We start from the raw sequence: 57671 nt of genomic DNA, 5'->3' as shown, positions 1-57671 counted from the left end.
CCAAATCTATCCCACAATTTTAGATATACGGTGCGTTACGCTTCGCTAACGCACCCTACTGGCTCAATAATTATGCATCAATTTAGGCATGTCAGCCCACTACTGGATTGACACAACACCCCCTTCCCTTGCAGGGAAGGGGGCTGGGGGGTTAGGTTTTCCGAATTCGCCAACAGTATTCTTCGAGTCGCCAGGGCTTCTATCTCAATCCAGCATATCCCCAATAATTTGAGACATTCTTTCCCCCCACTTATCCCAGTTCAAACGCTGATCATATTCCCTGCGACAAGAGTGAACCAACTGCTCATAGCGATTCGGTTCTGAAACGATATCCGCAATTAAACGAGCATACTCCTCTCCTGACGCCGAAAGCGATAACATATAACCATTTTCCCCCGACTTGACAATCGTTGGGATACCACCCACATCCGTGGTCAATACGGGTAAACCAAACGCATTGGCTTCACAAATCACAATGGGTGAACATTCAGCACGAGTGGGAAAGACAAAAAAATGAGACTTCAGAAATAACTCATTCAGTTTCTGTCGCTGCTGCGGCACATTTTTATTTAAATAGGGAATCACCGTCAACTTCTCATGCTTAACCGGCGGCACCGTTCCCACAACCACTAATTCCGCCTCAACCCCTAGTTCAAGTAAAGCTGTTAGGGTTTCAAAGACAATCGTTCCCCCCTTCCTCTGCCAATCTTTGCCCACAAATAACAACTGACAGGGTGAAGCCAGTTTTCGGGATAGGGCTTGCTCTGCCAAAGGCGGGTCATCTAAATTTGCCCCCAAGGGAATTATCTCAATTTTAGTTGCATCCGCCTGATAATCCTCGATCGCTGACTGAGCTGCCCATTCTGAGGAATACACTAACTTAGTTGCTTTTGATACCGCTATCCTTTCTTGCCGATCTTTCCATTCGATCTCTTGCTCGTCTAAATCTAAAGGATAATATTTTTGATATAATTTCAAGGTAGTATCTGAATAATAAACAATTGGCAAATTGGTTTGAAAAAAGCTCAACTCCTCTGAAGCAACGGGAGCAAAGAGGACATCGCAATTTCGTTGAATAAGCTGCTTTTGTACCTCATAAGCGAACTTGGTATACTCAACCAGGTAATCAGGGGAACCTATTTTTCCAGACCCGTTATTTTTCCTTGCCCGATTCCAAATTTTCCGCCAGCGATAAGGGGTTTGGGGATTTCCTAAATCCACCACCTGAAGCTCCGTTGCTTTTAATGCCCTGTACATCGAGTTGAGAGTCCCCGAAAAGGCATTTCTATCTAAATAATTACGAGACGAGAAAAATCCAACTCGATGGCTTGGCATTGTTGACCTACCTGAATAGTTTCCGACAAATCCTATTTATTTTTGGCTCAAACTATAACGCGATTAAGTAAAATATTGTTTAATGCCAACATTTTTAATAACGGGGTCAGCCCCCTAACTAAAGTTTTCAGCCGTTCCCGGCGATGGCTCCTCCCACCACTGAGACAGAGGGCTGCTATCCAGAATGCGCTGGACTAACTCGATCTGCTCTGGCTCTAACTTTTTATACCATGCCGTCGCGATCGCGGTGGAACTTGATGCACTTTTGGCTATCTCCGCTTCGATGTCCTTTGTCCAGGGTAGATGACATTTCTCATAAACATGCTTCGCCACATCAATGGGATTAGCAACCAAGTCCTCGTAGACAAGCTGCACATAATTGGAACGTCCCTCACCCGCCGTGTGAATGGTTTCGCTAGCATAACGCCAATACCACAACTCCGATTCCTCGACAGACATGGCGTCTATATCGCCAAACCGTTCAGCCCACTCCGGTTCATGTTTAACAATTTCCCTAAGGCGTTCCCGGTTATTCTGCTTAACCACCGTAATATCCTGATCCGCCCAATAGCGACGACTCATCGAATTCAAAAATCCACCCGGATGTCGGACAATATGAATCACCAGAACATCAGGACGGTTGCGTAGAACCCAATCCGCCCAGGCTGGTGCCATGTTAATCTTTAAAACAGTCAAAGCTTGCTTCAGGGCATCCGGGTGAGCAAACCACCAAGGAACGAACCATTCCGGTTGTCCTAACTGAGGAAACAAAGGGGAAAGGAACTGACGTACCCGACGTTTCCCCAGAATCAAACCCCCCCCAAACCGACGCACAGGTTCATAGATATGGGACTTCCGACGAGTGGCAATTCGGTCGCGATCGCCCATACTTAAAGAAACTGAGGCAACGGCTTGATCCCACTCAGATGGAAAAGAATCATTAATGGAGTGTCGAACAGTCGGCGAGGGGAATTGGGCGAGAGGGGAATTTTCTAACTCATTCGGTTCATTGCGACAATGAGTATCGGGGCTAAGGTCGAGGAGGTCGAGCAACCAATTTGTCCCAGAACGCCCTTGTCCTACAATTAAGATATAATCTGACATCCTAGCCTCCTTTTCTTGGTTTCACAATCATACCAAGTTGCCGTTAAAGAGATAAGCTGTCATGGTTTGCGGAGTCCTGAGCGAAGCATCTACTCTAGATTCTGGCGCTCGTTCCTCGCTGTAGCGAAAGCTTCACGCTTCGCTCTCATAAGACATGTTAGAACGCAACTTGGTATCAACTGCTCTCCTCTTGCTCCCAGACGTGCCATGGCACGTCTCTACACTGCTCCACACTGGCTCCCCTCTCCCAGGCTTGGGAGAGGGGCTGGGGGTGAGGGCGTTATCAATTCCGAACCTATGAGCTTAAGTTGATACAGATAGCAAGCCTTACGCCCCGACATTTGGGTGTACCTCATGCGCTTGGGAACCGCTATACATGACTTTTTGCGTTCAATATAGCACTACTATTGTTGACTCTTTGACATTAAGGAAGACCTTGCCACCAATGGGCGATTACCTCTCATTTTTTTATGAACCTTTGTCCCTTGCAGTAGCAGCCCTGTTATTCCCCCACTAACCAAGGGAAAGACGGGGTTAAACATACTATTTATCAGATTGTCATTCATATACAGGGTTACAGTAACTGCCACCGCAATAGCTGGTGCGACTTTAGGATTAAACCAGTATTGAGCCGGATAACGCCAACACAAGATTACCACAGGTAGCAACAGGGCGGCTGTTATACTGAAAACGCCTACTAATCCCCTATTGCCTAATGTAATCATCCAAAAACTATCAGTGATGGTCAAATCTATAGGTTCTCCCCATCTATTATAGTCATACACACGATTTCGGTTCCATCCGCCCCAGCCAAAAATTATCCGCTGCCTTGCCTTTTCTCCCAAAAGTTGCTCCGCATCAAAGCGGAATTCCAATGAGCCAGCTCGTTCTTCATTGGTCATCTGGCTCACAAAGGAAATAACTTGATCCTGCTGTTGCGGCGTAAACTGTCCCATGGCTACATAGGATTGGTAGAAGAAGATACCCCCAATCAGGAGTAACAAAGGCAGGGCGGTGCGGAGCCAGCGGGCGGCAAATAGGATAATCAGTCCAAAGCCACATAGAAGCCATGCTCCTGTTGATTTACACAGGATAAAAGTAATCAGCAACAGGGGTACGAGCCAACCCATAGGTATTCCCCAGACTTTTTTAATCACTCCAGCTTGCCACAGCCAAATTCCGACTAAGGTTGCTGCCATCATCCACACACCTACGGCTAAACCGTGTTGCATAAACACTTGCGGTCTAAATCCGCCATAACGCATGGTTTGTAGAAAGCTATGAGGAAAGTAACCGTAAACTATGTTGTGTAGCTGCGGACTCATGCGGATTTCAAACAGGCATAAAGGAACATAAACCATGCCACCCAGGAAAATGGCTATTGCCAACAGACGCAATCCTTTAAAATCGTTGAAATAGATGCGACCGAGAAAATACGGAAATCCCCACTGTACTGTTTGACTTAGAGTTTGTGAAAGACCATCATAAAGTCCCAAGCCATTGCTCAAGGATGAAGCTAAAGGACATACACACCAAATGAGCATTGGCAGATCAAGCCAGCCAAATTTAAAGGAATGGAAGCGTCCCACATCAAAGATGCAAGTCGCCAGCAAAATCCCATAACTTGCTGCTGATACCCGGCTGTAGTCTGGGAAACCGACAAACGAAAATGCTGCTTTCTGGGGTAGAAATAGCCAAGCGCCAATGAATCCAATAACAACTGCCTTCTGTACGGGAAACCGAATAAACAGGTACAACAGTAGTGGTATCCAGGCAAGCATTGCCAGTTGAGCTTGGGGAGTCATAGGTTTGGCTTTAATGAAGCAGTAATTGAGTTTTTTGAAGCTTAACAAATATTTTATTATTTGTTATTTATAAAGGCTTTAATAAGGTTTAAATAACGTAATTATTAGGAGATAAACTAGAATAAATGAAACCTCGCTATCTGTGATATTAGTCTAAAATCCAATGCTTAATTTGGGAGTGACAAAATCGTTCCCATAGCTTAAATATAATCTTTCCCAGTCGGGTCTTATTGCATTGAAGGTGAGCCAACTTAATCTGAATCTGCCTATCGAAGGGAACGGTTTGCCGACGCAGCGCATCAGCCGCAATCCATTGCCCAAATGCCTCAGCGGAGTCAAACTTGAGGTTTCTGGCGCTTAGGGCGGAATCGAGTCCCAGAGGACCCGATTTGGTTTTGACATTCATTGGCGATCGCGGATCATCCATATTGTGAGCGTATAGCAAAGGAACAGGATATCCATTAACCAAACCATCCACAGACATAGCATATCGAGCCACAGGAAGACCATGACGGGTTTTTTTCTGGTAGCGAATCAGGTAATCGCGTCGCGCTAGAAAGGATTGACCCTGAATGCCCATACAACGGAATACCCGTTCCCCAGATAATTCAACAATGTTGTGTTGGGCAAGGGTTTCGTTCCAATCTTCCGGCATGAAGATCCAGCAGCCTAACATGCCAAACTTTGGTTCTTTGCGGATCATCGGCGCGATTCGTTTTGTCCAACCTTCTGGTAGAAGGATATCATCATCAATCTTACCAATGACATCACTGGTGGCTGTTTCAAAGAACCAGAGACAAGGCTGGTACTGAACAGCATTTTCCGGGTTGAAATGGCGTTTGACCAGGCGCGGGTCGTTGATCGAGGCAATCAAGTCGGCTGTGCCATCGGTAGAGCCATTGTCCCAGCAATACAAGCGAAAGTCTGACGGATCGGCTAAAAGATTCGGCAGTGTCTTTTCCACATACTCCCGGCGGTTCCACGTAATTAGCAGTAAATCTACGGGTTGAGACATAGGATACAGAACATATAGAAACGCCGATTAGGATTCAAGAAAGACTCCTTTGGGGTAAGGGTGAGTTGTATTAAAATGTTATCGGTGATACCTTCTTTATAAACGGCTAAACCCGCCCCGACAAGTCTTCTACGGATTTTCTGTAACCAAGGCGATCACTCTGGTGGGTACCCTACACCATTTTAGCTTGAGTGCCACGCTCCTTAAACTAAATGGCACTGAAAAGCGTGCATTTTAGGATTGCCAAAACCCTTGATATACCGTAGGATGGGCATCGATAACCAGCTTCAGGTACAGTCTCTAAGCAAGATCCCCGACTTCTTGAAGAAGTCGGGGATCTGTCTGTGTACCTCACTGACTTGAAAAGCTGTAAGTTATAGCAACTGCTATAGCGGTTAGGACACATCATTTATGTGGAGACGCGCCATGGCGCGTCTCTACAATGGTGCCGAACGTCCTAATCGATGTGTCTATTGCTATTAGAAATGGCGCTGACTCGCATAGCCTGAAAATAAATGAATTAACTCTTTGAACCCGTTTCAACGGGTTTTAGCTTTTAGCCCCAACTTTAGTTGAGGGCTTAAGTCAACCTAAGTCACCATCCACGCAAAGCGCAGGCAAAAACCTTCCATGATTCCACCGCCAAGGGTTGTCTGGTTAAGGCTAAGAGGGCGTGCTTTCTTGCTGTTGCTACATTACCTGATCCTAATGCCCACCACGTCCATTGACGGTGTAAATCGCTGATTGACTTGGGCGGTTCACTGCTACTATCCGATAGGATAGGCGGTTCCAGTCCTCTACGTTGATGCGCTTCTATTGTGGCTAAATTGGCGTACCGCTTTTGTTCAGAACGCTGAGTATGTCCCATACTTTTCGCATTCAAGCGGAATTTCATCAGTGTGTCTGACAGATTGGCGAGTTTGCCAACTTCTGCGAGTCTTAAGAACAGATCTCGATCCTGAGCGTAGGTAAACTGTTCCCGATAACCACCAATACGTTGCAGGACACGACGACGTATCATAACGGCTGGATGACCAATAATTCCAGCTTGACCCGCCATGTATGCTGCATCAATTTCTTCATGAGTGGTTAGTCTTGAGCAGGTAAAAATGGGCATCCCTTCTGGATCAATGACTAACATGCGGCAACCAACGGCTACATGGTCAGGATTTTCGTCTAGAAACGCCACTTGTTTGGCAAATCTATCGGGTAAGGCAATATCGTCAGCATCCATGCGAGCAATATATTCTCCTTGAGCATAACGGAGTCCTTCATTGAGGGAAATAGTCAGCCCCTTATGCTCCCGGCTAATCAGTTTAATCCGCTCATCCCGGTTTTGCCACCCTTGCACTATGGACTCCGAGTTATCAGTCGAGCCATCATTGATGATGATAAATTCCCAATCCGTAAACGTTTGACTGAGAATACTTGCTATCGACTCGTTTAAGTAACGACTGCCGTTGTAGACCGACATGATAACACTGATTTGGGGCAGCATAAGAATGGGGTTAATGAGATTTGGCTAGAATTACCATTTTTCCGCAATTTTATACTGAGTTTGGGTTAGCCACGTATTTTATATACTGCACACGATCACAATCTGAGTAAGCTGTCATGCATTTAAATTGGGTATTAGTAGCGAGCAAGATGCTCGCACTACAAGGCTTTCGCCATTATTGACATTAAGGTTTAAATGCCGAACAGCTTATTTGTCATAGTCCTGAGCGAAGCATCTGGTGAGATTCTTCACTCCGCTTCAGTTCCTTCGCTTCGCTCAGGACTCAGAATGACAGATTATGACTGTGCAGAGTATAATCCAGTCCGCGTAGGCGGACTTTGTTTGTGTAGCAGCGATTTTAATCGCCGTGGTAAAAAGGAGATTCCTAACTACTGGACACAACTGAATCAAGGAAAGAGAATAAAAGACTTTGATTAAGCCGTGCCTCTTCTTTGAGTTTATACCAATTCTGATCGCGAATTGATACTTGACGACGACTGCTTTGAATGGCACGGTCTATTTTCTCCATAACTGTATCTTCAGTTACAGTATTAAGCCTGGTGCATTGTGAGGGGCGACCGATCTGTCTGTAGAAACGAGGTGTTTTCTGATGATTGGCAAAGGACTCACAGTAGACGCCTAAACCGTAAGCGACGATGCCCACATGAAGCTTGGGGGTTAAAACGGCTGATAATTGGGAAATTAATGCCGTCGTTTCCCATAGTCCATAGAATGGAAATTCTAAACATTGCTTACCCGTAGAACTCTGAATGATTTGGGCTAAATTGTTACAGGATTTACCCGATGTATGAATATCCCCATCATCTGAAAAAAGGATGGGGATAACATCTGAAGCTGAAGTCAAAGACGCTAGTAAACTTTTTCTCAATAATTCGGCTTGAGGATTTTTTCTCAAATAAAGGGAAAGTTGATGAATTCCCAACAATATCATTCCTTTATAGGGAGCTAAGCGTTGAGTTACAACCTCAAGTGCTGCGGTGGGTATATCTGTTTCATTCAACGCCAGAGCCGCATCTGGAGCGACATTTATCTGAGAACGGATACCTAATTCTTCTTGTAAAAATTGCTTGGATTCTATATTGCGAACCGATAAAACTCTGGCATTCTTGACAATGCGTCTGACTTCCTGTATGACAAAGATATTGGAAAGGGGACCGGCTTCTACTCCCAGGATTGCATAAGGAATCTTCCGCCACAGACAAATTTCAGCAGGTAATACATGCAGGCGAAAGAAGCGTTTATTCCATTTTCCACCAAAGGTCTTATTGCGGTTACTTTCAGGTTCACCGAAATATCCTCCGCCAGAATAAATTAGGGCTTGCCAATGTTGGCTTTGTTCTAGACCAATAATTGCCTTAGGGAAATGAGTTCTAAAGCTATCTCGATCTGCCTGGGGGACTAAAGGATAGACAATGGTCTGATTAACTTTGCTTTTAATCCAATTTTCAAAAATTTTGATCAACAATAAGTCGCCAAAGTTATTATTGTAGTAAGCACCATGAAGAGAAATCATGACATTTCTGTGGCTGTTATTTCAAAAGTACGGGAAAGCCAGCATGATTACGGGCTTTTTACTAATTGACTAACTATTGGACAGCTTACCGTCATATCTGTTGGTCTATTTAGACCAATGGGATAAATCTCGATTGAGAAATTCAGATAGTCTTTGATTCGGTTCCTGGAATCTCTCTAACAACATCTGACGGGTTTCTGGAAGCATTGGCTGAGGGTAGTATTGTTTCTTAACCTCTTCTCCGTAAGCGGTCTTCCTTAACATCTGGTAGATCTGATCCTTCCACGACTGTGGCAGCAACATCCTCACTGAATTGGCTCCGGGTATTTTTCGCAAAGGAGCAGATAGGTTGGAACGATACTTATTTTCCAAATGTTTACTCGCTTGATTTGCAGCCACCTCATTTTCTGACATTACATCAATTCCATCATCAATACCGATAAAATTAAAAACTTTTTTCAAGGTATCTTTAGGCTGCTGAACCAAGTCATCCATTAACAGAAAAAGGAATGCTTCCTTAGGGAAAAACTTGAGATATTGTTCGATTTGCAACATATAATTGCTGCCATCTAGAGAAACCGTTGTTTTCTGAATATGATCTTCAAACGTTTCTTGAAAATTTAATTTGCGATTAGTGCGATTAAGATGTACATAGTAAGAATATGCCCGATCTACTGGATGGCGCATAATGTAAATCATTTTTACATCAGGGAGGTGTTTAGCGATACGAGCTGCCGATTCTGGAAACTGCGGATACTTGGTATAGTCTGTTGTTGCCTCACCACAGATTTGGTCAGGTCTAGCCCGACTAAACAGTGAAGCGTACCAGTCAATTCCTTTGGCATAAATATTGTCTCGACTAAAAAAATTAAGCTCTTTTTTTCCTTTTTTGCCAAAAATATCAGCATCTTTAATTGGATTATAAAATTGCGGATGCTTACATAAATACTTGAATAATGTTGTTGTTCCGCACTTGGCTGCACCTATAATTAAAAAGTCGGGTAAGCGCATATTTTTATGTCCGATAATGTTGAGTTTTGCGTTATCTTATGTAGAACAGCTCCCAGGTGCGTGAGGTACACCAAAATGTAGGGGCGCAAGGCTTACGTCCTCCACATCAATATTAGTACCCCATCCTGATGAGAAATGTTAGATTATGTGTAATAACTAACTTTAGCAAGTAACAATTCACTTAACTAAGAACAGAATTATGTACAATTAGGCGAAACTTTACTTCTTGAACATAATTTGTCATACCACCACTTATTTATGTTTCCAAAACCACTTCCTGATAACTCCCCGACTTAACCACCCTTCCCTTGTCCAACATATAAACCCGATCGCAGTTCTCCACTGTAGACAGACGATGAGCAATCACAATCAGGGTTTTCGTCCCCGCCAGCGCATTAATCGCCTCAGTCACGCGACTCTCTGTTTCATTATCCAATGCCGCCGTCGCTTCGTCCAGTACCAAAATCTCCCGTTCATGATAAATCGCCCTAGCAATCCCAATCCGTTGGCGTTGTCCCCCCGATAAACGCACTCCTCGTTCACCAACCCCTGTCTTTATCCCATCCGGTAATTGCTCAACCAATTCCTCAAGCTGCGCTGCTGCGATCGCCTTGTACAATCGTTCCTGATCAATCTGATCATCAGGAACACCAAAAGCAATATTCCGTTCGATTGTATCATCAGTCAGAAAAATAGACTGGGGAATATACCCGACCAGATTTTGCCAAGAGCGCAGATTATCATAGATCGATACACCATCGACTTTAATATCTCCACTCTCTAGCTCCAAGAGTCCTAATATCACATCCACTAACGTCGTCTTTCCCGCTCCTGATTTACCAATTAAGGCAATCGATTCCCCTTTCTTAATCTTAAAAGAAATCTGGTCAAGCGAGAGGTCTGAAGCCCCCGGATAACGATAGGTTACATCTATCAGTTCAATTTGATTCGCGAAACTCAAAAGCTTCCCGTCTTGATTTCCTCGTTTAACTGACTCTTTCGCGGTTGAATCGTTTAAACTCTCTAAACGATTTTGGACTTCTCGCTTCTCGATTTCCTTAAGATCCAAGTAGAGCATATCCAGCGCATAGCTGGAAGTTCGCAGTTTCGCCATTGACTGAATGAACTGACTCGATGCCGGAATTAAGCGTACTGAAGCGACGGCAAATACCCCCATTACGGCGGTTAAATCTTCCCCACTCTCATTAAATAAAATTTGAAACAGAGAGACAAAAAGAACGACAAATACAATTAAACTGGTTTTAATAAAAATGTTAGGCAATAGATTAGACGCTTGGGACAAAGTAGCTGCCCTACAATATTTCTGAACTTGCGCGTCCATTTTATTCTCGAAATACGATTCACAGCCAATCACCCGGGTTTCTTTTAATCCGCCAATACCGTGATTGATCGTGCGAATCATTTCCTTCTGAGTTTTGGATTGAATTTTTCCCCACCGCTTAAATTTATATCCAAATTTATTGAAGACTAAAAATGTCGGGACTAAAATGACCAAAATCATCACCAGGAGTAAAGCATTACTATAAGCCATTAACCCCATTAAAGCCCCGATTACAATACCATTTGTTGTAAACAAAAGCAAGGCTAATAAACAGCCTGTAGTAAACGTGTTTGTTTCACTCAGTATATTCTTGATAATGTTAGCTGTATTTTGTTTTAAGTAAAATGTATAGGGTGCTGCTAAATAGGCTTTAAGTAATCGGGCGATCAGCAGACTTTTTTGCTGATAGGTGTATCGATAAACATAGGTTTGAGCTGAAAAATATAACAGGGCTTGCAGACAAAAAGTTATAACAATGACAAATCCGACAATGGGAATAAATTGCTGAGGTGATTCAAATCCTGACTTTCGATAAGCCCAGTCAAGTACAGTAATAGTTTGAATCGATTCTGGGTTGGAGGCTAGGCTGATGAAGGGTCCGACTAAGCCAATACCAAAGGCTTCAAGAATTGAGGTAAAGATAAATACCAATAAGAGGAAGATCAGACTTTTCCGGCTGCCCGTGAGAACGTATAAAACTTTGGAAAGATATTCAATCATTTGGATCAATAGTTTTGAGTCTTAGAGTCTATTCACCTGAACCGCTAGCTTTTTCTCATGACAACTGCCTTCCAGCAAAACCCTAGGGAATGGCACAATCTGAGCCAAAATGCTTACGCCAAATCTTCTTTTAGCTATATATAGTTCAATTTTACACGGCAAACCACTAAACTGAAACCCTTTCGCCAAATTTGGCATTTAGTTTCAGTGTGTCGAGTTCCCTCGCCCTCTGGCTTCTCCCTTTTGAAGGGAAGAGGGGGATCTACAAGGGGGGCTAGGGGGGAATGAGGCGGATAGGAGGACTACAGGGTGGTCGTACAGTCTAAGCAAGATCCCCGACTTCGTAGGAGTTGTCGGGGATCTGTCTGTGTACCTCACTTACTTGAAAAGCGCTGTATTTTTTCCCAGAGAATCCAGTTCCTCTAAAGCCCCTTTTATGTGTGTTACATCTTTGACAAATCGGCAAAAGGGAACCTCATAAGTCCAGGTTTCATAGAACCCTTCATTTTTATAGTAAGAGTTGGGCAAGAAGATATGAGGGATTCCCAAAAGAATACAAAGAATATGACCGTGCAGACGATTAGTAATGACCAGACGATACTGCTTAAGCTGATACATGCCACTATACATAAAACTCAAAGACAACCGATGCTTAGCGGGATCGTAGAGGTGATCAAACTTAGTGTTATAGTCATGGGACAATTGCCATTGCTGTCGATGCCACCACTCTCTAGGCGTCAATACTCCCCGTTGCCATACTTCTCGATGAAATTGTGATAAACCTGCGACTACCCTTGATTCAGGTTGACCTAAAACCCAGTTGAATTTTTTCTTCAGTCGTGCTTTTATTTCGACCTCATGAGACCATTGACGGTGATAGGCTACCCAGTCTTCGATGACCAAATTAGGAATGGTTAAAGCCTTTGGAGAAATCAGTTGATTCGATTCCTTATCTGTTCTCGACAAAAATAAAATAGAATTACTCGCACCCGATTGACTTGAAAGACCGGGCATCCCCACCATCTGAAAAGCTGTGTCAGGGGCTTTAAATATTTGGCAATTCCAGAAATGTTTTGTCGCTAGTTCATAACTGTAATTGTCACGAGTGAATAAAGTTAAGTTGGGATGGGAATTAAAAACTTTGGCAGATTGCTCTAATTTAGCTTGGCTTCTAAAATAAATACTTTGAGGTAAAATAATGATTCTGCGGTCTTGATATCGTGAAATAATATATTCACGAAACCGTTGAGCACTAGCCCAAATATCCCCCAAGTTCCCGCCACCATGAAGCAGAATAGGAGATTTTTCCACCTGTTTCCCCATGATATCGTCGGAAAAATCTCCGGCACTGGCAATATAGTTAATATTTGTTTTTAATACATCCGTCAAATAAAATATATTGCCTAACCAAATCAAATGATCCCCAATGTTCTTGTGATTAGGATAGTCGAGTAATGCACAATCTTGAATAGCGCCTATATGACCTAAAGATTCGTGGAGATATTTTTTGATCTTGTCCGGAATAGTCGTAGTCATCATTTTATATTTATGCCACTACGGCATACTCAAGGTGCTAATTGAGTTCACCCTATACGATGGCGTCAAACCAATTCAATTTGCGAATCATCGCCAATCATAAACCGCAACGCCTTGGGACGCCGTGGCGCTACACTTAACTTTGCCCGTTGTCCAATCACACTATCTACTATTCGCTGCTGCACGCCAATCACCTTCGCCCCCTGTAAAATCACACTATGCTCTAAGTCGGTATCAACCAGAGTAACCTGGTCAGCTACACTACTATAAGGACCAATAAAACAATTTTCCAGATGACAATCACTGCCAATCGTCACGGGTCCACGAATCGTACAGTTGACCACCTGGGAACCCTGACCAATCTTGACCCGCCCAATCACTTGGCTAGTTTCATCGACCTCACCCTGGACAGCGGTTTCTAACAGGGTATCCAAAATCACCCGATTGGCTTCCAACAGGTCATCTTTTTTCCCTGTATCCAGCCACCAGCCCTGTAACTGAAAGGACTCCACCTTTTTCGGCTGGTCAATCAGATATTGAATCGCATCGGTAATTTCCAGTTCCCCTCTAGCCGAGGGTTGGATATTCGCGATCGCGTGGTGAACTGTGTTAGAAAATAGATAAATCCCCACCAGTGCCAGATTCGAGGGTGGCACCTTGGGCTTTTCCACCAACTGCAAGACTCGCCCTTCCTCATCCACCTTAGCCACGCCAAAGGCGGTTGGGTTAGGGACGGTACACAGAAGGGTTAAGGCATCTAGATTCCTTTCTTGAAAGCGTTGGATAAATAAGCTCAAGTCACTTTGCACCAGGTTATCACCCAGATACATTAAAAAAGGTGAATCCCCCAGAAACGGCTGAGCAATTTTGACCGCATGGGCTAATCCGGCTGGTTGATCTTGCCGGATATAAGTAATCTTAGCCCCAAAGCGATCGCCCGTGCCAGTTTTGGTTTTAACTTCTTCTCCGGTTTCTGGACTGATAATAATTCCGATATCAGTAATTCCAGCGGCGACGATAGCTTCAATCCCATACCATAAAATTGGTTTATTGGCAACGGGTACGAGTTGCTTTGCCCCGGTATACGTTAGGGGGCGTAGTCGCGTTCCTTTTCCGCCGGAAAGAATCAGTGCTTTCATTGGATTTGCTGAGATTGGCTGGAGTGGCTGGTGTTGATGGAGAGGCACTAAAGTACCCACTACGAGCGCGGCACACCATCTAAGATTATATCCTCAGTGTCTAAGATAAACTATTCGCCCCATACTGCCTATGGACTTTACATAAACTTAAAGGGGAAGGTCAGACCAGAGGTCTTTCAGAGGTGAATCCCTTATCACCACGGCAATATCTGCTTGTTGTTCCGCCGTTAGCTGGGTTTTCCACTTAGACATACTGGTATGGGGATCGCGATAGATACTGAAGTACGTTTTAGATTGAGTCGCATATTGACGTTCGCCGGACGTTGATTCATGGATAAAATCGCGAGTGGTTTGACCCACGTCCCAACCCACGAAGTCAAAAATTTCAGTAATTTTGCCATGGGGATCATGACATAAATCTTCATAGACCACCACTAATCCCTGGTCATAAGAACGAGTATACTCAACTAAAGGTTCGACTTGGAGACGCCAGATCACAGCTTCTAGTTGAACAGGGGACATTTCCTCCAAGCGATCGCGAAACTCAGCTAGGAAATTGCCCCCAACTGCGTCCATTGACCGACGTATACGCTCGACTTGCTCTAAAGCAGATAGTTTGTTGATAAAATTGAGGTCTCGCCCCTTGATGATCGAAGCAATTCGACCGTAGGGGTTGCGAATCATGGCAATCAGCTTAGGTTGCAGGACTTCACCCAAGCGAGGTAAGAGGGAGTTAGGGAAATTTACATCTTTAATCAGAATTGGATGCTGTGGCGTGAGTTTAGTTTGTCCATACCACTCGTATAAAGATTTCCAACCCTTGATTCGGTTACCTAAACGATAAAGTAAGTACAGTAGGTGGGGATTTTGCCAACGGAAACTCTTGGTTGGAAATGGGGGTAAATCGACCTCATGGTAACACTGACAACAGAGCCATTCAAAGCGGCGGCACAATTGCCCCCCATCCCCCGATCGCAACTCCTTTTTCCAATCTTTGTAAAGGCGCGATCGCATAAAGGGTTCGTATTTATAACTACAGTGTTCGTAGGTATTCATTATCTGACCCAGCCATGTCGTCCCTGAGCGACCTGGACCTGTAATTAAAATATAGTTAAATGGAGAACCCGTCTGAGTCACTAGATTGTTTTGAGTTTTGAGTGTGTGTAGGGATTCTTTCCACTACTATGAGGATGCTTCGCTTTTGTTGCACGGAAGAAGGGGAACCGGATTGTCTTGCTCCCCTCTCCCCGGCGTGGGAGAGGGGCTGGGGGTGAGGGGTTGAGTTTAAGTTGACACGGATGGTCGCTGAACTAGCGTTAAGAGAACAGCCTATTACTTTTATCGACTCGCCCTCCGGATAGATATAGATCATTTATTTTCGGAAAGTTGTTTAAGCATCTGCCGCAACCCTGTACGCCAATGGGGAGGATGATATCCTAAAATGGCTGATATCTTCTGAGTAGAGAGAACGGAATAAGCTGGACGTGGTGCTGGTGTCGGATATTCAGCCGTGGTAATTGGCACAACCTGCTTAACCTGTAACGGGAAACCCATCTGCTGGGCTTCCTCAAATATAGCCACAGCAAAATCATACCAACTGATCGCACCGCTATTGGTAAAGTGGTAAATGCCAGAGTCTATAGGATGTTGAACGAATTGCGCGATCGCACTTGCCAAGTCCCATGTCCAAGTCGGCGTTCCCACTTGATCCACAACTACTCGCAGTTCCTCACGTTCCGCCCCCAGTCTCAGCATGGTTTTGACAAAATTGCCTTTCCCTTGCGCCCCATAAACCCAAGCGGTTCTGAGAATCAGGGCGCGATCGCAGTTTTTTAGCACCCCCTCTTCTCCCCATAACTTTGATTGACCATAGGCATTAATCGGATCAGGTGTATCGTCTTCAGTATAGGGTGTATTTTTGCGCCCATCAAAGATATAATCAGTGGAAACGTGAATTAAGGTTGCCCCTAACTCTTGGGCGGCTTCTGCCATAATCGTGGGCGCTGTACCATTGATCGCATTTGCCAGTTCAGTTTCAGTTTCGGCTTTATCTACGGCGGTATAAGCGGCGGCGTTAACAATCAGATTGGGTTGAACTTCACCAATAACCTGGCGAATTTTATCGGGTTGAGTTAAATCCAACTTGTGGCGGTCAACCCCCATCACCTCTCCTAGGGGAACCAGGGTGTGTTGTAGTTCACTCCCCAGTTGTCCAGCTATACCTGTGAGTAATATTCGCGTCATGGATAAACTTCCGCTGTTTTCAAGGGTTGCCCAGCTTGGTCTTTTGCCGATAAGATAGGATCTGTGGTCAAATTCCAATCAATTCCCAAGTCTGGGTCATTCCAGAGTAATGTTCTTTCGTGTTGGGGAGCGTAATAGTCAGTCGTCTTATACAGTACCTCAGCTACCTCAGAAACAACTAAGAAACCATGGGCAAAACCCGCTGGAATCCAAATCTGTCGCTTATTTTCCGCACTCAGCAGAAAGCTAACCCATTGTCCAAACGTGGGAGAACTTTGGCGAATGTCTACCGCCACATCCAATACTGTACCGACGATAGCTCGAACTAACTTCCCTTGGGGTTGCTGGATTTGATAGTGTAGCCCCCGGAGAACGTTTTGGACTGAACGGGAATGATTATCTTGGACAAAGGCTGCGCCTATATTGGCTTTCTCCGTAAACGCTTTCTGGTTGTAGCTTTCCAAGAAAAAACCACGGTCATCCTCAAAGACGCGAGGTTCAATAATTAAGACGTCTGGAATTTTACTAGGGATAATGTTCATTTATACCTATTGTAGACAAGTTAACCAATCAATTAAATTTCAGCTTAATCCAACTTCAGGAGGATGAAAGTCTGTCATTATCTAGTTTATCCTTCTTTAATCCCTCTGGCATCCCCAGGGTACAAGTAACAGACAATCCTTTTTCTCTAAAACTTTATTTTAAGATTTGTTGAAAATCATAAATAATATACAAGGTATAGATTACAATTACTTAGAAGCCAAGAACGGGTAGACGTTTGCTCTCATTCTCGTTCAGTAAAAATCGGAAAAAGCGATGAAAGAATCATTGTGGGTCTATCTGAAAGAAGCTGTTCCGCGTGAATACAGAACTAAATACAGAAGGCAATACAAGCAATTCAGAAAGTTGACAGCAGAACCTTTCATTACACTGAGACGATTTTCGCTGAACTTTCGAGAACTTCCTCCCATAGTCGAGCCAATTTTTATCGTCGGAACTGCCAAAGGAGGAACTACCCTGTTGGGGGAATGTATGGGACAACATCCCAATATCTGTCATCCCAGTTATGCTAATTTTGAGCTATCACCGGAGTGGTGTCAGTTAGCTAATATTGATCTGGCTGCACCCTCAACTAAAAAAGAACATTGTCCTCCCCTTTTTGCAGAGGATGTGACTGAAGAGATTTGTCAAAGCGTCAGAGAGGGCTTTGCCCGAATTATGATAGAGGAAGGCGGGAGCAAAAATACGCGCTTTTTAAACAAAAGTCCCCATTTATGGAATAAACTGCCGTTTGTGAATGGCATTTTTCCAGATGCCCATCTCGTTGTTTCTAGCCGCGATATTGTCAGTAGTGTCGCTAGCCTCAAGGAAACGTGGGCTAAATTGGAAAAAGTTATCGGTGGTTTGAAGCACTATCTTCCTGAAGATCCCCAACACTGTTGGAGTTGTATTCGACCTAACTCTTCTACCCCAATTGAGCCAGAGCGGACTTTTCCGGGTGGAGATGTTTCTGTATTAGCGGATTATTGGTTGCGAGTCTACCAAACCATTGATGAACAAGCTTCTGAGTTCAATGCCGTTTTTCCGGTACGAAATCGGGAGTTTGCCCAGAATCCTGACGTAGTTTTCTCTCAACTCCACCAGGCGCTGCATTTACCGGATGTAGAGTATTCCTTGCCCATAAGACTTAGACAATCCCGACATCAGCGCTGGCGGGACATTTTAACTGAACAGGAGCAAAAGTCGCTCAAGGCTTTTATAGAAGCCCATTACAACCAGATAACCTCTTTAAAATATGCAGATACTACAATAGCGCTATAGCGGCGTAAACAGAGATACGGTAAATCACAAATTAGCACTCATAACCGAAATCAGCTAAGTTTATTCCGATCAAACTACTTGTTCGTTGATTACTTTGACGAAAAGAATCTCCAACACGCTGATCGATGAATTGCTTCCACTGATTTTCTATCCGCTCATGAATGCTAGCTGGCATCAGCTTATCGGCTGCTGCTGATAATTTACCCGTAATGTGCATCCCCATTCTATTATACAGCGGAAACAAGAAATTTAATTGCCGTTTCACCACTAACTTGCCCCCTCGATAAGCCGGATTTTTAATAACTTGTTTTCCAGGTAAATTTCCTATTGATCCGCTAAATTTTAAGATATTTTGAGCGAAACTTTGTGAATCTTTCTTTAATAATTCAAAAGGCATAACCAAAACATTTTCTTGACCGAAAACGTTTTGATAATGTTCAATCAATGAATCGTATTTTACAAAGTCTAATTTAAAAATTGGATGTGAATCATTTGCTTGTTTTTTATCCGTTGGGATAGTACCGAAAAATTCCTCTATGGTTGGAGTCATACCAAACTTAATACACTGTCCATACGCCGAAAGCAAAATTGATTTCTGTTCCCGTATTATTACCAGAATTCGCGCTTCAGGAAAGGTCTTATGAATTCTATCTGCAACCTCTTTTTTCCAGCTTTTACGCATTAAATCACCGCTTAAATGCTCGTGAGATAATACGGGGATCAGATTTTGCTGAGTAGCTTCCTGCAAACCTGATTTAAATGTTCTGCGTAATGTATCAGCATCAAAAGACGAATCGATCGGTTTCACAAATTGCTTCTTAGCTATCTTAGATTTAGCACCCCAATAAGCCAAAAAACCTGTTTGTTTATCAGCAAACATAACCTGCTGTAGCCAGGATGAGGCACATTTGGGATAACCAATATGGATCAAAATTCGTGTATTAGACATATTTGATTGCTTTTTCTACTAGCTCTCTCAGTTTATTAATATTAACATATTGACCAGCATTATCCTCTTGACACACAAATACACCGTACTTCAAATTCCTGATGGCAGAGAGTTTCCGATATACGGGATTCCCACGACTTTTCCTAAACAACTCAATAAAGACGGATTCAGACGGTGTAAATACTAGATTAGCAAAAGCCGCACCGTGACTGCCTATAATCATCTCAGCTTCTTGAAAAATTTTCACTTGCTCCTCTAAGGAATAATTGCCAGGACAAATTGTTTCAAAACCAAACTCAGAAAGAAGTTCTTCAACCTCTACCTCATTGGAGACATATCGCTCTGCCGAATCCCGACGAGACACATAGATGCGTCGCTTTCCTTTAGTAATCGTTTCTGTTAAAACATGGCTTCTTAGCCATTCAATGGCTAGAGGCGAAGGGCTACAGGGAGGAGAAAACAACGTAGGTATATGTAGTTTCTCAAACTGATATACGCCATCCTCTAAAAATTGTACCTTATCTAAGTATCCTGTAATTTTTAGACTATCATAAACATACTTAGCCAGTTTATTTTTTGGCATAATTAAGGGTAAATCCCTTAAGCGCTCGTTTTCTTCAACCATTCGGAGTCTTGGCAATATCTCCACAAGCCAGTGATAATAGTTGTTTAGAGACGGCATCGCCAACAGAACACCTTCTGGCATCTTGGTCTTCTTAGCAAAAGGAATGGTTTCTAAAGCGATCAGATATCGGGGTTCACTGACAAATTTTGAAGACCCTCTTAAAGCTTCTACAAAAACTTTTCCTTTCCATCGATGTACAGGATAGGGAAAGGATACATAAATATCAGACGCTGATAGGATTCCGGCAGGATAAGAAGTTTTAGAGGAGGGAGACTCTTTTAAGAATTCTCCTTGGGCATCTTTGTTGTAAAAAAGCGGTTTTTTAAATTCCGGATGTTGAAAATTATAAACTATGTTTGTCTGAAAGTCTTCAGAATTAGGAATTGACCAAGCACTACAGACTCTCGTGAATGGACTTTTTTCAAAAATTTTAGAGTCTTTAATAAATTTGGAAATAGATTTGTAACTTTTTCTGGAGATAAATTTATCCTTAGCCAATAGAGCAAGTTTATTCATATTGAATTTGCCTTGGGGTAAGAATTCAGGCGTAACGGTTAGATAGGCGACTCTCTAAGGTATAGTGTGAGAAGATGACTCTACTATACTATCAAATCAATGAGCTGCATTGGGGTAGTCACCATTGGCAGAAATGAAGGGGAACGACTAATTCGCTGTCTCAAGTCCGCGATCGCACTCTTTCCCCAAGATACACCCATTATATACGTAGACTCCGGTTCCACGGATGGCAGCGCGGAAGCGGCGGAATCCCTGGGTGTCCAGGTGATCAACCTGGATATGTCTCGTCCTTTTACTATGGCGCGGGGACGTAACACCGGATTCAGATACCTAATCGAACACTTCCCCGATATCAAATACGTCCAGTTTATTGACGGCGATTGCGAACTCATCCCAGGCTGGATTGAACAAGCCATCGAAACCCTGGATAATGATGATAAATTAGCGATCGCCTGTGGACGACGGCGGGAACGCTTCCCGGATGCCTCCATCTATAACCGCCTCGCTGACATGGAATGGAACACCCCTGTAGGTGAAGCTAAAGCCTGTGGTGGGGATGCCTTAATCCGCGTTGATGCCATTCGAGAAGTAAATGGCTACAACGAAACCCTCATCGGTGGGGAAGAACCGGAAATGTGTATCCGCCTGCGTCAACGGGGCTGGAAAATTACCCGCATTGATGCCGATATGACCTATCATGATGCGGCAATGCTCAAGTTTAGTCAATGGTGGAAGCGCTCTATCCGGGGCGGCTGGGCAATGGCAGAAGGTGCGGCGATGCACGGCAAACCCCCAGAACGGTATATGATTCGAGAAAGTCTCAGTGGTTGGATATGGGGACTATTTCTCCCCTTAGTTGCTCTGGGACTTGCCTGGTTCACATCCGGGCTAAGTCTCCTGCTATTTCTCGGTTATCCCGTCTTAATGTGGCGAATCTATCAATATCGCCGAAACTATGGTGATCCACCCGCCCATGCTCGATTGTACGCCCTGTTCTGTGTCCTCTACAAGTTCCCCCAGATAATTGGACAGATAAACTATTGGTTAACCCGCTGGCGAGGTAAACCAGCAACGCTGATTGAGTATAAAACGCCAATCATTGAAGGAATCGAACCTTAATTGGGTAAGGAGTCGGGGAGAATGGCAAATGCAGGAGAAACACCATCTAAGGATTTCCAATTTTATTCTCATCCCCAACACCAGCAGGATCAGTGGGTCATCGGTGAGGTATTTCCGGGGAAACGCGACGGATTTTTCATCGATGCAGGTGCTGGACCCGATGGGATAAAGTATTCCAATAGCTACGCCTTAGAGACACAGCTGGGCTGGAAAGGTATCTGCATCGAACCCAACCCTAACCGATATAAAAAAGTCCAGCAAAACCGCTGCTGCTATGTTGCGCCAGTTGCTCTCTGGGATGAGCCAACTGAACTACAATTTAACTTGAATCTGGATATACCTGGCACTAGCGGTGTGGTTGAGGAAATGAATCAGTCCCATCGCCGCCTTTATTACGGGGATCAGGTGCGATGTCAAGAGATTACTGTCAAAGCCATCCCACTCTCAGACTTACTCCAAAAATATAACGCGCCCCAGTTCATTGACTACCTGAGTATGGATATTGAGGGGGCGGAATATCGGGCGTTACGGAATTTCCCTTTTGATAAATACAAGTTCGGGTGTATGACCATTGAGAAGGGTTCAAAGCATTTGCAGAAACTGCGTCAGCTTCTGCTATCCCAGGGGTACAAGCTGGTTAAGGTAACAGGAGCAGATGATTACTGGGTTCATTCCAGCTTAGACTATCACTTACCATTGAGGACAAGACTTGGGGTGACTATGCGACAGTGGGTACAACGGATACGCGCTCTGAGAACGTGGCGGTGACCGTTGTCCACCTGTACAATAAGGTGTTGACTGGCGGGTTGTTTCTGCCACCCTGGACTCCAGATTCAACAAAACCTCGCTAACCAAAGGAGTAGAGTGTTAATGGCGACAGCGCTGAAAGCGGCAGTAATTGGCACAGGGGGAATCTCGAAGGAACATTTAAATTTTCTCCAGAAATCAGAACGGGCGCATCTAGTGGGCGTCTGTGACCTTTCCCCTGCAGCTGCTAACTATGCCTGTCAACGGTTTGGTGCTGACTCGGCTTATTTAGATTATCGCCAGATGCTGGAGAACGCCAAGCCGGATGTGGTTCATATTCTTACCCCGCCTCAAACCCATAAATCTATTGCTACCGATTGCTTGGAAGCAGGTGTCCATGTCATCTGTGAAAAGCCAATTACGCCAACGTATGCGGAATTCAAAGAACTGTGGTCAATTTCCCAAACCTGTGAACGCCACCTAATTGAAGACCAAAACTATCGCTTCAATGAACCCATCCTCGCCATTGAACAACTGGTTGCAGCGGGAACCCTGGGTGAGGTACAAGAAGTAGAAGTCCGTATGTCCCTGGATATCCGCAGCGATAGTCCCTACGGCGACGCCAATCTCCCCCATCCCGTTCACAAACTTCCCGCTGGCGTAATTCATGATTTCATCACCCACCTCTCCTACCTCGCCCTGCGTTTCCTACCCGATTGTGACCGAATTAGCGCCGCTTGGAGTAATCATGGCGGTGATAGCTTGTTTAAATACGACGATTTTGACGCCACTATCATTGGCGGTTCGGTGCATGGGCGGCTGCGATTTAGTTGCTACACCCAACCCGACTGTTTCATGGTTACAGTACGTGGCTCGAAAGGTTATGCTGAAACTGATCTGTTTCAACCGTACCTGCGCTGTGTCGTACCTCGCTCCGGTGGAAAACAACTCACCCCCCTGATTAACCAGTTTGTCAATGGATGGGAACTCATGAGCGCTAGTTTGATCAATTTTCGCCGCAAGATTCTCCAGAAAACGCCCTACGAAGGGTTACAGCGGCTACTTGACCAAACCTATCAGGCGTTAATTGAGGGGAAGCCTTTACCCATCAGTTTCGAGGACATGGAACGGACAAGCCGTCTAGTTGAAGCCTTGCTTGCGGAGGAAAATCGCCGATGAAGTTATTGATCACAGGTGCATCCGGTTTTCTGGGAAAATATATTGTGGCTGCAGCCCTGCGCCAAGGGCATCAAGTGCGGGCAGTCGTCCGCCCTGCTAGTGACGAAACCCGTCTACCGTGGCACAATCATCCAGAGGTAGAGTTAGCCCGCATCGATTTGCGTCAACGGCGGGGAATTGCCGATGCACTCCAAGATGTGGACGCGGTGATTCATCTGGCGGCTGTCAAGGAAGGGGATTTCTACACCCAGTTTGCGGGTACCGTTATCGCCACGGAAAACCTGCTGGAGGCGATGACACAGACAAATGTGCGGCGACTGATTGGGATTAGTACGTTCTCAGTGTATGACTACCTGCATCGGCGTTCCGGAAGCCTACTGGATGAGGATTCCCCGATTGAACCCAATCCGTTACAACGGGATGAATATGCCCAAACTAAGCTAATTCAGGAACAACTGTTCCGCGATTTTGCACAGCAGCAGGATGGACAAGTCACCATTATCCGTCCCGGTATGGTGTATGGACGAGATTGTCTCTGGAATGCTAGTCTGGGCGGTCAAATGGGTGAGAATTTATGGCTGCGGATTGGGGCGTATGCGAAAATGCCCTTGACGTATGTGGAAAACTGTGCTGATGCTATTGTGGCAGCGACTGAATACGAGGAGGCGATCGGTCAAACCATCAATATTGTGGACGACAATCTCCCTAGACAGCGTACCTACGCCCATGAACTAATCAAGCGCATGGATTCACCCCCACGCACGATTCCGGTGAACTGGACAGTGATGCGGCTGATTGCTAATCTAGCGTGGTTTGTCAACCAGTTCTTTTTCCAAGGTCAAGCCAGACTCCCTGGTATTCTAGTACCCGCCAAATTACACGCTCGGTTTAAGCCATTACGATATAGTAACAAACGGGCGAAGGAAATCTTGCACTGGACACCCAAATACTCCCTAGAAACCGCGATTGAGCGTAGTTGCAGTGATGTGGAGTTACTAGATGTACCCCATCAAACTCCAGCATCACCCACGCCCGTAGTTCGTAGTTCGTAGTTCGTAGTAAGGGCTTTAGCCCTTCTTCCACACAGGTAATCAATCCCAAGTTACCCTGTGGTGGGCAAGAGCAACGAATGATAATATTAGGGTTTAACAGGTTATAAGTCTTGCCCACCCTACATGAATATCTGGCTTTCGATTTACCCCCACACCCCCAGCCCCTCTCCCAAGCTTGGGAGAGGGGAGCAAGAGGGGAGCAAAAGAATCCGGTTCTCCTTCTCCCATGCAACAAAAGCGAAGCATCCTCTGTCATCCCCCGTGCCACAAAAACGAAGTATCCTCTGTCATCCCCCCTCTTGTAGGGGGGAACGAGGGGGGTAGGGGGGAACCAGGGGGGTGGGAGTTGGGGTTAGGGGATGAGGGGGAAATGTCGAGAAGTAGATAGACACAACTTAAAACCTTGCCAGCACTGGTTTTCTACCTTAAGTTAACACCAATGGCACGTCAGTGCGCCCCTACAGGTGTCTGTTTGAGAGCATAAGCTAGCCAAACCCCTCCTTCATACATACATGAATCCATGCGAATTGCCTATTTAACCGGGATTTATCCTAGGGCGACGGATACATTTATCCAACGAGAAATCGCTGGCTTGCGAGAGAAAGGTGTAGACGTATCCACCTTCTCGATTCGTCGTCCCGGCGATGAACAGATAGTCGGTACAGAACAAAAGACTGAGCGTGACCAAACCTTCTACATCTTACCCCCAAACCCGATCGCGCTCCTAGTCGCCCATATCCTACTTCTGTTCAGTTCACCACTACGTTATCTCAAGGCATTAAAACTGGCATGGTTAACCAACCAACCGGGTTTACGCGGCACACTCTACCAATTATTCTACTTTGCCGAAGCTGGTCTGCTGGCGCAACAGATTGGGACCCAACAAATTCAACACTTGCACAACCACCTAGGGGATTCAAGCTGTACCGTCGCCATGCTAGCGGCTGAACTCGGGGGCTTTACGTTCAGCTTCACGATGCATGGTCCCTACATCTTTTTTGAACCCTACCGTTGGCGGATTGATGAGAAAATTAAGCGATCGCTCTTTGTGATCTGTATCAGTCATTTCTGTCGCAGTCAAGGGATGCTGTTTGCCCCTACCGACACCTGGAATCGCCTGCACATTGTCCACTGTGGGGTTGATCCCGCTTTATTTAACCTAGTTTCCCATAACCAACCCGGTAAACAACTGTTGTATGTGGGGCGACTCGCCGCCGCTAAGGGATTACCGGTCTTACTCGAAAGTCTGGCGATGTTAAAATCTTCCCACCCTGAGATTATCTTAACCGTTGTCGGTGATGGTGAAGACCGGGCGGAATTGGAACAGATGACAGCACGGCTAGAATTGAATGATAATGTAAAATTTGTGGGCTATAAGTCTCAAGCTGAAGTCAGGGAATATATGCAGGAAACAGACGTATTCGTCCTTCCCAGCTTCGCCGAAGGTGTCCCCGTTTCCCTGATGGAAGCTATGGCGGCGGGTGTTCCTGTCGTCACCACCCAAATTGCGGGGGTGAGTGAGTTGGTGGAGAATGGAGTGAGTGGTTATATTGTACCCGCAGGAGATTCTACCACCTTAGCTGACCGAATTAAAACACTATTAACTGAGCCTCAGCTACGCAGCCAATTCGGCACCGCAGGTAGAGAAAAGATCGAAAAAGAATTTAACCTAAATCATGAAGTCGCCCGTTTCTATCGGGTGATGGCTGCTGCGCTCGATGGTAAGATAGAGTCTATTCGTCCAGAGGGTTTTTGAAGGTTGAGCTGGTGGGTGATAGATTATTGATGGGAAGGGCGGGTTTTGTGGTTCGTTTATTGATGGGGAGGGCGGGTTTTGTTGTTCGTTTATTGATGGGGAGGGCGGGTTTTGTTGTTCCGTGAGTGGTGAATATCTGAATTTAGTTCCTAAACCCGCCCCTACAATTGTCCCTAAACCCGCCCCTACAATTGTCCCTAAACCCGCCCCTACAATTGTCCCTAAACCCGCCCCTACCAATGATTGATGACAAATAAAATCACATCAGCTTCTGAAGCTTGCCTAGAATCACAAACCTATAAAAATAAAGGTTTAAATCATTTTTATTAACAAGATTTAACCCGAAATAATATAACCTATTGTAGGGGCGACCCGCTGCATAAATCAACAACACCCATCCTCTCAATTTTATCGGGTCGCCCTTTAGTCAATTTTTTCTGACGAGATGATGCTTTTGTGAAGAGTTTGTGAGTACAAAATTATTTCTAGGTAGATTTAGCATAATAGGTAAAGAAATGTAAACGATTAGCACCTAAAAACAGTGCCACTCATAGCAAGGGAGTTGAGAAATGGAATTCTTCCATAAAATTCGCCAGGTCATTCGAGCCAATTTTAACGAGATGATTCAACAGGAGAAAAATCCCGAAACTGTAGGGTTTACATTTTATTCTCGTGAGGGCTTACAAGGTTACCAAACAATTGCCGAAATAGCTAGAACCCAACGTGATGGACAGCAAGAAACAGTGGAGACAATAAACCACAGTCTAGTAACCTTAGAGAAAAAACAGGCGGCGGTAAATAACCTAGAGTATCGGTTATACGATAGCACTCACTTCAGCCAATTCCCGTTTTATAAGGATCAAGAGACTATCAACATACCCGATAATGTTCCTCAATTCCAGGAGTCTGCCTGGAAGGAGATAGAAGGGTTATTCATTTCCTTAACATCCTCTAGCGAGATGGATAATGAATGGGCAACCCTAGAAGAATTTGCTTCCAAAATCCCTGTTTGATTCAGATAGCTTTCAAGTAAGTGAGGTACACAGACAGATCCCCGACTTCTTGGAGAAGTCGGGGATCTTGCTTAAGGCTATACCTCATCAAGTGGTGATTTCAGACCAAGAGCGATTAAGATTAGGTAAATTTTGCCCAACTTATTCATCCGTTATCAGGTTCAGCGCTTTCTAATTCCTGAGTACAGAATGTAGAATCCAGATAGGGTCGCAGTGGGACTAATCCGGTTTTAGACAATAAACATTGCCCCTGTTCAGTTCTGAGAATTTCAGCAAACTTTGTGCCAATGGGGGGGCGGCTATTATCTCTCGGATAAATAACGACTAGGGGATAAGCTAAGGGATAGGTTTGGCTAATAAATGCCTCCACATTGGCACCATAACTCCCTTTAGCATTACATAAATCTATGTTCGGAGTAATCGGTTGTCGGTTATCTTGAACCAATGGTGAAATCGCATCATTTTCTCCGTCCACGATGGCTAGGGGATAGACTGAACATTGTCCTAAGACTTTACTCAAAGAATCAAATCCGATCGCGCCAATGTTTCGCCCCTCAAAATCCCGAATGACTTGTCGCAGTGTCTCAAAGGTTTGGGTGCGGATAATCGGCGGACGACCTAAATTGGCAAATGAACGACTCGGTTGGTTACTTTGTTGCAGAAGTGCTTCAAATTCGGCAATATTACTTGTATTCGTATCCTCTCGCAGAACCCGCTGTTTAAACAGGTCAATGGCTTGATCACTGGGAGGAACATAGAGTTGAACCGGGAGATCAGGTCCTTCTAATTCTTGCCAATTGGTAATTTCTCCGGTGTAGAGTAAGCGTAATTGCTCAAAGCTAATTTGCCCATTTAAGGCGGCGGGTAAGCTGTTTTCCCGTTGGGCATAACTGAAGGCGACAAAGACAACTAAGCCATCATGCGCCACTTCTTCTGCGTCTAAGGCAAATCCTAGGCGATTCAGGGGAGTCGCGATCGCAAACTCCGCCTCCTCCTCCCGAACCTGGACGATCGCGTCTGTCCAAGAGGGTACAGGTTGATAGTTTAACTCTAATTTCGGTTGACGCTGGTACAATTCACCCGCCAAGGTGGTATCCTTGGCAATTAAATTGGGTTGCTCTAGGATATAATCCCACGCTCCGTATGCTTCTGCTGTATAGGTAAATGTTCCCGTCGGAATCCCGGATACCTGTTCAATACAGCAGGGAAATGGTTCAGTGTCCATTGCGGTTTGAGGTTGATTTCTGCCGAATAGCCACCAGAGTAATACTCCAAATAAAATCAGTAGCAAAAGTAGCCATAATAACCGGGGACGCCACCACCGCCGTTTCTTTTTCTTCGCCTCGGCTTCTACTTCCGGTTGAGAGAAAGGGGGAATAATTTGCAGTTCGGGGGGCAATTGTAATAGGGCGCGTCGGGCAATTTCTGCGGTTTCAAAGGATGAGGTACCAATGCCAATGAGGGATAAAATATAGTCTTTAAACACGGGTTTAATTAGGGGCCAATGCTTGGTAATCCGGGGATTAAAGGGTTGAAGCGTAACCGGATCATGAGTACCGCCGCTTAAAAGATAAAATGCCACATACCCCAAGTCTTGTAAATCCTTCTTTGCAGAAATTAAAGGACGTTCGAGTAAGGGCGGATCAAATCGTCCTTCCCACAAGAGAAGGTCACACAGGTAGATAAAAAAGCCTTGGAAACTGGGAACAATCAGTAAACTATCTAAACTGATATTGCCATCGGTGAGTCCCTCTTGGACTAAACCCGAAGGGAGACGAAATTTTTGTCCATGGAGAAATTCCAAACTTTGCAGCACCTGTTCCAGGATTTGTCGCACCTGATAACTGGTCATCGCCCCAGTTTCTGCCACGTAACTGGCTAGACTAGGATAGGTATCTAAGATCCCCTGGCTAACTAAATAGCAGCGTTCAAAACGGGGATCTGCGATCGCGTCCCACGGAGAGACGAGGCGAAAGTCTTGCACCCGCCCATCAGCCAAGGTGACACCAGCAAGATTGACAAAGGCTTCTTTGCGTAACTGACTTTCTTGGAAATTAAAATAGCGATCGGGCAGGAGGTATTCCCGAATCACTACGGGTTGGCGAGTGGGGAGTTGCAGGGCTTGATAAAGACGACCTCGACCCCGATTTTTGAGGAAGCCTTCAATTTGATAGGTTCCCCGACGCCCGCGAATTTTTGTTTCTGGCGGTAACAGTGTCGGAAATCCACATTGAGTACAATAGTTGGCACCGGGTTGTTCGAGCAGGGTTTGTTGCACCCATTCACAGTAAAGAGGATTTCCCCGAACACAGCGATACTCCGGATAGAGGGATTTTACCCCTGGCGGAACGACGACTTCTGTCACCACGCCACCTTCGGCTTCGGCTTCTAATCCTTCACCGGGTTTCGTTTTACCCGCCATGCGATCTTTGAGTTCATCCAAACTCGGCGCACGCTGTTTCAGTTCATCTTGTAGGAATGGAAATAACCAAAGTAACCGCGCTGGGACGAACCGCAGTAGGATGGCTCGAAAGCGACCTGGGATCGTCTTGAAGCGATGGAAAATCCGACTTCCTTCAACGCTGCGAAATTGTTGAAATAAACGTCCCAGAAATCCTTTTGGGTTACCCTTAACCATAACTGCTGCTCCTGCCAAGCCTTGTTAAGCTGTGTATTGCTATCCTGCCATAAGCATGGTGTCAGTCTAAGCGGTGGTTTCCCAAAGCGTTGAGAAATTTAACAAAATTTGCTTTGCCTAGAGTCGAAAGTCTGCTAGTGTAGCATTATTTGGTCAAATTAGGAGTTACCAGGAATGGCGAAGGAGCAAGTGGCGAAGCTGTTTCGAGATGCTAAAGCGAACCCGGGTTTAAGAGAGGAACTTAGTGCTGCCCCCAACGTAGACGCCTTTATCGAAATGGCGAAAGAGCGGGGGTATGACTTTACTGTGGAAGAGTGGCAAGAAATGACGGGCTTTTCGGTTGAAGAAGTTGAGGGTAAGTTGTCAGAAATTCCGGGATTATAAGGGTTTATTCGTAATTCGTAAAAATGATAAGTGGGTGGACATAATTAAAGTTAACGGTTGAGATTAGGGAACAGGGAACACCTCGACTTACCTCGACTCCGCTCGGTAACACGCTCGGTGTGTCACAGGGAACAGGGAACAGTAAGGGCTTGAGGGCGATTTATAAAACTTAATACAGTACCGTTTTCTTTTGCCCGACTACTTATTAAATACATTGACCTTTGACTTCTCATTCACTTCGTTCGAGGACAGAGTTCGAGGGACTGCTTTTACCTGTTCCTTATTCCTTATTCCTTATTCCTTATTCCTTATTCCTTATTCCTTATTCCTTATTCCTTATTCCTTATTCCCTATTCCCTTTTTTAGCTTATAGCAATTTCCGGTTTGATGCGATACATCGTTAAGGGCGCAAGCTTTGCGCCCCTACATTGCCCCTATATTTAGGTGTACCTCACACGCTGGGAAAGTGCTATAAATGATGCGTCCTAATCGATGTGTCTAATGCTATATCATCTGAAAAAAGCTTGTATCCCAGCGTTAAAGCACTGGAAACTCGGCGATTGATTATTCTGAGGTTGCATATACTCAGAAATTGTTTGCGCTGCTTCAACCTTATTCAAGCCGCATTGATGGTATCCCTTCTCTTTTAGTAAGGCTTCCAAAGCTTCCCAGGTTCCTCCTTTAATTGCATCAGGGTAACGATAACGTTTTCTCTTTGTAAAGGTTTTTAATAGCAACTTCTGCGGAATATTATTCAACTAAAACTTCTAAGTGTAATACCGTCATGTTGAGCATAACTACTAACGTTTAGTTTTAGGCGCACCCTGGTTTTTAAGTGGATCACCAAATTCAAAGTATTCCTCCATCCAGAGATTACCCAGGGTTGCACCTTCAGCCATAAATTCAGGAATACCGCGCATATCGGCAGCACGCTTCGCCTGAGTGAAGCCCTCTTGATCACGATAGAGTACCCAAAGTTCTTCTGGGCGCAGAGCATCGACAAAGTAAGGTGAGTGAGTCGTCACCATTAACTGGCTTTGTCCAGATGCAGTTCGGCACTCTTCGGCTAGCTCAGGTAGCAAACGAGGGTGGAGATGGTTTTCTGGTTCTTCGATACCGATGAGTTTAGGTGGATCAGGATCATAGAGAACAGTCAAATAGGCAAACATTTTCAGGGTGCCATCTGAGGCAAATTTAGCCAAAATGGGTCTTTGAAATGGGGCATCTTTGACTTGTAAGAGTAATCGCCCATCCTGCATCATCTCTGCATCAATGCTTTCTAGGCGCGGAATCCGATGAGTAAGGGTTGTCAGAATTTGATTGAGTCGATCCGGATACTGTTCTTTTAGATATTGAATGACATTAGGCAGGTTATCACCTGTTTCAGAAAGCTTTTCTTGAGTACCCGCTTCGGGTGTGCTACGGGTATGATCAGCCGTGAGATAAGACAGATACCAACCGCTGATAAATCGACGCAGAGCGCTCACCCGAGGATTACTGGCGAATTGTCCCAGGGTATTCACGGCGAGAATATCAGGAGAGTCTAGCTGTTGAGAAATACGTTCGTCTTCTTTTTCCGGCATTTCACCGCTGATGACTTCACCTGTCCCCTCCTTAAAGTTCAAAAACCGAAATGGCGCACCTTTTTGTCCTCGTCGCCATTGTAAAGATTCTTCGGCAACATAAGGACCACGAGAACCTTCGTCAATTGCCAGGTAGTAGGTGATAATTGGAGCTTGTGGTTTTTCCCGATATTTCAACTCAAAGGATATGAGACCCTCCGCCCCGCGAGTTCGCAATTCTCGAAACCGTCCCCGCCGATCCCAAGCCCGACGTAGACCCAATTGAAAGCATTCGGAGAGAAACGCAAATATATCAAAAATGGTGGATTTACCACTGCCATTGGGACCCAAGAAGACTGTTAGTGGTGTAATATTCTTCAGTTCAAGATCGCGTAAAGCACGATAGTTTTTGACTCTCAGTTGCTCGATGCGGGGAATAACGGGTTTGGGCATAGTGGATTGGATGGGTAGTCTTCTAGATTGTACAACCGCCTCTTTCCCCCTCAGTTCGTCAAACGCTGTCTATGATTGCCGTTTCCGAAGATTCCAGCCGATAAAGGAATCAGCTACTCCCTCTGACGTCGCTACAATAGGAAGACTGAAGCGTAATGCTTCCTATAAGTTAGGGGGATGACGATGGGTTTGCCAGTAGTTGCTGTAATCGGACGCCCGAATGTGGGCAAATCAACGCTTGTCAATCGGTTAGCCGGGGTGATGGATGCGATTGTCCATGATCAACCGGGAGTTACCCGCGATCGCACTTATCGACCCGCGTTCTGGCAAGACCGGGATTACTCGATTGTAGACACCGGGGGGTTGGTTTTTGATGATGATACCGAATTTCTGCCCCTGATTCGAGAACAGGCAATGGCAGCCCTCAGCGAAGCCAGCGCCGCTATATTAGTGGTCGATGGTCAAATGGGTCCCACCGCCGCCGATTATGCGATCGCAGATTGGCTACGCCAGCACCCTGTCCCGGTTGTTCTGGCTGTAAACAAGTGCGAATCCCCCCAACAAGGACTAATCCAAGCGGCTGAGTTTTGGGAACTCGGTTTAGGTGAACCCTTTCCTGTCTCTGGGATTCACGGTGCAGGAACCGGCGAACTCCTGGATCAACTGATTACTCATTTGCCCACGGTGGGAATGCTTCCCGACACCTCAGAAATCAACGTGGCGATTGTCGGACGTCCGAATGTGGGTAAATCTAGTCTATTAAATGCCCTGACGGGAGAAAAACGGGCGATCGTCAGTTCCGTTTCTGGTACTACCCGCGATGCCATTGATATGATTGTCGAACGCCCCGGAAACCCAGAAACCGAGACTGAATCTCAACTCTATCGTCTTATTGATACCGCAGGCATTCGCAGGAAGAAAAATGTCGAATATGGACCGGAATTTTTTGGCATTAATCGCGCCTTCAAAGCTATTCGCCGTGCTGATGTGGTTCTGTTCGTGGTTGATGCCCTAGATGGTGTTACCGAACAAGACCAAAAACTTGCTGGACGCATTGCTGAAGACGGACGGGCGGCGGTTATCTTGGTAAACAAATGGGATGCGATTGAGAAAGATACTTATACGATCTATGAATACGAAAAACTGCTGAAAAATCGCCTCTATTTTATTGAATGGGCACCAATGATTTTTGTCAGCGCCTTAACCGGAAAACGAGTAGACAAAATTCTCGATTTAGTCGATACTGTTGCCGCAGAACACCAGCGCCGCGTCAGTACGTCTGTGATTAATGAAGTGCTTGAAGAAGCCATTAACTGGCATTCCCCGCCCACCAACCGCCAAGGACGCCAAGGCAAAATTTACTACGGCACCCAGGTGAAAACTAAACCCCCAACGATTGCCCTGTTTGTCAATGATCCGAAACGATTTAATGAAAACTATCGCCGCTATATTGAGCGTCAATTTCGCCAACAACTGGGTTTTACAGGGACACCCTTGCGTCTATTATGGCGTGGGAAGAAAGTCCGCGACGTTGAAAGCAGCAGAGCTAATCGAGCCGTTCGGGTTTAATTTGTCCTTTGTCTTATGTCCTTTGTCAATGGTCAATGGTTAAAACAATAGTGAGATGGGATACATTGATTCTTGACAACCTTCGAGGGCATATTTTTGCCTATTCCCCATTCCCTAACGTAGCTTGCTTCTCGATGAAAGCGAGTATGACGAATGACGAATGACGAATGACGAATGACAAATGACAAATGACAAACCATGGACTTACTGCGATCGCTCCCGTTAGGGCTATACCTGGAACAACCTGTAACTTGGCTCCATTACCTGGATTCTCGGGTAAAACTTATATGGTTAATGAGCTTTTTGGCAGTACCGTTATTAGCCAATCCCTATTGCCGTGTGGCAGTTGTTGTGGTACTGATTTTGTTCACCCTGTCAGCCCGTATCCCGTTACGGGTTTGGCGTCAGCAAATGGGTTGGTTGCTGATGCTAGCGGTATTTGTATTTATTCTCACCGCGATCGCACCCGATGGATTGGCGGTTGATCATCAGTCTCGGCTTCCGGAAGCGGACATTCTCATGGTTGAGTCTGCTGAAACCTCAGCACAGGAATCGCCTCAACCTAGACCCTGGTATAATCCCTTTGGCATCGGACGTGAATCGGTTCCAGAAACGTCTGCGAGTGAAACCGTTATCTTGACCAATTTACCCCAACCGACGGACTACAGATATATTCTCTTGGAAGCCGGTCCAGTGACAATTACCCGTCGCTCATTGGATCTAGCGGTTCGGGTCAGTACCGTAATTTTTACACTAATTTATAGTACCAATCTTTACTTGCTCACCACCGCTCCCGAAGAAATTACCGCCGGGTTAGAAAGTCTAATGCTTCCCTTACGGCGTCTGAATATTCCAGTTACAGAAATTGCTCTGACATTAACCTTATCCTTGCGTTTTATTCCCTTAGTTTTGGAGGAAGTGCAAAATTTAGTCCGTTCGATTCGGACTCGGGCGATTAACTGGAAAAAGCTAGGAGTTCGCCGCAGCGCCCAAGTTTGGATCATGGTGACTGAACGGTTATTAGAAAACCTACTTATGCGAGCCGATCAAATTGCTAAAGCCATGACGGTGCGTGGCTTTACCAGTCCCAACCAGCATCGAGTCCAATGGCATCAACTTCGTTTACACTGGGGAGACTGGATCGCGATCGCGACTTTAGCGCCGTTTTGGGTAGCGCGGCTGATTTGGGGAGGAATGGGGTGATGGAGGTAAACAGAATGATAACTGAAATCACATAGTTGTAGGGGCGGGTTTAGGCACTCAATCTGCTTATTACTGATGACGGAACAACAAAACCCGCCCTTCCTTACGATCAAAAATAGGTTCTTGAGTCGCTAGCTTCTCTATTCATCCGTGGAATTCTGACAACGCGAATTGTGTGGATAAGACTCACAGAATTCATCTAAATCTGTTGAAGAAGTCTCAGGATTCTCTACTGTTGTTTCTTGAGGTTCCGGTTCCTCTTCGGCAGGAATTTCCGCGAAAATTCCCGTTAATCGTTCCAAATTGCTTCTTAACGTCAGTCCCAATTCCCGTTCGGTTACTAAGGTCAAAACCTGTGTCGTTGCGGGATCAGAGTTTCCGGTGAAACCTACCTCAATTTGGGCAATCTTATCCGGTTTGGTGAAAACGGCACCCAGAACGCCGAACAGCAAAGTATTACCAATAATCCGACCCACGTTAGCTTTTTTGCCTTCTTGATAGGTTAGGGTATCAACATTACTTGCCGCAACAGTAATTTCCTGGGTGGGTCTTTCATCATCCAAAACCGCGAGGCGATCGCCTTGTTCAATATAAGCGGTTATGATTCCCTCAGTGAGGGAGATTTTGCATTTACCGGATAGATCAGTTTCACCAGAGGTTAAGGCGCAGATTCCCTCATGACCAGAGCGCTGTTTGAGCGATACGGGGGGTTCGTAGCCTTCACAGCGCGAATTTAAGGGGAATTTCGTGCATAAGGTGTAAAGGTCAACTTCCGGGTTAGCTTGTGCGGGACGTGAGGCGGTGAGAAAAAAACTGGTTAGGGAGGTGGTGGCTAGGATTATGGTTGTGGTTCCGCTGAGAATCAGGCGATTCAGTTTAGGGTAGAAGCTGGAAGTCATAGTCAATATCCAAATTATGCCGTCGCTGGAACGTATATCTCGGTAGTGTCAGCTTATGCAGTTTGAATTCCCTGTTCCCTGTTACACACCGAGCGAAGCCGAGGTGTTCCCTGTTCCCTAACAAATGACCAATGACCAATGACCAATGACCAATCACAAGCGGTAGGATGATAAATCTACAGTTCTTAGTATCGGTCTATACTTAATCACTCTGCCCTTGTTGTCAGTTTATTGCTGATGACGGGAGTGAAACGCTGAAACTGAGAACTGTTGTTGTGTGTGTGAGGTTGGAAAACCCCTTCGTTCATGCTGTCTCTATTCGCCAATTTCTCGCTGGCTCAAGTTGTTATCCCTGTCCCCCCGACAACCCCAACTCCTCCTCCCGCCCAGGAATTGGTGGTGCAACCCCAGCAAATACGACCCCTACCCGGACAACTGGATCAGATACCTGTCTTTAATAGCAATAGTCCCGAAGTGATCCAAACCGAGGGGATTTTACTGTCAACCTTCCCCCCTTACGGAAAAGCGAGTCCTGGCGCTCATTTAAATTTTCCGCTTTCTGGACGCTTTGATGTATTTGCTCATCATATTGCCCGTTCCAATACACCAGAGGAATGGCGACCCATGTACCAAGGGGTTCTGGTTCACAATGCAGGGAGTCAACCTGTAACCTTAGATATTTTGCAAGCGGTGAGTTATGTAACCAATCCGGATGCGCCGTTTATCAACTTACCGCCCTATATGGATAATCCCTTTGGTTTGGTCTACTCTGGTCCCGGTTCAAGGGTAGCCACCGATATCCTACGTGGTGTGCATCAATCCTCGTTTCCTTCTCAAGTTGTTATTCCGCCGCGACAGAGCGAAATGGTATTGAATTTACCCATTGCGTTAGGCAATTCCCGGTCTACGTTGATGCGTCTGCGAACCAATCGACCGATTTATATGGCAAGTTTAGCCATGTATGCACCCCTGAACTCTGATCGCAAAGTGGATGGAAAACCTTTAGGGACACCTGGGCTTCCCTATCGTCCACCGACTCTTGACGAATGGCGGTATTTATTATTTAAAGGCAATTTAGCTGGACCACGCGATCGCATCCCGACACCACCCAACCAAACTAACGGTAAGATTGTCTATGGTCGAGTCGCAGGTGTGGCGATTGGTTCTCAATGGCGTACTGAGGTTGTAGACCGTCCAGGTGCGTTGGATCTGACGATTCCTCAACCGGGTCAAGCGTTTTCCTATCCCCTCAGTACGGTTCCGTTTATCACTTTAGGGACTGATCAAGTACAGAGTGCGCCTCTAAAAGTCCGTTACCCAGATACTGCTTATCACGCCCATGGCAATTATGGGGTGCAGTATCACCTTACTTTGCCCTTGGTTAACCGCACAGATGCTTCACAAACCGTAACCTTAGCGATTCAAACCCCACTTAAACCCGATGAAGAAGAAGAAACCGACAAACTGCACTTTTTGAATCCTCCCGATTCCCAGGTCTTCTTTCGGGGTACTGTACAACTGCGCTACACCGATGATCGGGGATTAGCCCGTACCCGTTCGGTTCATCTGGTGCAACACCGGGGTCAAGCTGGGGAACCATTGTTAACCCTAAAAATGCCTCCAGGCGATCGCCGTTTGGTTGAGGTGGATTTTATCTATCCGGCGGATGCAACACCACCCCAGGTGTTAACGATTCGGACTCTGCGATCGCCTTAAGAAGGCTGAGGGAGCTGGGGGAGCTGGGGGAGCTGGGGGAGCTGAGGGAGCTGAGGGAGCTGGGGGAGCTGGGGGAGCTGGGGGAGCTGGGGGAGCTGGGGGAGCTGGGGGAGCTGGGGGTGCAATTAGAACGTCTATTGTAGGGGCGGGTTTTACCATTAACATTGGCTTGTCACCCTGATATCACTAAACCCGCCCCGATTGAGTGCTTCGATAAATGACGTAGCTTGCTGGGAGCGAAGCGAGTATGAGCAATGACCAATGACCAATGACGATCTAAATTATTCTTGCCTACTTAATTTAACCGTCTGGAAATTGCCAACAGGGAATCCGTTCAATATCGTAGCTACCGCAGTGATTACAGGCACTCTTTAACGAGGAGTCCACCCATTCATCACCGCAATGGCGACAGTGACAAAAAATGTTGTTGTGATTGGCGATTTCGATTTTCTGACGCCATTGGTTCAACAAAGTATTATCTTTTTCGTTTTCGTTACTAATTTCTGACATAGTATTATTCAACACCTGCAAAACCGTTGTAATGCGTTAAGCGAAGCCATGCCGCAGGCTTTGCATCTTGCTCGCTACCCATTCCCAATTTAAATGGGTGACAAGTTATGCAGCAAACCCTAGCTTAAATCTGAGGTAGGAGCAGGTGCAAGTCACTCCAGAAAAGATATCATCGATACATTCAACTAAACCCGCTCTTCCAGGGCAAACCCCAACGAAGAGGGCGATACAATTAGTTAGTGCCAGCGCTCTTGGAAACATGGAAATTTACTGCACTCGTCCCACCTGTCCTCGCCCCCAAAACTTTTTTGCCGATCTCGATGACAAGGCGACACTGCAAACGGCACAACAGAAGTATTGTACGGCTTGTGGGATGCCCCTGATTTTAGTGGGTCGCTATCTTCCTACCAAGTTACTGGGTCAGGGCGGCTTTGGTACCGCATTTCTGGCACGCGATCGCTATACGCCAACGATGCGTGATTGTGTCGCCAAGCAGTTCCAGCCCTCTGGCGACTTAAGTCCCCAACAACTCGCCATCGCCCAAGGTTTATTTGAACGGGAAGCGGAAGTATTAGAACAACTCGGTAATGATCATCCCCAAATTCCCAATCTTTATGCCTTTTTCCCTTTAAGTGTTAGTAACCTGCACCAATCGGGTAAAGAAGACCAGTTTTTCTACTTAGTCCAGGAATTTATTGATGGACAAGACTTGGAGGAGGAACTGCAAACGAAAGGGACATTCTCGGCAGCTGAAGTCCTAGAAGTGTTACAGGCAATGCTGAAAGTACTTCAGTTTGTCCATGAGAATGGTTCAATCCATCGGGATATTAAACCCTCTAATATCATGCGTCACCAGAATGGACGCTTGTACCTGTTGGATTTTGGTGCGGTTAAACAACAAGTTACCAAAGGCGCAGCAGGAACCCCCTCTGGCAAATCCACGGGAATTTATTCGATGGGATTTGCGCCACCAGAACAGATGTCAGGGGCGCAAGTGTACCCGTCAACGGATTTGTATGCGTTGGCGGTAACGTTGATTATGTTGCTCACGGGGAAAGAGCCAGAAGAGTTATATGATTCCTACAATAACTCTTGGAACTGGAGACCCTATACCCAGGTTAGTGATACGCTAGCAGACGCCTTAAACCGTATGCTTCTGCCAACCCCGAATCAACGCTTTCAATCGGCTCAAGAGGTGATGGACGCCCTGAAACCGCGTCGAACTCCCCCTGCACCACCGCCACCGCCTCCACCTCCCCCCACTCCCAAACCCCAACCAGCCGTTCAACAACAACCTGTGGTTCAACCGCAACCTGTGGTTCAGCCGCAACCTTCAGTTCAACAACAACCCGCTATTCAGCGACAAAAACCCAGCTTTACTCTATCGGAAACGTTAATCGGGGCAGGGTTTACGGGCTTTGAAGGGGCGTTACTTTTTAGTGTTCTAAAAAGTGTTCTGGGAATCTCAGGGATTAGTGTGGGATTAGTGGGAATGATTGTCGGGGGTTTAATTTATATGCAATACCGCCGGATTATTGAAGGCAAAGACTTGCTAATTTTGGGCGGAATAACGCTGGTACTACTATTCATACCAGCATTACGGCTGGGATTATCCATTCCTGGCGTCATCTTGGCTGGAGTGTTGGTTGGCGCTGGTGCGATCGCGATAACTGTCCTATTTCGCTTGATTTATTTACTACTGTCTCGTTTCCTATGAAGATAAGAGTGATACAAGGCGCGATCGCGACTCAAAACCAGGTTCCCTTGAACGAAGGGAAGGGTTCCGTAGCCAAGACTGATGAATCAGGGCGGGTTTTGCTTTTCACCAATAACTGAAAAGCTGACCTGAGTCCCTAAACCCGCCCCTACAATTGATTTATAACTTATATATAACTTATAACTTATGACTTCTTTGGATATGAACAATGGAAATCCACTGCACTCGCCCCCATTGCCCTCGTCCCCAAAACTTCTTTGCTGAACTGGATCAGAAAGCCACGCTGCAAACAGCACAGCAGAGATATTGTACAGCTTGTGGAATACCACTCATTTTGGGGGGTGGTTATATTCCAACCCAGTTGCTCAATCAGGGAGGTTTTGGTACAACGTTTTTGGCACGCGATCGCCATACCCCAATGATGCGCTATTGTGTCGTCAAGCAGTTTCAGCCTTCTGATCAATTAAGTCCTGTTGAACTCGCTAAAGCTCAAGAGCTATTTGAGCAAGAGGCAGAAGTTTTAGAAAAACTGGGTAATACTCATCCTCAAATTCCTAATCTCTATGCCTTTTTTCCCTTAAGTATTGCCAAGTTATCCCAACCTGATACTCAAGAGAAATTCTTTTACTTGGTACAGGAATTTATTGATGGGCAAGATTTAGAAGAAGAACTGCAAACCAAAGGAACATTCTCTGAACCTGAAGTTATAGAAATTCTCAGAGAAATGCTGGTAGTCCTCAAGTTTGTCCATGAGAATGGTTCAATCCATCGGGATATTAAACCCTCCAATATTATGCGTCACCGGAATGGACGGTTGTACCTGTTGGATTTTGGTGCAGTTAAGCAGGTTAGCAAAACGGCAGGGGAAAGATCGTCTAGATCCTCGACGGGCATTTATTCTCCTGGATATGCTCCACCTGAACAGATGAGAGGGGGAGAGGTTAAACCTTCATCTGACTTGTATGCCTTAGCTGTGACAATAGTGGTCTTGTTGACAGGTAAAGAACTGAAAGATCTGCGCGATTCCCATACTAATTGTTGGCATTGGAAACAGTATATTCAAGTTAGCGATACTCTAGCCGATGTATTAGACAAGCTTCTCTTAGAAGCACCAATTCAGCGTTTTCAATCGGCTCAAGAGGTGATAGATGTTCTGGACTCACAACCGTTATCACCTCCGACTCAATTCTCACAACAACCCCATTCCCCAATTCCGTCGATTCCATCGATTCCCCCAATTCCCCCAATTCCACCTCGTTCACTATCAGAAATTTTTGCGGAAGCGGCATTTATTGGATTTGAAGGTGGATTACTTTTCATTGTTATAAACAGTTTACTGGGTATTTCAGGTATAAGTGTGGGAGTATTGGGTATGGTCGTTGGCGGTTTAGTTTATACACAATACAATCACCGGATCAACAACAAAAATTTGCTAATTATTAGCGGAATTACTTTTGCTGTCTTGCTCATCCCTCTCCTATGGAGCGGCTGGTCTATCCTAGAAGTAATCATTGCTGGAGGGATTGCGGCGGCGAGTGCGATCGCGATAACGGCTCTATTTCGTTTGATGTATTTGCTGTTGTCTCGTTTGCTATGAAGATAAGGAGGATAAAAGGCGCGATCGCGACTCAAAAGCAGGTTCCCTTGAACGAAGGAAAGGGTTCCGTAGCCAAGACTGATGAATCAGGGCGGGTTTTGCTTTTCCGTTATTGGTAAAAAGCTAACCTGAGTCCCTAAACCCGCCCCTACAATTGACTGATTTATGCTCAAATTTCCCAACTTCCCCAGCTTCCCAGCTCCCTCTGCTCCCTCTGCTCCCTACCTTCACAGATTTCCCGACTTATCGTCCTGTATAGGTGACAAAGATATCCTTTTTTACGGTAACTTCTACAGGAGCATCAGCATCGTACACCGATGAGGTGGTATTGCCAAAGGGTAAATTGCCCTCTGAGTCACATCCGGGTAAGAAAACCTCATAGAAGGGTTCAGCGACTGAGGGTACTAGCCTCAGTTGAGTTCCCATCGCCGCCGCCAGACTATTGGCTCGGTTTTGAGCATCTTCAACGGCTGATTGATAAGCGGCTTGGACTAGGGCTTGACAGTTATTCAGAGAATATTCTACATTCACGGTACTCAGTAGAATCGCTTCAATCGGGCTGGCTGCATCCGTTGCAGTATTGACAATTGCCTCCAAGCGATCGCGGTTAGGATTGTCCACTGTGACAACGAGTTGCGCTCCTCCTTCTGTAGCGTTGGAGGGAAAGGGAAAAGGCAAAAAGCTACCACTCGGTTCAATGATTTCTAAGTCAATTGCTTGATCAGAAACGCCAATGGCTTGGAGTGCATCCAGAATGGGTTGCAACATCTCTAGGGTTATGTTCTCTTGTGAGGGTTCAAATTGAGACAAGACTCCCTCTGGCGGCGACGGATAGTTTCTGGCAAATTTAAACAGGAGATTGGCTCTATCTGCCGGCTGACTGGCTCGACCTTTGCCAATCACCCGAAACGTCGGTTCTTCGCTGGGTGGTGGATAAAATAACTGACTGATTTGGCGAGCATCGGGCACTAACTCGTTACTTATATTCTCTGTCCTACCTGGACTAGGAATGAAACTTGTAGTGATAACAGCGACAACCAAAGATGACATAACTCTTTTTTTCATTCTGCCCGATTCTCCTGACCCATTTGGCTCGCAACAGTTGTTCAATTATCCAACCGCAAAACTATCCTAGCCCAGTTCTACCCAAAAATGTACAATTTAGGATGAATTGTCAAAAAAGTCACCACCCCATCAACGATTAGGGTGGTGAACAATATCACGAGCAGATGATGTCTTGTCTTATAGCTAGCCCGGTACAGTCTCAAGTCAGATTAACTGTCATACATTCGAGATTCCAAGGCTTCGGGATACTCTTGGCAATATTCCTCAAACGCTGTTTGGGGGAGTTTTTCTGCCCGTTGGTGTGCCGCTTCCGCTTGCAGTTCTTCCACAATATCCCAGGCGGCGGCACATTCTTTAGAGGTTGGTCCTTTTTGGGCGCAGACAGCCCGTGCTTCTTCTACCGCTTTGCGGATTTCGTCTTCAAGAAGTACGCTCTTGGGTTTTTCGAGGAAGTCTCCTTTGGCGAGAATATCGGTAATAGAAATAATACCCAGGAGTTTGTCCTTGATCACTGGAGCGCGGCGAATGCCTGTATTGGCAAACAATCGCGCCACGTATTCTACACCGAGGTTAGGATTGACTACAATGCAGGGCTTATTCATAATTTCATAAACCCGCACTTTTTTGGGGTCTTTGCCATAGGCAATCACTTTATAAACAATATCCGTTTCCGTGACGATGCCATAAGCATCTTGGTCATGGCGGCGATCTACAATTAAAGCCCGTAGACCCATATCGTTCATCAAATCCACAGCATCAGCTACGGTGGCTGAACCGCGAATGGTGACCACATCGGTGGTCATGATGTCTTGAGCCTTCATCATCATGTCAGTTTCTCCTGGACGTTGATCTGCCTTTATGATGCGACAGGGAAGTCGGATCAGTCCTCAGACAATGCTTACGTTGGAAGCTGATTCTTCCAAGCCCCGAACTCTGAGAGATTAGGGTCATTGACCTGTAGGGACTTCTATCGTGGAGCATTTTTGATTAAGGTTGTCTCTTATTGCTCTACCTGGAGAGTCCCACGGACTTTAACGCCATTTTAGCGTGATTTAGGTACTATTGCTTATCTAGAACCTATGCACTAATAGCGAAAGATGACTGGTTTACCTGAATCTCCTGGTTTTGAAGGGAGGGTTAAAATCTTGGGGAGGAAGGCGATCGCACTCTTGGGCTTTTGTACAATGGAGCGTTAGCGTAAGACTTGCTATAGCTGGGTGAGGTGGATTGGAGAAAAGCTGAGACTATCCTCGATTAACCGGGTTCACCTGAATCCTCTGGTTTTGAGGGAAAGGTTGAAATTTTGCGGAGGAAAGCGATCGCACTCTTGAACTTTTCTACAATAGAGAGTTAGTGTGAGGCTTACTCTAGCAGGGTGAGGCGGGCTATGGATACAGCAGAACAATGGTTTAACAAAGGTGTTCAGGAAGATAAGGCAGGGGATTACGAAGCGGCATTGGCTAGCTTTGACCGAGCAATTTCAATTCAAGTAGACTATAATCGTGCCTGGAATGCTAAGGGCAATACATTACTGAAGTTAGGTCGCTGGCGAGAAGCCCTAGCTAGCTATGAAAAAGCTATAGAAATTAATCCTAATGACTACAATCCCTGGAATGGTAAAGGAAATGTCCTCAAAGAATTAGGAGACTATGACAAAGCATTACTGTGCTACGAAAAGGCACTAGAAATAAAGCCAGATGCATATATTATCTGGCAGAACAAGGCTACTCTATTAAAAGACTGCGGAAGTTAAAACGCTATCATGAAGCCTTGCAATTGCAACAAAAAATCTTAGAAGTTCAATCAGAATTCAAGGATGCGGCTATTTACATTGGAAAAAAGGTCAAGTCTACTATTCCCAAGGAAAACAACAACAAAACTGTTTACCCTACTGGCGTGATGCTAAACGATGTTATCAACAAGCCCTAAAATTCCTCACCGCACCGCATTTACGATTACGGCGTTTAGAAGTTTTACAAGACCTCATTCAAGTCTATCGTGGCTTAAATCAAACCCAAGACGTGCAGGTATTACTCGCAGAAGCCACCGACTTACTCGGACGTTTACTGCAAGAAATGTCCTTAGACGCCGATAAAATCCGACTCTCCCGCAAATTTGCCAGCTTGGTGCAATTGCGGGTTGATGAACTCGCCCACTCTCCCGAACCCACTCACCCGATAAAAGCCCTGGAATTAGCTGAAGAGCGCAAAAATCTCTGCCTGCGCTGGCTGCGCTACGGTACTTATAAATCTACCGAAGACAGTCCCAGTTATGAGCAAATGCAACACCTATTAAATCCCCATACCGCGATTATTTACTGGCACATTAGTCCGGCGGCGATTACCACATTTATCCTGGGACACCAACAGCCACTTCATGTTCTCAAACCCAGGAATTCAGCTACTGACAATAACAATCCCCAATCCCCGCCCCCATCCTTTCAACAACTGCTCAAATTTGAAGACTGGATGAAAACCTGGAAACAGGATTATCAAGCTTATCGCCAATTTGACCAACGGCGTAACCAAGCCAATTCCAGAGACGGGGGAAATCCTCAACCCTGTATTCCTTCAGACGAGGAGAAGCGCTGGACAAAAACTATGCCCAAATCCTTAAAACGCCTCAAAGAACTGCTGGATATTCCAGGAATTATGCAGTACCTCAAGCAGCATTGTCCCTCCATCACCCATTTAATTTTAGTTCCCCACCGAGACTTGCACCTATTACCGATTCATGCCTTATTTCTCGATACTTTTACAATTACCTATCTCCCCAGTATCCAAGTCGGACTCGATAATCAACAGCGAAAAGCCACCCAGCGAACTCAATCCCCATCCCTATCCCTCCTGAGTGTCGAAAATCCTCTCGGTGATCTCAAATATGCTTCCCTCGAATCGGTAACAATTTGTCAACTTTACCCTCAACCTTACCGCTTACCAAAATCACGCGCCACGCTATCTGCTATCCAGCAAGCCTTCTCCCAACCTATCAATATTTTGCACTTCTCAGGTCATGGAGAACATAATCTGGAACACCCCCATCAATCCCACTTGAAATTAGCCAATGATGAAGAACTGACATTAAAGGATATCTTTGCAGCAGATTTAAGTCACTGTCATTTAGTTTGTCTCTCCGCTTGCGAAACCGGATTAACCAGTCAATCGGGATTAATTGATGAATTTGTCGGACTTGCCAGTGCTTTTCTGGCGGCGGGTGTGACTCATATTGTCGGGAGTCTTTGGAATGTGAATGATTTATCCACCACGTTTTTGATGCTGAAGTTCCATGAAATCTTACAGGAAAATCCAGATGATGTATCTCGCGCCCTGAATCAAGCGCAATATTGGCTGAAAAATGCGACGAAGCGAGAACTGAAACCGATGATTAAGCGATTACCGTTGAAGAGTACTTCTAGAATTAAGTTGAATAAGTTCTTAAATAAGATTGATGATAAAAGGAAGCCCTTTGCTTCTCCATTTTGCTGGGCAGCATTTTGTCCAATTGGCTAAATCATCTTCTTTAAATTGTATAAATTGTATAAATTGTAGGGTGCGTTAGCGTTCGCGAAGCGTTCCCGAAGGGTAGCGTAACGCACCATGATTCTATTGCCTATTCCCTAGCGTGTAGCGCTATAGTAGCGAGCCAGATAACATGATACAACGCAATTTAGCATCACCGACTCATTCCATTTTCTTGTAGCCAGTTTGATAAGTCTTCTAAACTATTGAAACCTAAAACATCATTTCCTAACTGTTCCACTTGTTCAAAAGACAAGTTTTGAATCTGGTTAATAATTTCTGGAGCAATTAAGCCAAACTGTCGCTCCAGTAAACGGAGCGTCCATCGGATTCCTTCCTCTCGACGCCCTCGTTCTAATCCTTGCTCTAACCCTTGCTCTAATCCTTGCTCTAATCCTTGCTCTAATCCTCGCTCTAATCCTTGCTCTAATCCTCGTTCTAATCCTTTAGCTAATCCATCCTGCTCTGCCTTAATAATAAATCCCCGTTGGTCTTCGAGAAACATTTCTTGTTTACGCAATTTTTCCAATTCCTCTACACTTAAATTCGCTTGATTCGCGATATTCATCGCTTTATCTAGTGCCGGAAGTTGACTAAATGTGGGTGGAATGACTTCCAAGCTGGGAGCTTCTTTAATAAAGTAAATCCATTTATCCGTTAAACTGTCTAATTCATCCAGGGTTTTCGTGAATTTGGGTAATTCCACAAATATTAACTCGATTTCCGGATCAGGATAATCAAACAACTCCTGGGTTTCCTTTAAACCAAAGCGGGTCAGGAACCGTTGCGTTTGGTTAAACATGAGAAAATCGGTAATCGTTAAGGCAATGGCGGGTTTAAGGTAAGAGTATCCTTCTCCATATTTGAGTTGATTCGCATAAGTTTTGGTCAGGTTATAAATGACGCGCTTTTCAAAGGATGCCACGTTGAGTACCTGCATTTCGATTAATACGGTTGAGCCATTATCGAGTAAGGCTTTGACATCTAGATAGCTATCTTTTAGATTAACGACATCTCCGGGATTATAAGGATCAAGTATTTCTAAATCCTGAATCACAGAATTGGCATCATAAATTAAGGCGTTTAAAAAGCTAATCAAGATATCTTTGCTGTCGTTTGATCCAAATATTTTCTTGAAGGCAAAGTCGGTTTTAGGGCTAATAAATCTCAGCGTCATAATTATTCAACCATTTAATCTAAGTAAAAATGATTATATCGTTTCCGTGGTACCCAACTGTAACTAAGCTGTCACGCATTTAAGTTGGGAATGGGTAACGAGCCAGATGCAAAGCCTGCGGCATGGCTTCGCTAAACGCACTACAAGGATTTCGTCATTATTGATACTAAGGTTTAAATGCAAAACAACTTAAATGATCGGACATAAATAAACGGTACTGCATCAAGATGCGAAAAGTTCTTGTTACTTTTACGCCCAGGGAATTTAAGCGTTTATGGCGCTAAAGCGCAACTACGAACTTCAAACTACAAAGTTTTCCCTTAGCTGAACATTCCCTAATTTCAAGTCAACAGTAAACCCTTTTCCTAATGAAATTGTGAAGCCTACCTGACTGTAATAATCCCCCGACTGTGCTGTCGTTTTTCGCCAAATTTGCCCCAATTCATCCAATACGATTAACTCTAAACTTTCCGGTAATGTATCCTCTAACTCTGTCGAATACACCTGCAAAATAATATCAATCTGTTGCTCTGAATTCCGCTTCACTCCCACCAATAACTCCACCGCTTGTCCAGCTAATTCTATGGTTTTATGTTGGGCAAATGCGGCTTGCGGATGGCTGGGTTCTAGTTCTCCTAAACTTAAAGCAATTTGCCAAGAGGTTTCCTCATGGTGACAAGTTTGCAATCCTTTAACTAATGCCTGAATAATTGCTGGATGAGGATTTCCGGTTTCCCCTAATTCCAAAGCAGCTTGAAAACTTACCTGTTTATCGGGATTATCTAGTAATTCCATATAGCGGCGAATCACCCCTGATCTCGACCCGCCCCGCACCCCTTCTAATTCCTGACGCCAACTGGATGTATCATTCATTTCTTGGGCGAAAAATGTTCCAATCAGTGTTGCTTCTGCTTCCCATTTATCCAGTACATTTTGCTGAAACCATTGCCGTAATTGCACACCGATTGAGACAGGGGCGGTGGGTTGATACTTAGAGACGGCATAAACATCCTGTACCGGAACACCCAGCAATTTTTCTAACTCCCCCGATAAAAATAAGGTCATAATCTGGTCAAAGTTGGCATAGGTTCCCTCAAGGATAAGTTCAGTCTGGGATTCGTTAGGATTAGAATTATTGTTAGGAGTCATAAGGTTCTCGTTTAATTAATTCAGCTAAACTTGGAATTTGTCTAAGTTTATTCAATATGGCATCTATATCCTGATTCCCTGATATAACCAGACGAATCTCTAGTGGTTCCTCGCGAATAGATGATATTACCCCTTTGCGGTATTTGGATTGATTCTTCTCTGTCGCTAAATCCAGATAGACTCTAACTTGCGCCCAATCTTTAATTGGCTTATTTGTCAAGCGTTTGACATATTTATATAAGGTTTTAGAAAGAGCGGGTCTAACGGTACTTTTGTAACTAATATTAAATCGTTCAGCGATTTGTTCTGAACTGACGCCTTGTAGCAAAAGACAGAACCAACAAACTTCCTTGGGCGTGAGGGGTTGGGGTTGAATTTTTAGCTGCTGAATATCTGCATCGCTAATCTCTCCATCCCCTATATACTCTTGCACCCCTTTTGCCCATGCCATATCGTTTAATAGCTGTTGCAAATGCCATTGTTCCTCCACAACTGGACATTCACGGCAATGGTGTTGATTGTTAGACGCAGGGCAACGCTTCGTTAAATCGGGCATCTTTTACCATACAACATCTAGGGTCATTTGTGCTAACCAACATGGGTTGGTGAATGTTCGGACAAATACCAACAACGATGGGTTAGAGAAATGGGAATCAATAGAGTCCAATGGACATAGACAAGTTCAGTGTACTCCTTCCCCATGAAACTTAAACGTCTACCCATTGTACTCAGTAGTGTCAGCCTAATAAGTTGCACGGCTGTTTCCCAACCGCCAACCCCACCACCGCCCCAAGCTGGCGTCTGTCGCACTATCCACGGTGGAAGTGAACTCTCTCTCAACCGCCCCCTGCAAACTATCCGGGTTCCGGTGAGTCGGGAGAGTGCAACCGAAGGGTTTACCACGCTAATTCTACCTACCTCGGCGGAGAAAATGAGCATTCAGCTACTGATAGGAGACAACAGGGGATGGTCAATTCTGCCCAAAAATCAAGTCGTTGTTTGGCAAAATGCTAACACGCTGGACTTTTCCCCCAACCTAAGAATTATAAAAGGCGATCGCAAACTTTTGGTGCTGAATCTTCCGGTTAATCATTTCACCCTAACTGTGCAACCTGTTGTCAATCCTAAAACTCAGGTGGCGGGAACAACTCAAGTTTATCCTGTCACTCTCTCCGCCACAGGGATTACTTCCCCGTTTCAATTTTTAGAGAATTCATTCACCCCCGGCAAATCCTTCCCCGCCTCTGTGAACTCAATTCTCAATCGCACTCAACCGGGTGATTTATTAATCCCCAATCGCTTTGCCCGTGAACTGACTCTCTCAGACATTACGGGCGCTGAACTCAACCGTTGTCCTCGTTCTCACTAATGGAGTGAATCATGACTTCAACTCACGACTCTGCTGACAAAACTTCCACGGTTTTACCTGAACAAGAAACAAAACCACCCTTGATTGACAACTCAAACCAACGACTGAAAGCAATCCTAACCTGGATAGGATTTGGTGGGATTTGGAGTTTCTGGAGTATCTCGGCTTTGGGAACGTTTTTCGCTTTACAACTTCTCTTGGATATTGCTGGTGGTGGCGTTATTGGTAAATACAAACTCGATATTTTTGGCTTCAAAGTCCCCACAAAAACTCTCGTTTCGACTATTTTTGCAGGTGCGATTGAAGTGGGCGGTCTGGGGGCGAGTTGGTTTAGCCGGAAGCCAAAATCAGACGAATTAGACTGACGCTTAAAACCCAAATAGTCTTGTCCGGTGTTGGGTTTCGACTTCGCTCAACCCAACCTACAATTCCTTGAATTCAATCACAGTTTCGCTTAACTAAGTCTCATGCAACATTTAAGATTACCGAAAACAACCCCTTCTTTAGTCGTTCACATTGGCATCGTCATTACCCAGTTTTTCCTATTCTCCGCCGCCTTATCTGTTGTTTTATTAGATCAATCTCGAACCACGAATTTTAATACCTGGGCAACGGAGGAAAATCTGGCTGAAGTGAATACCAAATCACCGATTTCTTCTCCCTCAGATCCCCAATCTGCCTGTCTAATTTACAGTTTAGCCTTAACCGCCGCGATTTGCAGTTCTTGGGTGATTCCAGAGGTAGCTTTAGCGATGAGCGATCGCGTGACTTCTTTGCACTCTACTCCCAACCAGGATACCTCTGGGACATCTCCCGATCAACTGATTCCCGAAGACAGTAACACCGAGACTCAAGATGAACCCAACAGCACTAAGGATATCAACATGAAAATGCTCAGATTTATTCAACAATTTAGGCAAGTTTTGGGACAGCAGATGCTGGAAGACAGCATTCATCGCCAGCAAAGGTTTATCCATCAAACAATTGATACACTCAATGCCCAAAATGAGCAGTTAAATCAAGACTTGGAACGGGCAAAGACGTTACCACTAGAGATTGTCGATCAGGTTCTCCAAGGGGAAGCGGTGCAATATATTCCCAATCTGGATGACTATATTGAGCAAGAAATACTCAAGCGCAACAAGCAGGACTGAATTACAAATTTTTGTGCTATTCAATTGGGCGCACATCAGTTAAACTGTTCGGCATTTAAACCTTAATATCAATAATAACGAAATCCTTGCCGTAGTGCGAGCATCTTGCTCGCTACATTGAGCATTTTGCTCGCTACCAATACCCAATTTAAATGCATGACAGCTTATCCGTATCAACTTAAGTCTCTGCTAATAGACGTTCCACCGGAACTTCCTCTATTTTCCCTGCTTTATCTAAGCGTTTTAGTCCCTAAATTCGGTTGGGTTGACGCCAGACAACCCAACCTACACCTGATTCCACTTTTTTAACGATTAATGCAAACGAATCACCCCTGCCCAAAAACCATATTATTAGCATTAATTAATTATTACATATTCTCTAAATTTAGAACCAAAGCGAACTAAACAACGCTGATAAAAACTGTTTAGGGTCGATATTTTAATTCCCAGCTCGTTAGAAATTTCTTTCCAGGAGTAACCAGCCATCACCTTGAGGGCTAAAAACTTAAAATTAGCGACAGGCTGATTCACAATATGGGTACTTTGGAAAATTCCTTCTGGATCTTCCTGCAAAACATCAATAACTTCTTGTAAAATCGAAGGCGTTAATGAATAAGTAAATTGTAGTGACGTTTTTTGTTCCAGTTGTTCCAACGTTAATCGGGTTGCTTGACGCTGGTATGCCCGCTGAAACCCCTTGGGCATCACTTCACGACTGGCTTCGATAAAAAACCGCTTCGCGAATAGAAAGTTGACCCAAGATAAGACCTTATATTGCGGATTATACCTATCAATGTTTTCGCAGATGTAACAGAATAGTTTTTGCTGGGCTTCGGCATAGATATCTTCATAGAAGCCTCTAAATTTACCTTTATGCGGACGGCAAAGTCTACCCGATTGTAAAATTTCTTTGATCAATTTAGCTAGAGCCAGTCGTCGGTTTTGGCTTTTCGCCGGAGATTGCTGGGCGGTGAGAGCCAGTTGTTTTAGACGGGCGTTGAGTTCGTTCATGAGTGGGGTGTCGTTATACTGGAAACAAGGTGGTTTAATAGCTTGCTGACAGTATGGAACGCCCTTTAGATGACTTCAATGGGAAAAAGTCGGATGGTTCGCTGAGGCTCGTATCAGGTTTTATCAGTTCTGGGGTGAGTAAAAATCAGGAAAAGTCAGTTTTTCGTCATTTGTCATTTGTCATTCGTCATTTGTTGAAGAGTGCTTGCACTCCATTGGGGCGGGTTTAGTGACATCCGGGTGAAAACGAAACGTTAACGGTAAAACCCGCCCCTACAACAGACGTTCATCTCCCCCATCTTCCCCATCTTCCCCATCTTCCCCATCTTCCTCATCTTCCCCATCTCCCTCATCTCCCCCATCTCCCCCATCTTCCTCATCTTCCCCATCTCCCCCATCTTCCCCATCTCCCCCATCTTCCCCATCTTCCCCATCTCCCCCATCTTCCTCATCTTCCCCATCTCCCTCATCTCCCCCATCCCCCCATCTTCCCATTCCCCTCATCCTCAAAGCTAAACTGGTAGCATCTCAATCACTAACCTGAGATGCAAACGATCGCGATTACTCTTACCGATGACCATTGGCTGAAGTTGCAGGATATAGCAATTCGCCTGGATATTTCTCCTGAAACCTTGATTATGATGGGTGTTGAGCAGATCCTCACTCATACGCTATCTTCAACATCAGCGTCAGCACAACAACTACAAGAGAGTCTCTCGGAACACCCTCAACTCACGTCAGCAATGGACAAATCTCAGCCAGCAGACGCCGAAATTCTGAATGCTTTAGCTCAAGAAAAACAACGGGGAAACTTAAAATCTCAGGTTCTATCCATCACTGCTCATGAATTCCGTACCCCTCTGACAACGATTCTGTCTACGGCTGAATTGTTGGAACATTACCAATGGACAAAAGCGGAACAAGTAGAACAGTTGCATCTGATTCAGGAAACGGTACAACAAATGCTGCAATTGCTGGAAAATATGCAGTTTGTTGATACAGCAGATGGGGAACAACTCCCCTTTACTCCCGCACCTGTGGAACTTCATGACTTTTGTCAACGGTTAGTCGCTCAAATCCAGCAGGGTTTAACTCTCAAACATTTAACCGATGATGAGAATCAAGCCTATACCCTCGCCTTTGCTCCTCAAGTGACTTGTTTACCTGCAATGATGGATGAAAAACTACTGCGACAAATGCTGTCGAACTTGCTATCCAATGCGATTAAATACTCTCCCGTGGGCGGTACGATTCGATTCAACCTAGCCCGTGAGGGAGAGAAGGCTTGCTTTGAGATTCAGGATCAGGGAATTGGTATCCCCTCGGAGGATATACCTCACCTGTTTGATTTTTTCTATCGGGGAAACAATGTGGGCGCGATCGCGGGGACAGGATTGGGGTTAGCGATTGTTAAGCAATGTGTCGATCTGCACCAGGGACAAATTGATGTAACCAGTGACGTTGGCGTAGGTACAACGTTTACGGTTCGCTTACCCTTGATCAGCGATCACCAGGGAAAAATGCTAGAGTCAGCAGACTGGGATTAGAGAGTAGAATTGAGACTCGCGCCTTTTTCCTGAAAACAGCGACAACTATCCACATCTGGGGTCGTAAACAATTACAATTAACCATAAACTATTTTCTCTAGAAAAAGAAAAAACAGTAACAAATATCAATGAATTTCTATGGGTTTTAACTGTTTAATTTTAAAATACTGTACATAACCGTCAACGAACATCTAAGTCATCCTTTTTCCTGGCTTCGACAAGCCCAAAATTTTACTAGGATTGGGTTCTACCGCCTAATTGCTAACGTGTTCAACAGGAAAGCGATAATACTCGCCTCGTTTTCCGACTTGCTCCCATTGGGCGAGATATCCAGCGAGCTATAGTCATGACGACGATTTTAGTAATTGAAGACGAAAAAGCCATTCACAGGAATCTACTTAAACTACTGAATGCGGAAGGATTCGAGACGCTCAGTGCCGATAATGGTAAAATCGGTGTGAAATTGGCTCAAACTAAACAACCTGATTTGATTATCTGCGATATCCTGATGCCGGGACTGGATGGTTATGGTGTACTCCATATCCTACAACAAGACTCCTCAACGGCGACGATTCCCTTTATCTTCCTCACCGCCAAGACAAAACAGGCGGATATGCGCCAGGGTATGACATTGGGGGCGGATGATTACGTGACGAAGCCCTTTACTCGCGCCCAAATTCTCAGTGCGATCGCGGCGCGATTACAAAAGGTAAAATTACGCCAACAGCAGTCTATCATCAATCCCAATCTGCCCAATCGTCGGTTACTCCAGAAACGCTTTAATCAGCTAGAGAAACCGGGAAATCAGGGTAAACTCCAAATTTTCCTCTTGTCGCTGGAAATTGAACAACTCAACCAACTCAACAATACCCTAGGACTTGCCATTGGTGATCAATTACTCCAAGCCGTTGTCGAACGCTTACACCGTCAGTTAGGACAGCAGGATGCGATCGCCCAAATCGGTAGTGACCATTTTATCATTCTCTTGAGTCGAAGTTATCACAAACCTGAGAGTATTCAAATTGTCGAAACCTTGTTAAAGGCGTTTGATTTGCCGTTTCAGGTAGACTCTCATCAAATCTTCCTATCTGCCTACATTGGTATTGCCATTTTAGGACGTGATGGTCGAGATCTCGACACCCTAATTAGACATGCTAGTGTCGCCAGAGAAGAAGCCAAACAACCGGGAAATCGTCGCTACCAGTTTTATATTGCCTCCATTGGCGCGAAATCGCAAGAAGCCTTTGAGCTAGAAATCCAAATGCGTCAAGCCTTGGAACGGCAGGAGTTTCAGCTTTATTATCAACCGAAAGTAAATCTGCTCACCGGACAAATTGAGGGGGCGGAAGCCTTGGTGCGCTGGAACCATCCCCAACGGGGGATTATTTCGCCCGTTGAGTTTATTCCCTTAGCCGAAAAAACCGGGCTAATTGTGCCATTGGGCGAATGGGTACTCAGACAAGCTTGTCACCAAGCGCGAGTCTGGCAAGATCAGGGAATCTATCCCTTACGGATTGCCGTGAATTTATCGCCCCGTCAGTTTAATCAGTCTAATTTAACCAACTTTGTCGTAGACATCCTCCATGAAACGGGATTGAATCCCCATTATTTAGAATTAGAACTCACCGAAAGTACATTAGTGCAAAATCCCGAATCCGCAATGGCGACATTGCAGAGATTCAAGGCTCTGGGCATTCGTATCTCTATTGATGATTTTGGCACAGGCTATTCCGCCTTAAGCCAGTTGAAGAAATTCCCCTTTGATGTGTTAAAAATTGACCGTTCTTTTGTCTGTCAACTGACCGAAGATAGCCGCGATGAAGCGATTACCACGGCAATTTTACAAATGGCTCGCAGTCTGAAGTTAAAGGTTGTGGCGGAAGGCGTGGAGACGCTAAGTCAATTGAATTTTCTCAAAGGACATCAGTGCGATGAAATCCAGGGATATTGGTTTAGTCCGCCTTTGTCGGCTGATGCCTTTGCTGATTTACTGAGTACGGGAAAAAAGTTTCCCCTATTGTCAAGTTAAATCTATTGACAAAATAAAACCTTAGTGATTTAATTCAATTCCTCTTCATACCACAGGCGTTTAAATATCGCTTCAGCTTCTAGATTTATAATGTCCCCTGAGATGGGCAAGAGGCAACCTGACGAATTTCCTCTAAAACCACCTCCAGATTAGTCATAACATCTTGATTTTGGTAGCGAATCACTCGATAACCATAAGCTTCTAAATGTTTTGTTCTCGTTGTATCATAGTCCTGTCGTTGCTGATGAATTGCCCCATCAACTTCAACAACCAGTTTGCATTCTGGGCAGTAGAAATCGACGATAAAATGTCCAATAGGATGCTGGCGGCGAAATTTTAAGCCATTGAGTTTTCGTCCTCTCAAGGCTTGCCATAGTTTTTGTTCTGCTGGAGTCTGAGTTTGACGAAGTTGCTTGGCGGCTGCTTCGATTTGAGATGTTGTTCCTCGGATTCTCGTCATTGTGTCAGCCCTCATCCCCTAACCCCTTCTCCCAAGCTTGGGAGAAGGGGAACCGGACTAAGTAGGTGGACACAATTAAACTGAACGGTGGAGAGCGTCATTCGTCATTCTTCCTTTGTAAGGGTTTGAGGCTTGTTTACAAAACTTAGTACAGTGCTGTTTTCTTTTGTCCGACTACTTATTGTAATAATTTCCTTTCAGTTTACTACACATTCAGATGTGCAAGATTTGACTGTTTTATTTATCCGACTCCCTCACCCCCCAGCCCCCTCTCCCAGACTTGGGAGAGGGGGCTGGGGGGTGAGGGCGAAACGTCCATTCCTGATTGCCAATGCGGATACTATTACCCGGCGTTAGGGTACAAGGCTGATGGGGAGTAAGCCGTTGTCCGTTGACAAATGTACCATTAGAACTACCCACATCGGTTAACTGGTATTGGATTTGACCCTGAGCGTCTCTGGATTGGTTAATCTGAGCATGATAGCGGGAACTTAACCCATCATCCAGAACCAAAGTATTATTTGGTTCTCGTCCAATCGTGCAGGTGCTGGCGGATAAATTGAATGTCGCACCCGATGCGTTGTGGACTAGATGCGCCTGTACTCCACTAGCGGGTTGGGCAATTATCGTGGGCGCTAATACGGGTTTATCTCTTACAGGTAAATTGGCTGGGGATTCTTCGGCGCTGGGTAAAGAATTGGGTTGAGGGGAAGTGCCAAAAGCGGGAGGGTTCCCATGGGAGGACTGTGGTGCAACAATATTAACGTGTTGTATGGGAGGTGGGGGGATAACCGGACGATTGGCTTCGGCGATTTGCATTTTTAAGGCGGCTTCGTGTTCCGCTTCCTGTCTGGCGCTCATTCCTTCGACTTGACGAATAATTCCCCGTGTCTGCGGAAAGTTGATATCACTGACTCGCACGTCTTCTAGGGCAAAGCCTAGGGAATAGGATATCTCGGCATGGTCAAGTAGGTATTGTCGGATATGGACTCGTCCCTGGTTAACTAATTGTTCCATCCGCAATTGACCTACAGCTACCCCTAAACTATCTTTTACCGCACTCGTGAGGGCTGCAATTGGATCTGAGAGTTCCAAGGCGACTCGTCTCGCATCCACGACTTGGTACATGACGTTGAGGGAGATATTAATCAAATATTGGTCACGGGATAAGAAATCTCCTTGGGAGACGATTTCTAGGTTGCGAATCTTGCTATCAACCAGAACCAGTTCACATTGTTCGAGAAGGGGTAAGGCGAAGCTGAAATGACGCCCCGGTTTCAATTTGCGGACAAATTTCCCATTTTTGACCAACAAACCTGTATAACCTGCGCCGATAAAGTCCATACTCCACCCAACCCAGCGTTCTGGGTTTAGTGTTTGAATCAGGGGGGAAGTGGTGCTAGACATGAGCGGTTCGTGAGATAAGAGGAATGGGCAGGTTATGTATTTTTAGACTAACAAAGCTTGGCTGGATTCCGGCATGGCAATGATGACGGGATGGATAGCCGTTCGGTTTCGGGTTCGTTCCCCCCTGAGTATCGCCTATTACCAGAAAACATTGTAGGGGCGACCCGCCGCACACAATTTACACCGCCCAGCCATTAATTGGATCGGGTCGCCCTCCAGAGGATATCGGTCATTAAAAACCCATACAAAATAGCGAGCGAGACGCTCGCACTACAACCGTTTACCGTTCTCTATTCCCTATTCTCCTTTCCCTATCTTCACCACAATCCCAACCTTTAATTAGGGCTTGCTGCACAAAGCCGAAACCCTTAGCTATCAATACTTTGAGCCATATTGACAGTGGATAAAGTGCAAGGAAATGGGGTAGCATCCTTCATAAGTATGGCATCACCTTGCTCAGGTAAAATGTACCCTTGC

Annotated in this window: 49 protein-coding genes; 20 read left to right on the top strand and 29 right to left on the bottom strand. The window is 45.2% G+C overall.

All coding sequences use genetic code 11. The features are described 5' to 3' along the window. Window positions 1-204: 204 nt before the first annotated feature. The 13 genes from RIB93_RS28595 to rfbC form a co-directional block, all read right to left on the bottom strand. Window positions 205-1335 carry a glycosyltransferase family 4 protein gene (locus RIB93_RS28595; RefSeq protein WP_446378057.1) on the bottom strand — a complete coding sequence of 377 codons (1131 nt, stop codon included), beginning with the start codon at window positions 1333-1335 and terminating at the stop codon, window positions 205-207. A 114-nt stretch (window positions 1336-1449) separates the two neighbouring features. Further along, the gene (locus RIB93_RS28590) at window positions 1450-2439 is read right to left on the bottom strand and encodes a sulfotransferase (RefSeq protein WP_446378055.1); all 990 of its coding nucleotides are present in this window, start codon (window positions 2437-2439) and stop codon (window positions 1450-1452) included. Window positions 2440-2843: 404 nt separating this feature from the next. Further along, window positions 2844-4244 (bottom strand): O-antigen ligase domain-containing protein, encoded by a 1401-nt coding sequence (locus tag RIB93_RS28585; protein ID WP_446378053.1) that lies wholly within the window; start codon window positions 4242-4244, stop codon window positions 2844-2846. Window positions 4245-4392: 148 nt separating this feature from the next. Continuing rightward, on the bottom strand, window positions 4393-5259 hold the full coding sequence (locus RIB93_RS28580; RefSeq protein ID WP_446378051.1) for a glycosyltransferase family 2 protein: 867 nt from the start codon (window positions 5257-5259) through the stop codon (window positions 4393-4395). 595 nt (window positions 5260-5854) lie between these two features. Beyond that, window positions 5855-6757, bottom strand: a complete 903-nt coding sequence (locus RIB93_RS28575; RefSeq protein ID WP_446378049.1) for a glycosyltransferase family 2 protein — start codon at window positions 6755-6757, stop codon at window positions 5855-5857. 385 nt (window positions 6758-7142) lie between these two features. Then, window positions 7143-8291: a polysaccharide pyruvyl transferase family protein gene (locus RIB93_RS28570; RefSeq protein WP_446378047.1), complete on the bottom strand. Its 1149-nt coding sequence runs from the start codon at window positions 8289-8291 to the stop codon at window positions 7143-7145. Window positions 8292-8396: 105 nt separating this feature from the next. Beyond that, window positions 8397-9302 (bottom strand): sulfotransferase domain-containing protein, encoded by a 906-nt coding sequence (locus RIB93_RS28565; protein WP_446378045.1) that lies wholly within the window; start codon window positions 9300-9302, stop codon window positions 8397-8399. Window positions 9303-9558: 256 nt separating this feature from the next. Further along, window positions 9559-11364 (bottom strand): ABC transporter ATP-binding protein, encoded by a 1806-nt coding sequence (locus tag RIB93_RS28560; RefSeq protein WP_446378043.1) that lies wholly within the window; start codon window positions 11362-11364, stop codon window positions 9559-9561. A 378-nt stretch (window positions 11365-11742) separates the two neighbouring features. Beyond that, the gene (locus tag RIB93_RS28555; RefSeq protein ID WP_446378041.1) at window positions 11743-12903 is read right to left on the bottom strand and encodes a polysaccharide pyruvyl transferase family protein; all 1161 of its coding nucleotides are present in this window, start codon (window positions 12901-12903) and stop codon (window positions 11743-11745) included. 62 nt (window positions 12904-12965) lie between these two features. Beyond that, window positions 12966-14039: a glucose-1-phosphate thymidylyltransferase gene (locus RIB93_RS28550; RefSeq protein ID WP_446378039.1), complete on the bottom strand. Its 1074-nt coding sequence runs from the start codon at window positions 14037-14039 to the stop codon at window positions 12966-12968. A gap of 147 nt (window positions 14040-14186) precedes the next feature. Beyond that, complete coding sequence (locus RIB93_RS28545) at window positions 14187-15176, bottom strand: sulfotransferase domain-containing protein (RefSeq protein WP_446378037.1); 990 nt, start codon at window positions 15174-15176, stop codon at window positions 14187-14189. A 231-nt stretch (window positions 15177-15407) separates the two neighbouring features. After that, window positions 15408-16283: a dTDP-4-dehydrorhamnose reductase gene (gene rfbD / locus RIB93_RS28540; protein WP_446378035.1), complete on the bottom strand. Its 876-nt coding sequence runs from the start codon at window positions 16281-16283 to the stop codon at window positions 15408-15410. Further along, entirely contained in the window at window positions 16280-16825 is a 546-nt protein-coding gene (rfbC, locus tag RIB93_RS28535; protein ID WP_446378033.1) for a dTDP-4-dehydrorhamnose 3,5-epimerase, read from the bottom strand. Before rfbC ends, rfbD begins: the two co-directional genes overlap by 4 nt. Before the next feature lie 274 nt (window positions 16826-17099). Here rfbC and RIB93_RS28530 point away from each other — a divergent pair, with 274 nt between their 5' ends. Then, window positions 17100-18104 (top strand): sulfotransferase, encoded by a 1005-nt coding sequence (locus tag RIB93_RS28530; RefSeq protein WP_446378031.1) that lies wholly within the window; start codon window positions 17100-17102, stop codon window positions 18102-18104. Window positions 18105-18135: 31 nt separating this feature from the next. Here the strand turns inward: RIB93_RS28530 and RIB93_RS28525 are convergent, their stop codons facing one another. After that, entirely contained in the window at window positions 18136-19053 is a 918-nt protein-coding gene (locus RIB93_RS28525; RefSeq protein WP_446378029.1) for a sulfotransferase domain-containing protein, read from the bottom strand. After that, on the bottom strand, window positions 19046-20194 hold the full coding sequence (locus RIB93_RS28520) for a glycosyltransferase family 61 protein (protein WP_446378028.1): 1149 nt from the start codon (window positions 20192-20194) through the stop codon (window positions 19046-19048). Before RIB93_RS28520 ends, RIB93_RS28525 begins: the two co-directional genes overlap by 8 nt. Before the next feature lie 99 nt (window positions 20195-20293). On the opposite strand from RIB93_RS28520, the gene RIB93_RS28515 reads away from it, so the two are divergent. From RIB93_RS28515 to RIB93_RS28490, 6 genes are all read left to right on the top strand, one after another. Beyond that, window positions 20294-21313, top strand: coding sequence for a glycosyltransferase family 2 protein (locus tag RIB93_RS28515; RefSeq protein WP_446378026.1), 1020 nt, complete (start codon window positions 20294-20296; stop codon window positions 21311-21313). Window positions 21314-21334: 21 nt separating this feature from the next. Beyond that, window positions 21335-22081, top strand: coding sequence for an FkbM family methyltransferase (locus tag RIB93_RS28510; RefSeq protein ID WP_446378024.1), 747 nt, complete (start codon window positions 21335-21337; stop codon window positions 22079-22081). Between the two features lie 102 nt (window positions 22082-22183). Further along, window positions 22184-23239 (top strand): Gfo/Idh/MocA family protein, encoded by a 1056-nt coding sequence (locus tag RIB93_RS28505; RefSeq protein ID WP_446378022.1) that lies wholly within the window; start codon window positions 22184-22186, stop codon window positions 23237-23239. Further along, window positions 23236-24291, top strand: coding sequence for an NAD-dependent epimerase/dehydratase family protein (locus RIB93_RS28500; RefSeq protein WP_446378020.1), 1056 nt, complete (start codon window positions 23236-23238; stop codon window positions 24289-24291). Before RIB93_RS28505 ends, RIB93_RS28500 begins: the two co-directional genes overlap by 4 nt. A gap of 520 nt (window positions 24292-24811) precedes the next feature. Beyond that, complete coding sequence (locus RIB93_RS28495; protein ID WP_446378018.1) at window positions 24812-26047, top strand: glycosyltransferase family 4 protein; 1236 nt, start codon at window positions 24812-24814, stop codon at window positions 26045-26047. A gap of 569 nt (window positions 26048-26616) precedes the next feature. Beyond that, complete coding sequence (locus RIB93_RS28490) at window positions 26617-27060, top strand: hypothetical protein (RefSeq protein ID WP_446378016.1); 444 nt, start codon at window positions 26617-26619, stop codon at window positions 27058-27060. A gap of 145 nt (window positions 27061-27205) precedes the next feature. On the opposite strand, the gene RIB93_RS28485 is transcribed toward RIB93_RS28490, so the two are convergent. Continuing rightward, window positions 27206-29698, bottom strand: coding sequence for a substrate-binding domain-containing protein (locus RIB93_RS28485; RefSeq protein WP_446378014.1), 2493 nt, complete (start codon window positions 29696-29698; stop codon window positions 27206-27208). Window positions 29699-29872: 174 nt separating this feature from the next. Here RIB93_RS28485 and RIB93_RS28480 point away from each other — a divergent pair, with 174 nt between their 5' ends. After that, window positions 29873-30082 (top strand): Nif11-like leader peptide family natural product precursor, encoded by a 210-nt coding sequence (locus RIB93_RS28480; RefSeq protein ID WP_446378012.1) that lies wholly within the window; start codon window positions 29873-29875, stop codon window positions 30080-30082. A 509-nt stretch (window positions 30083-30591) separates the two neighbouring features. Here the strand turns inward: RIB93_RS28480 and RIB93_RS28475 are convergent. Beyond that, window positions 30592-30840, bottom strand: a complete 249-nt coding sequence (locus tag RIB93_RS28475; protein ID WP_446378010.1) for a DUF4276 family protein — start codon at window positions 30838-30840, stop codon at window positions 30592-30594. 42 nt (window positions 30841-30882) lie between these two features. Next, the gene (locus RIB93_RS28470) at window positions 30883-32097 is read right to left on the bottom strand and encodes an AAA family ATPase (RefSeq protein ID WP_446378008.1); all 1215 of its coding nucleotides are present in this window, start codon (window positions 32095-32097) and stop codon (window positions 30883-30885) included. Window positions 32098-32280: 183 nt separating this feature from the next. Here RIB93_RS28470 and der point away from each other — a divergent pair, with 183 nt between their 5' ends. Together der and RIB93_RS28460 are read left to right on the top strand one after the other, a co-directional pair. Continuing rightward, window positions 32281-33666, top strand: coding sequence for a ribosome biogenesis GTPase Der (gene der / locus RIB93_RS28465; protein ID WP_446378007.1), 1386 nt, complete (start codon window positions 32281-32283; stop codon window positions 33664-33666). 198 nt (window positions 33667-33864) lie between these two features. Further along, window positions 33865-34869 (top strand): energy-coupling factor transporter transmembrane component T family protein, encoded by a 1005-nt coding sequence (locus tag RIB93_RS28460; RefSeq protein WP_446378006.1) that lies wholly within the window; start codon window positions 33865-33867, stop codon window positions 34867-34869. Window positions 34870-35009: 140 nt separating this feature from the next. On the opposite strand, the gene RIB93_RS28455 is transcribed toward RIB93_RS28460, so the two are convergent. After that, entirely contained in the window at window positions 35010-35768 is a 759-nt protein-coding gene (locus RIB93_RS28455; protein WP_446378004.1) for a hypothetical protein, read from the bottom strand. Between the two features lie 306 nt (window positions 35769-36074). Between RIB93_RS28455 and RIB93_RS28450 the strand changes: the two genes are divergently transcribed. Further along, complete coding sequence (locus RIB93_RS28450) at window positions 36075-37484, top strand: DUF3370 domain-containing protein (protein WP_446378002.1); 1410 nt, start codon at window positions 36075-36077, stop codon at window positions 37482-37484. Between the two features lie 300 nt (window positions 37485-37784). Here RIB93_RS28450 and RIB93_RS28445 read toward each other — a convergent pair whose 3' ends face one another. Next, window positions 37785-37994 carry a hypothetical protein gene (locus RIB93_RS28445; protein WP_446378000.1) on the bottom strand — a complete coding sequence of 70 codons (210 nt, stop codon included), beginning with the start codon at window positions 37992-37994 and terminating at the stop codon, window positions 37785-37787. A gap of 259 nt (window positions 37995-38253) precedes the next feature. Here RIB93_RS28445 and RIB93_RS28440 point away from each other — a divergent pair, with 259 nt between their 5' ends. Together RIB93_RS28440 and RIB93_RS28435 are read left to right on the top strand one after the other, a co-directional pair. Then, window positions 38254-39711, top strand: coding sequence for a protein kinase domain-containing protein (locus RIB93_RS28440; RefSeq protein WP_446377998.1), 1458 nt, complete (start codon window positions 38254-38256; stop codon window positions 39709-39711). Between the two features lie 208 nt (window positions 39712-39919). Beyond that, window positions 39920-41308 (top strand): protein kinase domain-containing protein, encoded by a 1389-nt coding sequence (locus RIB93_RS28435; protein ID WP_446377996.1) that lies wholly within the window; start codon window positions 39920-39922, stop codon window positions 41306-41308. A 243-nt stretch (window positions 41309-41551) separates the two neighbouring features. Here RIB93_RS28435 and RIB93_RS28430 read toward each other — a convergent pair whose 3' ends face one another. Both RIB93_RS28430 and RIB93_RS28425 read right to left on the bottom strand, forming a co-directional pair. Further along, window positions 41552-42358 carry an SIMPL domain-containing protein gene (locus tag RIB93_RS28430; protein WP_446377994.1) on the bottom strand — a complete coding sequence of 269 codons (807 nt, stop codon included), beginning with the start codon at window positions 42356-42358 and terminating at the stop codon, window positions 41552-41554. A 224-nt stretch (window positions 42359-42582) separates the two neighbouring features. Beyond that, on the bottom strand, window positions 42583-43200 hold the full coding sequence (locus tag RIB93_RS28425; protein ID WP_446377992.1) for a CP12 domain-containing protein: 618 nt from the start codon (window positions 43198-43200) through the stop codon (window positions 42583-42585). A gap of 560 nt (window positions 43201-43760) precedes the next feature. Here RIB93_RS28425 and RIB93_RS28420 point away from each other — a divergent pair. Then, window positions 43761-44126 carry a tetratricopeptide repeat protein gene (locus tag RIB93_RS28420; RefSeq protein ID WP_446377990.1) on the top strand — a complete coding sequence of 122 codons (366 nt, stop codon included), beginning with the start codon at window positions 43761-43763 and terminating at the stop codon, window positions 44124-44126. Between the two features lie 268 nt (window positions 44127-44394). Then, on the top strand, window positions 44395-45882 hold the full coding sequence (locus RIB93_RS28415) for a CHAT domain-containing protein (protein ID WP_446377988.1): 1488 nt from the start codon (window positions 44395-44397) through the stop codon (window positions 45880-45882). 163 nt (window positions 45883-46045) lie between these two features. Here RIB93_RS28415 and RIB93_RS28410 read toward each other — a convergent pair whose 3' ends face one another. The 3 genes from RIB93_RS28410 to RIB93_RS28400 all read right to left on the bottom strand — a co-directional run bounded on the left by RIB93_RS28410 (window position 46046) and on the right by RIB93_RS28400 (window position 48773). Continuing rightward, the gene (locus RIB93_RS28410; RefSeq protein ID WP_446378198.1) at window positions 46046-47062 is read right to left on the bottom strand and encodes an Rpn family recombination-promoting nuclease/putative transposase; all 1017 of its coding nucleotides are present in this window, start codon (window positions 47060-47062) and stop codon (window positions 46046-46048) included. A gap of 306 nt (window positions 47063-47368) precedes the next feature. After that, window positions 47369-48217, bottom strand: a complete 849-nt coding sequence (locus RIB93_RS28405) for a DUF1822 family protein (protein WP_446377986.1) — start codon at window positions 48215-48217, stop codon at window positions 47369-47371. Next, window positions 48207-48773 (bottom strand): hypothetical protein, encoded by a 567-nt coding sequence (locus tag RIB93_RS28400; protein WP_446377984.1) that lies wholly within the window; start codon window positions 48771-48773, stop codon window positions 48207-48209. Before RIB93_RS28400 ends, RIB93_RS28405 begins: the two co-directional genes overlap by 11 nt. 144 nt (window positions 48774-48917) lie before the next feature. Between RIB93_RS28400 and RIB93_RS28395 the strand changes: the two genes are divergently transcribed. From RIB93_RS28395 to RIB93_RS28385, 3 genes are all read left to right on the top strand, one after another. Then, window positions 48918-49586 (top strand): hypothetical protein, encoded by a 669-nt coding sequence (locus RIB93_RS28395; protein ID WP_446377982.1) that lies wholly within the window; start codon window positions 48918-48920, stop codon window positions 49584-49586. An 11-nt stretch (window positions 49587-49597) separates the two neighbouring features. Then, on the top strand, window positions 49598-49951 hold the full coding sequence (locus RIB93_RS28390; protein WP_446377980.1) for a hypothetical protein: 354 nt from the start codon (window positions 49598-49600) through the stop codon (window positions 49949-49951). A gap of 102 nt (window positions 49952-50053) precedes the next feature. After that, complete coding sequence (locus RIB93_RS28385) at window positions 50054-50740, top strand: hypothetical protein (protein WP_446377979.1); 687 nt, start codon at window positions 50054-50056, stop codon at window positions 50738-50740. Between the two features lie 357 nt (window positions 50741-51097). Here the strand turns inward: RIB93_RS28385 and RIB93_RS28380 are convergent, their stop codons facing one another. Both RIB93_RS28380 and RIB93_RS28375 read right to left on the bottom strand, forming a co-directional pair. After that, window positions 51098-51751, bottom strand: coding sequence for a sigma-70 family RNA polymerase sigma factor (locus RIB93_RS28380; RefSeq protein WP_446377977.1), 654 nt, complete (start codon window positions 51749-51751; stop codon window positions 51098-51100). 273 nt (window positions 51752-52024) lie between these two features. Then, on the bottom strand, window positions 52025-52246 hold the full coding sequence (locus RIB93_RS28375; protein WP_446377975.1) for a hypothetical protein: 222 nt from the start codon (window positions 52244-52246) through the stop codon (window positions 52025-52027). 50 nt (window positions 52247-52296) lie between these two features. Between RIB93_RS28375 and RIB93_RS28370 the strand changes: the two genes are divergently transcribed. Together RIB93_RS28370 and RIB93_RS28365 are read left to right on the top strand one after the other, a co-directional pair. Then, complete coding sequence (locus tag RIB93_RS28370; protein WP_446377973.1) at window positions 52297-53298, top strand: sensor histidine kinase; 1002 nt, start codon at window positions 52297-52299, stop codon at window positions 53296-53298. Window positions 53299-53644: 346 nt separating this feature from the next. Continuing rightward, window positions 53645-55327 carry an EAL domain-containing response regulator gene (locus RIB93_RS28365; protein WP_446377971.1) on the top strand — a complete coding sequence of 561 codons (1683 nt, stop codon included), beginning with the start codon at window positions 53645-53647 and terminating at the stop codon, window positions 55325-55327. A gap of 85 nt (window positions 55328-55412) precedes the next feature. Here RIB93_RS28365 and RIB93_RS28360 read toward each other — a convergent pair whose 3' ends face one another. Next, window positions 55413-55802, bottom strand: a complete 390-nt coding sequence (locus tag RIB93_RS28360) for an endonuclease domain-containing protein (protein ID WP_446377969.1) — start codon at window positions 55800-55802, stop codon at window positions 55413-55415. Between the two features lie 222 nt (window positions 55803-56024). After that, complete coding sequence (locus RIB93_RS28355; protein ID WP_446377967.1) at window positions 56025-57194, bottom strand: FHA domain-containing protein; 1170 nt, start codon at window positions 57192-57194, stop codon at window positions 56025-56027. Window positions 57195-57671: the final 477 nt, after the last annotated feature.

Source organism: Coleofasciculus sp. D1-CHI-01 (assembly GCF_040218875.1).
GTDB lineage: Bacteria > Cyanobacteriota > Cyanobacteriia > Cyanobacteriales > Coleofasciculaceae > Coleofasciculus.
This window is presented reverse-complemented; position numbering and strand designations above follow the sequence as displayed.

What these genes read in the sequence shown, in the direction of transcription:
- RIB93_RS28595 (WP_446378057.1), bottom strand. Translation starts at nt 1,335, where the DNA reads ATGCCAAGCCATCGAGTTGGATTTTTCTCGTCTCGTAATTATTTAGAT.
- RIB93_RS28590 (WP_446378055.1), bottom strand. Translation starts at nt 2,439, where the DNA reads ATGTCAGATTATATCTTAATTGTAGGACAAGGGCGTTCTGGGACAAAT.
- RIB93_RS28585 (WP_446378053.1), bottom strand. Translation starts at nt 4,244, where the DNA reads ATGACTCCCCAAGCTCAACTGGCAATGCTTGCCTGGATACCACTACTG.
- RIB93_RS28580 (WP_446378051.1), bottom strand. Translation starts at nt 5,259, where the DNA reads ATGTCTCAACCCGTAGATTTACTGCTAATTACGTGGAACCGCCGGGAG.
- RIB93_RS28575 (WP_446378049.1), bottom strand. Translation starts at nt 6,757, where the DNA reads ATGCTGCCCCAAATCAGTGTTATCATGTCGGTCTACAACGGCAGTCGT.
- RIB93_RS28570 (WP_446378047.1), bottom strand. Translation starts at nt 8,291, where the DNA reads ATGATTTCTCTTCATGGTGCTTACTACAATAATAACTTTGGCGACTTA.
- RIB93_RS28565 (WP_446378045.1), bottom strand. Translation starts at nt 9,302, where the DNA reads ATGCGCTTACCCGACTTTTTAATTATAGGTGCAGCCAAGTGCGGAACA.
- RIB93_RS28560 (WP_446378043.1), bottom strand. Translation starts at nt 11,364, where the DNA reads ATGATTGAATATCTTTCCAAAGTTTTATACGTTCTCACGGGCAGCCGG.
- RIB93_RS28555 (WP_446378041.1), bottom strand. Translation starts at nt 12,903, where the DNA reads ATGATGACTACGACTATTCCGGACAAGATCAAAAAATATCTCCACGAA.
- RIB93_RS28550 (WP_446378039.1), bottom strand. Translation starts at nt 14,039, where the DNA reads ATGAAAGCACTGATTCTTTCCGGCGGAAAAGGAACGCGACTACGCCCC.
- rfbD (WP_446378035.1), bottom strand. Translation starts at nt 16,283, where the DNA reads ATGACGCGAATATTACTCACAGGTATAGCTGGACAACTGGGGAGTGAA.
- rfbC (WP_446378033.1), bottom strand. Translation starts at nt 16,825, where the DNA reads ATGAACATTATCCCTAGTAAAATTCCAGACGTCTTAATTATTGAACCT.
- RIB93_RS28530 (WP_446378031.1), top strand. Translation starts at nt 17,100, where the DNA reads ATGAAAGAATCATTGTGGGTCTATCTGAAAGAAGCTGTTCCGCGTGAA.
- RIB93_RS28525 (WP_446378029.1), bottom strand. Translation starts at nt 19,053, where the DNA reads ATGTCTAATACACGAATTTTGATCCATATTGGTTATCCCAAATGTGCC.
- RIB93_RS28520 (WP_446378028.1), bottom strand. Translation starts at nt 20,194, where the DNA reads ATGAATAAACTTGCTCTATTGGCTAAGGATAAATTTATCTCCAGAAAA.
- RIB93_RS28515 (WP_446378026.1), top strand. Translation starts at nt 20,294, where the DNA reads ATGAGCTGCATTGGGGTAGTCACCATTGGCAGAAATGAAGGGGAACGA.
- RIB93_RS28510 (WP_446378024.1), top strand. Translation starts at nt 21,335, where the DNA reads ATGGCAAATGCAGGAGAAACACCATCTAAGGATTTCCAATTTTATTCT.
- RIB93_RS28505 (WP_446378022.1), top strand. Translation starts at nt 22,184, where the DNA reads ATGGCGACAGCGCTGAAAGCGGCAGTAATTGGCACAGGGGGAATCTCG.
- RIB93_RS28500 (WP_446378020.1), top strand. Translation starts at nt 23,236, where the DNA reads ATGAAGTTATTGATCACAGGTGCATCCGGTTTTCTGGGAAAATATATT.
- RIB93_RS28495 (WP_446378018.1), top strand. Translation starts at nt 24,812, where the DNA reads ATGCGAATTGCCTATTTAACCGGGATTTATCCTAGGGCGACGGATACA.
- RIB93_RS28490 (WP_446378016.1), top strand. Translation starts at nt 26,617, where the DNA reads ATGGAATTCTTCCATAAAATTCGCCAGGTCATTCGAGCCAATTTTAAC.
- RIB93_RS28485 (WP_446378014.1), bottom strand. Translation starts at nt 29,698, where the DNA reads ATGGTTAAGGGTAACCCAAAAGGATTTCTGGGACGTTTATTTCAACAA.
- RIB93_RS28480 (WP_446378012.1), top strand. Translation starts at nt 29,873, where the DNA reads ATGGCGAAGGAGCAAGTGGCGAAGCTGTTTCGAGATGCTAAAGCGAAC.
- RIB93_RS28470 (WP_446378008.1), bottom strand. Translation starts at nt 32,097, where the DNA reads ATGCCCAAACCCGTTATTCCCCGCATCGAGCAACTGAGAGTCAAAAAC.
- der (WP_446378007.1), top strand. Translation starts at nt 32,281, where the DNA reads ATGGGTTTGCCAGTAGTTGCTGTAATCGGACGCCCGAATGTGGGCAAA.
- RIB93_RS28460 (WP_446378006.1), top strand. Translation starts at nt 33,865, where the DNA reads ATGGACTTACTGCGATCGCTCCCGTTAGGGCTATACCTGGAACAACCT.
- RIB93_RS28455 (WP_446378004.1), bottom strand. Translation starts at nt 35,768, where the DNA reads ATGACTTCCAGCTTCTACCCTAAACTGAATCGCCTGATTCTCAGCGGA.
- RIB93_RS28450 (WP_446378002.1), top strand. Translation starts at nt 36,075, where the DNA reads ATGCTGTCTCTATTCGCCAATTTCTCGCTGGCTCAAGTTGTTATCCCT.
- RIB93_RS28445 (WP_446378000.1), bottom strand. Translation starts at nt 37,994, where the DNA reads ATGTCAGAAATTAGTAACGAAAACGAAAAAGATAATACTTTGTTGAAC.
- RIB93_RS28440 (WP_446377998.1), top strand. Translation starts at nt 38,254, where the DNA reads ATGGAAATTTACTGCACTCGTCCCACCTGTCCTCGCCCCCAAAACTTT.
- RIB93_RS28435 (WP_446377996.1), top strand. Translation starts at nt 39,920, where the DNA reads ATGGAAATCCACTGCACTCGCCCCCATTGCCCTCGTCCCCAAAACTTC.
- RIB93_RS28430 (WP_446377994.1), bottom strand. Translation starts at nt 42,358, where the DNA reads ATGTCATCTTTGGTTGTCGCTGTTATCACTACAAGTTTCATTCCTAGT.
- RIB93_RS28425 (WP_446377992.1), bottom strand. Translation starts at nt 43,200, where the DNA reads ATGATGATGAAGGCTCAAGACATCATGACCACCGATGTGGTCACCATT.
- RIB93_RS28420 (WP_446377990.1), top strand. Translation starts at nt 43,761, where the DNA reads ATGGATACAGCAGAACAATGGTTTAACAAAGGTGTTCAGGAAGATAAG.
- RIB93_RS28405 (WP_446377986.1), bottom strand. Translation starts at nt 48,217, where the DNA reads ATGACTCCTAACAATAATTCTAATCCTAACGAATCCCAGACTGAACTT.
- RIB93_RS28400 (WP_446377984.1), bottom strand. Translation starts at nt 48,773, where the DNA reads ATGCCCGATTTAACGAAGCGTTGCCCTGCGTCTAACAATCAACACCAT.
- RIB93_RS28395 (WP_446377982.1), top strand. Translation starts at nt 48,918, where the DNA reads ATGAAACTTAAACGTCTACCCATTGTACTCAGTAGTGTCAGCCTAATA.
- RIB93_RS28390 (WP_446377980.1), top strand. Translation starts at nt 49,598, where the DNA reads ATGACTTCAACTCACGACTCTGCTGACAAAACTTCCACGGTTTTACCT.
- RIB93_RS28385 (WP_446377979.1), top strand. Translation starts at nt 50,054, where the DNA reads ATGCAACATTTAAGATTACCGAAAACAACCCCTTCTTTAGTCGTTCAC.
- RIB93_RS28380 (WP_446377977.1), bottom strand. Translation starts at nt 51,751, where the DNA reads ATGAACGAACTCAACGCCCGTCTAAAACAACTGGCTCTCACCGCCCAG.
- RIB93_RS28375 (WP_446377975.1), bottom strand. Translation starts at nt 52,246, where the DNA reads ATGGGAAGATGGGGGGATGGGGGAGATGAGGGAGATGGGGAAGATGAG.
- RIB93_RS28370 (WP_446377973.1), top strand. Translation starts at nt 52,297, where the DNA reads ATGCAAACGATCGCGATTACTCTTACCGATGACCATTGGCTGAAGTTG.
- RIB93_RS28365 (WP_446377971.1), top strand. Translation starts at nt 53,645, where the DNA reads ATGACGACGATTTTAGTAATTGAAGACGAAAAAGCCATTCACAGGAAT.
- RIB93_RS28360 (WP_446377969.1), bottom strand. Translation starts at nt 55,802, where the DNA reads ATGAGGGCTGACACAATGACGAGAATCCGAGGAACAACATCTCAAATC.
- RIB93_RS28355 (WP_446377967.1), bottom strand. Translation starts at nt 57,194, where the DNA reads ATGTCTAGCACCACTTCCCCCCTGATTCAAACACTAAACCCAGAACGC.